The following is a 57,123-nucleotide window of genomic DNA, read 5'->3' as shown; positions in this document are numbered from 1 at the left end:
GGGAATTGTTCATGATCACAGCGGCCTCTCGAATGTGCAGTCGGTCTGCGGAGTCGGACCCAGACATGTTGCCATCCTGTCACTCCACACCGGTGTCGCCGAACGTCATGTGATCGAACACCGGAGCCGGAGGCGAAGCGCCCGCCGGGACAGATGTGACCCCAGTAYTCGTCATGGTGACGGTCACGGCCCGGCGTGAGGAACAGTCGACCTTACGGTGAGGGATCGAGACTCTGATCCTGCGACTCTTGCCCGCTGGTCGGCGCCACAGGATGATCTAGGAATGGCCGAACAGATCGACGACTACTTCACCTCTGTCGTGTCGGGGCTGGTTCCCGGGGAGAGCCGCCCCGGCGTCGGTCCGGAGGATCCGGTCCAGCCGCCGTCCCCGTTGTCGGTGCAGGGCGCTCTGGACCTCTTCGACGCCCAGGTCGGCAGCAGGCATCTCGATCTGGCGGCCCGCTGGTTGCGGTCGCGGGGGAAGGGTTTCTACACGATCGGCTCGTCCGGGCACGAGGGCAACGCCGCAGTCGCGGCCGCGCTGCGACCCACCGATCCCGCTCTGCTGCACTACCGTTCCGGTGCTTTCTTCCTGGCGCGGGCGCAGCAGGTGGACGGCAGTGATCCGCTGCGCGACGTCCTCCTCGGACTCGTGGCGGCGACGGAGGAACCGATCTCGGGTGGTAGGCACAAGGTGTTCGGCCGTCACGACCTCAACATCATTCCCCAAACCTCCACCATCGCTTCGCATCTCCCACGCGCTGTCGGTGTCGCCTTCTCCATCGCCCGGTCGGAGAAGGTGCATGTGCCCTCACCGTGGCCGGCCGACGCGGTCGCCGTCTGCAGCTTCGGGGATGCGTCGGCGAACCATTCCACCGCCGTCGGTGCCATCAATACCGCGGTGCACGCCGCCTACCAGGGGTTGCCGTTGCCACTGCTGCTGGTGTGCGAGGACAACGGGATCGGGATCAGCACCAGGACTCCGAAGGGGTGGATCGCCGCGAACTTCGGTGACCGGGCGGGCCTCGAGTACTTCGAGGCGGACGGCTCCGACCTGCCGGCGGCATACGCGACGGCGAGAGATGCCGCCGACTGGGTCCGCAGGCACCGGAAGCCCGCGTTTCTGCACCTGCGTACTGTCCGGTTGATGGGTCATGCCGGCTCCGATGTCGAGGCCGCGTACCGGCCATCTGCGGAGATCACCGCAGACTTCGACCGGGATCCGGTGCTGTGCACCGCGAAACTGCTGATCGAGCGCGGCCGCCTGAGCCCCACCGACATCCTCGACCGCTACGAGAACAAGCGCGCCGAGGTCCTCGAACTGGCCGAGCAGGTCGGCGAACTACCTCAACTGGACAGTCCCGCGGCGGTGATGAAGCCACTCACCGACAGTGCCGAGCAGGCCGCCGCGGCCGCGCCGGAGCGCGTCGACCCGGACCGTCGCGCGCAGTTCGTCGGGTCCCCGCTTCCCGAGGAGGAAGGTCCGCTCACTGTCGCTCTCGCGATCAACCGCGCACTGCTCGACGTGCTGGCCCGCTACCCCGAGTCGCTGGTGTTCGGTGAGGACGTCGCCCGCAAGGGCGGGGTGTACGGGGTGACCCGGGGTCTGATGAAGAAGGCCGGGTCCGCGCGGGTGTTCGACACGCTCCTCGACGAGCAGGCGATCCTGGGACTCGCGCTGGGAGCGGGGGTGTCTGGACTGCTGCCGATCCCGGAGATCCAGTACCTGGCCTACCTGCACAATGCCGCCGACCAGATCCGCGGGGAGGGCGCGACGTTGCAGTTCTTCTCCGACCGCCARTACCGCAAYCCGATGGTGGTGCGGGTTGCCGGGTACGGGTATCAGAAGGGGTTCGGYGGGCATTTCCACAACGACAACGCCGTCGCCGCGCTGCGYGACATCCCCGGAATCGTGGTGGCCTCCCCGGCGCGCCCCGACGACGCCGCGGCCATGATGCACACGTGCGCGGCGGCCGCGCGGACCGCGGGCGCTTTGTGTGTGTATCTGGAACCSATTGCGCTGTACCACACCAGAGATTTGCACGAGAACGGTGACGAKCRGTGGCTGGCMSCGTATCCGGATCCGGCRAAGCGGACCGAGAACCATGTGCCGATCGGCTCYGCCCGCACGTACGGTGACGGCACSGACCTGACGATCGTCACGTTCGGCAACGGTGTGTACATGAGTCTGCGGGTCGCGCGCCGTCTCGAACGGGCGAACATCGCCGCGCGTGTGGTGGACATGCGGTGGCTCGCACCGCTGCCCGTGCACGACATCGTCCGGGAGGCGAACGCCGCCGGCCGGGTGCTGATCGTCGACGAGACCCGCAAGTCGGGGGGAGTGTCGGAAGGTGTGGTGACGGCGTTGATCGACGACGGCTTCACCGGGCCGCTGGCACGCGTCACGAGCGACGACAGTTTCATCCCCCTCGGTGACGCCGCCCTCGAGGTCCTGCTCTCCGAGGAGACCATCGAGGCCGCGGCGGTCAAACTCGTGAGCCGGTAACATCCGCATCCCTCGCGCTTCGCTATGACGGCAACGTCAACCGGTATCCCCTCCGCCATTGCCAAGCCGTTGTCCGGTCGGGCATGTTCGAACTGCATCTCTCCACACCGGCGGACAGGAACATTTCATGAGTGGCGATCAGCGACCCCACATCGTGGTGATGGGGGTGACCGGCTGCGGGAAGACGACAGTCGCGCAGCAACTTTCCGAACTGACCGGCCACCGGTTCCTCGACGCCGACGATCTGCATCCGCCGTCGAACGTCGAGAAGATGGCCGCCGGTATCCCGCTGACCGACGACGACAGGGCACCGTGGCTCGCAGTCGTCCGTGACCGGCTGCAGGCGCTGTCCGATCAGGGACGCCGTGGCGTGGTGGCGTGCTCGGCGTTACGGCGGAGCTATCGCGACATCCTCCGCGACGTCTCCGACCCGGTGTTGTTCGTCCACCTCACGGGCGAGCGGGAGGTCATCCACGGCCGGATGCACGCGCGGAGCGGGCACTTCATGCCGCCTGCCCTGCTCGATTCCCAGTTCGCGCTCCTCGAGCCGCTCGACGCCGACGAGTTCGGCGTGGTCCTGGACGTCGATCCGGCGCCGGATGCGATCGCACGGGCCGCCGTCGAATATCTGCACGAAGAACGAAAGGTTGTCACACAGTGAGTTCGCACGGGAGTTTCGATGTGACGGGCAAGATCGCGCTCGTCACGGGATCGAGCCGGGGAATCGGCCTCGCGCTCGCCAACGGACTCGCCGAGGCGGGCGCGGAGGTCGTGCTCAACGGCCGCGACGCCGACGCCCTCGCACGCAGCCGCGACGAGATCGTCGACGCCACCGGTGCGACAGTCCACACCTGCGCGTTCGACGTCACCGCTCCCGAGGAGGTCGCGGCCGCCGCGCAGCGGGTCGAGAACGAGATCGGTCCCGTCGAGATCGTCGTGAACAACACCGGCGTCCAGCACCGCAGCCCACTGCTCGAGTTCGGCGACGACGACTTCCGTCGCGTGCTCGACACCAACCTGAGCAGCGCCTTCTTCGTCGGCCGCGAGTTCGCGCGGGCGATGGTCCGGCGCGGGCACGGAAAGATCGTCAACATCTGTTCCGTCCAGAGTGAACTCGGCCGGGCGGGCATCGCCCCGTACGCCGCGAGCAAGGGCGGGCTGAAGATGCTCACACGCGGAATGTGCGCCGACTGGGCACCATTGGGACTGCAGACCAATGCCATCGCGCCCGGCTACTTCGACACCCAGCTCACCGAGGCGCTCGTGAACGATGCCGACTTCAGTGCGTGGCTGACCACACGCACGCCCGCCGGGCGGTGGGGCCGCCCCGAGGAACTCGTGGGCGCACTGCTCTTTCTCTCGTCGCCGGCGTCGGACTTCGTCAACGGCCAGATCCTGTACGTCGACGGCGGCCTCACCGCCGTAGTGTGATCCCACCCGACCGACTCGAAAGACCACGATGCCGAACACTGCAACGCCTCGTATCCACCTCGGACCGCACCCGGACGCCGCCCTGATGCGCGGGATCGAGCGGGGCGGAGGCGTACTCGCCCCGCTCGACGACGCCGAAGCCGTGGTGTGGGCGCAGGGCCCCGACACGTTCCCGGCGCAGTTGCCGGACTCGGTGCGCTGGGTACAACTCCCCTCGGCGGGTGTGGAACCGTGGATCTCCGCGGGGATCGTCGACACCGAGCGGACCTGGACGTCCGCGGCCGGCGCCTACGCCGGCAACGTCGCGGAACACGGAGTTCTGCTGCTCCTGGCCGGTGTCCGTGCCCTCACCGAGCAGGTGCGCGCGACCTCCTGGCGCAAGGCCGAATTCGACCCGCAGGTGGGCACGCTGCGCGGGGCGACGGTCGCCATCGTCGGGTGCGGCGGCATCGGTCGCGCGATGATCCCGCTGCTCGACGCGTTCGGGGCGCGAGTGCTCGCCGTGACTCGTTCGGGAACCCCGGTCCCGGGTGCAGTCGAGACGCTGTCGTCCGATCGGACGCCGGAAATCTGGTCCAGAGCAGACCATTTCGTCATCGCCGCACCGGCGACGGCGGCGACCGCGCACATCGTCGACAAGGACGCACTCGCGCAGATGAAATCGACGGCGTGGATCGTCAACGTCGCACGCGGCTCCCTCATCGACACCGCGGGGCTCGTCGACGCGCTGAAATCCGGATCGATCGGCGGGGCCGCCCTCGACGTCACCGATCCCGAACCACTTCCCGACGGACATCCGCTCTGGACCCTGCCGAATGCCATCATCACGCCGCACGTCGCGAATCCGGCGACGGGGCTGACGCGGCTGCTTGCCGATCACGTCGCGTCCAACGTCGAACGGCCTGCTGCCGGAGCGCCTTTGATGGCACCGATCGACGCGAGCCGGGGTTACTGAATGCCTCGGTCGGCTTCCGAACTGGTCCGGATGTAGTTGGCGACGACACTGCGCAACACCTCGCGCACGGCCTCGGCAGGTCCCGAGAGCGGCTGATTGGCGGGTGTTCCGAGGGAGACCTGGACTTCGATGGTCGGTTCGATGCGGCGGAGTTCCAGGTTCTCCACGTTCATGATGCGGCGGGCCACGGAGAACGGTAATACCGTGGCGCCCAAACCATTTCGTACCGCCTGCGCCATCAGGGTCACCGATTCCACCTCCCCGACCACCCGTGCGTGCTCGAAGGCGTGTTCGTAGGCCTGCTCCACCACCTTGCGGATGGTGTGCATCGGGCCCGGCAGCAGCAGCGGCAGGTCGACGAGATCCTTGATGGCGACGGCCGTCCCGGTGTCACCGGGCAGACCGGTGCCTGCCGGCGCGACGACCATCAGCTCCTCGGTGAGGAGACGCTCGAAGTTGACGCCCTTGATCGGCCCGGCGTCGTAGAGCAGCGCCATGTCCATGCGGCCGGTCATCATGGCCTCGCTCAGCACGCCGCCGAAGTTCTCGTTGATGTGCAGAAGGATGCTCGGGTACCGCGACCGCACCGCGGTGAGCAGCGGCAACGCGATGGAACTCACCGTGCTGTACGGCGCGAGCCCCACGGAGACGCCGCCCGCCAGTTCTCGACCGACGACGCTCACCTCGGCTTGAGCGCTCTCCACCTGCCGCAGGATCACCTGCGCGTGCCGGTACAGCGCGCGCCCCGCATCGGTGGGTTCCACGCCCTGCTTGCTGCGGATCAGCAGCTGCTGACCGAAGTGGGTCTCCAGCGCCGTCATCTGCTGGCTCAGTGCCGGCTGGGCGATGTGCAGAATGTCGGCCGCCCGCGTGATGCTTCCGGCGTCGACGATGCGGACGAATGAGAACAAGCGTCGGGTATCCACGAGCGATCTGCCTTTCTGACGATGCGGCGACGCAAGCACGCCGCGGTTTCGACAAGGTTGCCGGGCGGAAACACCGCCGTAGCCAAATGCGAGGCCCTGTTCTTCCGGTTTTGCATCGCCGCTGTTCAAACACCATAGACGTTCGTTATCGCCTCACGTAAAACAGGTATTAACCGCCCGAACCGGATCCTGCGTAGCGTCCGTTTACATCGAAAGTTCACAGGAACTGCACCAGCGGTTCCACTGCAGGTCCCCATGGGAGGCACCGTGACTGTCAAGATCGATCTCGTCGCCGACCTCGGCGAGAGCTTCGGCGCATGGACGATGGGCGACGACGACGCGCTGCTCGACGTGCTGACGTCCGCCAACGTCGCGTGCGGATTCCATGCCGGTGACCCCAGGACCATGGACGCCACGGTCCGAGGATGCGTCGCCCGCGGAATCGGCATCGGCGCGCACCCCAGCTTTCCCGACCTGGCAGGGTTCGGCCGGCGCGCGATGGACCTCACCGCAGACGAGGTCCGCACGGACGTTCTGTACCAACTCGGCGCGCTGCACGCCTTCGCGACCTCGCACGGCACGACGCTCTCGCACATCGCACCGCACGGTCGGTTGGGAAACCTCGTCGCCACGCGCGCGGACTACGCACGTGCCGTCGTCGACGCGGTGGAAGCGTTCGACCCGCGGCTGATCGTGCTCGCCCAGGACGGTGAACTCGCCGACCACGCCCGTGAGCGGGGGATTCGCGTCGCGATCGTCGCCATCGTCGACCGCGCGTACCGCTCGGACGGCACCCTGGTGCCGCGGTCCGAGCCCGGCGCCGTGATTCATGACCAGGACACTCTGGTGGCGCGCACGGTGCAGATGGTGACCGAGGGTGTCGTCGAGGCCGTCGACGGCACCCGCATCCCGATCGAGGCCGACACGGTGCTGCTGCACGGTGACGGCGCCGACGCCGTACGCAATGCGCGAGCGATCCGGGAGGCGCTCCTGCGGGCGGGCGTTGTCATCGCCCCGGTGACGGAGGTCCTCGCGGCCAAGGAAGAGAAGGAGTCCGCGTCGTGTCCGGCGTGACGTGCATCCGGCCGCACCGGGAGTTCGTCCTCTCGGATTGCGGAGACTCCGCGGTACGTCTGACGTCGCTGTCCGCGGATGCCGAGGAGCGTTGGCGGGTGGTCCACACGGTTGCCGCCGCGCTCGATGCACGCGGCGACGAGGTCGCGGTCACCGGCATCATTCCCACGTACGACGCATTGCTGGTCGAATTCGATTGTGGTGCAACCACCCACGACGCCATCCGTGCACACGTCGAACGGCTGATCGAGCTCCCCGCGGATGCCGCGGCGCGCGGCCCGCGGCAGTTCGAGATCCCCGTCGTCTACGGGGGAGAATTCGGCCCCGACCTCGACGGCGTGGCAGCACACCTCGCACTCTCACCAGCCGAGGTGATCCGACTGCACTGCGAAGGCCCACTGACCATGCGCTGCTTCGGTTCCCCGGGCGGCGCCCCGATGCTGGACGGTCCCGCGTTCCCGCGGCCCGTCCCACGCCGCACGATTCCGCGGCCACACGTACCGGCCGGCGCGGTCGCTGTCGCGGGCAGGCAGGCCGTCGTCTCCGCGCGTCCCGCGCCGGGAGGCTGGCCGGTGATCGGTCGAACCCCGCTGACCATCGTCGATCCGGCGACGGACCCACTGTCCGACTTCCGGCCCGGCGACACGTTCCTCTTCGTTCCGATCACCGCGGCCGAGTGGTCGATGTACGAGGGCGTCCGTCATGGCTGAATCGATCACCGTCACGACACCCGGGCTGACCTCGATCCAGGACCTCGGCCGGCTCCGAGCGTCGCGGTTCGGCCAGATGACCGGCGGAGCCTCGGACCAGTACAGCGCCGACGTGGCGAACGCACTGGTCGGGAGCCCGCGTACGGCACCCCTGCTCGAGATGGTCGCCATGGACTTCGGCGCCGTCGCGAGCATCGACCTGCTCGTCGCGGTGACCGGAGCGCCGGCGGAGGTGCAGGTCGGGGGTGTCGCCCGCCCGCAGTGGGAGCCGTTCGTGTGGACCGCGGGCGAAGAACTCACCGTCCGCGGAATCCGCGACGGTCTCAGGGTCTACCTCGCCGTGCACGGAACGATCGACGCGCCCTGCCTGCTCGGTAGTTGCGCCCCCGACTCGGTTCTCGGTTTCGGCCGGCAACTGACGGTCGGCGAGTCCGTCGCCATCGACGTCGACGGACCGCCGATCGACCACCCGCACTTCTTGATGCCGCTGTTCCGGCTCGGCGCCCGGCCCGCGGCCTTCACCGGATGCTGGACCATCGACGTGACCGATGGTCCCGACGCCCACGAATTCGGCTCGACCTCCGCCCGATTGTTCGACACCCCCTTCGTCATCGGCGACAACTCGAACCACATCGGCCTCCGCCTCACACCGGCCGATCCGGGCAGCCCCGTCCCCAAGCGGGACCGGCCGACGGAGGTGCTCTCCCGCGGCGTGCCGATCGGTGCGGTCGAGGTTCCCGCCGGCGACGAGATCCTCGTTCTGCATCGTGGACGAGGGGTGACCGCCGGATACCCGGTGCTCGCGGTCGTGACCGCCACCGCTCTGTCCCAGCTCGGCCAGGCACGCCCCGGCCAGGAGGTCCGGTTCAGGAAGGTGACCGTCCCCGACGCCGTGGACGCGTACCGCACGCAACGACGCTCGATCGATCTCCTCCGCTCCCGCGTGGCCAACGCGTTCGCCAGTCTTCGGATCCCCCTTCACACAGAAACGACATCCGCCCAGCACAGCTCGGTACCCCAGATGGAGTCAGCATGACCAACGCGATCTCACCCGACACGGCCGGGCACACGTCCGAACACGAGGTGCAACCCCGCCAGCTCCGCAAAGTCGTTCTCGCAGGCTGCGTGGGCATCTTCGTCGAGCTCTACGACAACGGCATCTTCGCCTTCATGGCGACCGCCCTGGCCATCGTCTTCTTCGACGTCTCCAAGTCGAGTGACGCGCTGATGCTCGTCTTCGCCGGCTACGCGATCTCGTTCTTCGTCCGACCTCTCGGCGCGGTCGTCTGCGGCATCCTGGGCGACCGGATCGGCAGGCAGAAGATGCTCGTCTTCGTCATCATGCTGATCAGCGTCGCCACCGCGGGAATCGGCATTCTCCCGACCTACGCCGCGATCGGCGTCGCCGCACCCGCATTGTTGATCCTCCTGCGCATTCTGCAGGGCTTCTCCGTGGGCGGTGAGGCGGCGGGCGCCATGACGTTCCTCGCCGAGCACTCGCCGGAGGGCAAGCGCGGACTGATCACCAGCTACGCACAGATCGCGTCCTTCCTGGCCCTGCTCACGGGCACGCTCGTGGCGTTCGCGATGTCACCGTGGCTCAACGAGGCCGCCATCAACGGCGGCGGACCGGCCAGCTGGGCGTGGCGTGTGCCGTTCCTCGTCGCGATCCCGATGGGCATCATCGGCTGGTACATCCGCCGGGCCATCAGCGACACCCCGAACTTCGAGAAGCTCAAGGCGGAAGGCGGACTGTCCCGCAACCCACTGAAGGAAGCGTTCGCCACCCCCGAGCACCGCAAGGCGATGCTGCTCGCGCTGTTCATCCCGCTGATGAACGGCTCCGGCTACTACGTGCTCTTCTCCTACATGCCGACGTTCCTGAAGGGCGACAACATCGGCTTCTCGACCGGCACCGCCCTGCTCGTGACCGCGGCGAGTCTCGTGGCGATCTGCATCGCCATCCCGTTCATGGGTGCTCTCTCCGACCGTGTCGGCCGCAAGAAGGTCATCGCCGGCGCGGCGATCGCGATGGCCATCGGCGCCATCCCCTGTTACGCCCTGATCGCGACCGGCAACTTCGTGCTCGCAGTGGTGGGCGCATGCATCATGGCGGTGATCTTCGCCGGTCACACCGCCGTCATCCACATCCTCATCGTGGAGCTCTTCCCCACCCGGGTGCGGTACTCGGCGTACGGGCTGGGCTACAACATCTCCTCCGCGGTCTTCGGCGGCACGGCGCCCCTGCTCATGACCTGGCTGATTCCTCAGTTCGGAATCTACATTCCCGCGGTCTATGCCGTCGTCACCGCGGTGGGCACCCTCATCGCTGTCAGCACCATCACCGACCGGGCGCACGTGCCACTCCGCGACACGCTCTGATGGATCCAGACTCGGCCCGGTGGTCTCCTGACCACTCGAAGACCACCGGGCTGTACCAACTTTCACCACCACCAGCAAGGCAAGGGAGCGTTATGCCATTCAACGACTACCGGACGGCACTGGTCACCGGCGCCAACACCGGAATGGGTGCCGCGGTCACCGAGATCCTGACCAAGCGCGGACTGACCGTCTACGGTGTGGCCCGCAACAAGGAACGGCTCGACGAGGTCGCGGACAAGACGGGAATGATCCCGCTCGCCGTCGACATCACGGACATCGACGCACTGAGCGCCGCCGTCGAGGGGCTCGAGATCGACGTGCTGATCAACAACGCGGGAGTGTCGGCCACCGGCAACATCCTGGACGCCTCCGCGGATTCGGTCGACGCCATGGTGGACGTCAATCTCCGTGCGGTGCTGCACCTGTGCCGCCTGCTGATGCCGGGAATGGTCGAGCGGGACCTCGGCCACATCGTCAACATCAGCTCCATCGCCGGCCTGTACAACTTCTACGGCCACACCGCCTACCACGCCACGAAGGCTGCGGTGCACCAGATCTCGCGACAGCTGCGCAACGACACCATCGGTAAGCGCATCCGCGTGACGGAGATCTGCCCGGGCAGAGTCGAAACCGAGATCTTCGGACGCAACCTGGGCGGGTCGCCGGAGGCGATGAAGGAGGCGTGGGAGACGTACTACGAAGGCTTCGAATCCATCACGACCAAGGACATCGCCGACACCATCGAGTTCGCGATCGACGCCCCGGGCCACGTCAATCTCGGCCTGATCGAAATCATGCCCACATTCCAGGTACCGGGTGGACTCGACTTCATCCGGCGCAACGATCGAGACCCGAGGTGAACACCGCACAGCGAGAGTCCGGCATCCCGCTTCCGGCCGAAACCCTCGGGGTGGTGGCGCACGCCGCGGGAGACCTGCGCATCGAATCGGTGCCGCTGCGCCGGCCCGAACCGTCCGAGACGGTCGTCGAAATCGCCTACGGCGGGATCTGCGGATCCGACCTGCACTACTGGACGCACGGGGCGGCGGGTGAGTCGATTCTGAAGGCACCGATGCTGCTGGGCCACGAAGTGGTGGGAACGGTGGTGCAGGCCGCGGCGGACGGCAGCGGCCCCGCAGCGGGTGAACGAGTCGCCGTGCATCCCGCCACCCCCGGCGGTCGCGGCGCCAGGTTCCCCGCCGATCGCCCGAATCTCTCGCCGGGATGCACGTATCTCGGCAGTGCGGCGCAATTCCCCCACACCGAAGGGGCATTTGCGAAGTACGCAGTTCTGCCCTCGCGCATGCTGCGGCCGCTGCCGCCGGACCTTCCACTGCGCACCGCTGCCGTCGCAGAACCCGCCGCCGTCGCGTGGCATGCCGTGGCCCGCGCCGGCGACGTGTCGGGGAAGAGCGCACTCGTCGTGGGATGCGGACCCATCGGCGCCCTCGTGGTGGCGGTCCTGCGCCGGGCCGGTGCGCGCGAGATCACCGCAGTCGACGTGCACGAGTATCCCCTCACTGTTGCACGGGCGCTCGGCGCCGACCGGACCCTCGACGCCACCGACTCCGGGAGCATCGCGGCCGTCGACGCCGATGTCGTCGTCGAATGCTCCGGTAACCGCTTCGGGCTCGAATCGGCCATTCGCGGCGCGACGCGCGGCGGCCGAGTCGTCATGCTCGGACTGCTCCCCACCGGTCTTCAGCCCGCGCCGCTCTCGCTCGTCATCACGCGGGAACTCGAACTCGTCGGATCCTTCCGATTCAACGACGAGATCGATTCGGTGCTCGCCGCTCTGGCGGACGGCAGCCTGAACGTCGAACCGGTGATCAGTCACGAGTTCGGCATCGAGGCCGGCCTCGAGGCGTTCGCCGTCGCGAAGGACGCGTCCACGTCCGCGAAGGTGTTGCTGGCGTTCTGATTCAGTCATGCCCAACGGCTATCACCCGACAAGTAATCGGTCTTGTACAGGCGTGATGTGCCCCCGATAACCTGGGTGTGAAGGTTCCGCCCGAGTTCCCGGCCTCTTTCGTTCCCACGCCCTCTACCAGGAGGAACAATGTCCACCTTCGTCCCTGCAGCACGAGTCGATCAGATGCGTGAGTCACCGAGTGTGGCAGCTGCGCAACGGGTTCGCGAGCTCCGGGCGTCGGGGCGGGAGATCCTCGACCTGACGGTCGGAGAACCCGATTTCGACACACCGGACCACATCAAGGCGGCAGCCGTCGCGGCGATGAAATCCGGTCTCACCAAGTACACCCCCGTCAACGGTATCCCCGCACTGCGGGACGCGATCGCGAAGCGGATGCTCGCCCGGACCGGGGTCGAGTTCGCGGACAACGAGATCACCGTCGGCGGAGGTGCCAAGCAGGTCATCTTCCTGGCGCTGATGGCGACGGTGGAGGAGGGCACCGAGGTGATCGTGCCCGCGCCGTACTGGGTGTCGTACCCCGACATGGTGACCGTCCACGGCGGAACACCCGTCGTCGTCGACTGCCCGGAATCCGACCGGTTCCTGCTCACCGCCGAGAAGCTCGCCGCCGCCATCACTCCCGCGACGAAATGGGTGATCCTCAACGCACCGTCGAATCCGACCGGTGCGGTGTACAGCGAGCAGGAACTGGCGGAACTGGCAGCGGTACTCGACCGGAACCCGCACGTGAACGTCCTCTGTGACGAGATCTACGACGAGATCGTCTTCACCGACTCACCCGTTCCGAACCTGTTGTCGGCCGCGCCGCACCTCCGCGATCGGATCCTGGTGACCAACGGTGTGTCGAAGGCCTACGCGATGACCGGCTGGCGTCTGGGGTACGGCGTCGGGAACAAGGGCCTGATCGCAGCGATCAACAAGCTGCAGTCGCAGAGTTCCTCCTGCCCGTCGTCGATCAGTCAGGCCGCCGCGGCCGAGGCGCTCACCGGCGATCAGAGTTTCGTCACCACGTCCGTTGCGAGCTATCGCGCGCGGCGGGACGTCATCTTCGAATTGTTCTCCCGTATCGAGGGTTTGGAACCTGTGCTGCCGCAGGGCGCGTTCTATCTGTTCGTCGGATGCGCGGGCCTCGTGGGCAAGCGGACTCCCGACGGCACGCTGCTCGAGAACGATCAGGACGTGGTGCTCTTCCTCCTCGACCACGCGTCGGTGGCCACCATCCAGGGCTCCGCGTACGGCGCCCAGGCGTATTTCCGCGTCTCGTTCGCCACGTCCGAGGACGTTCTGCGGAACGCGGCCGCCGCGGTCGAGAAGGCCGTCGCGTCGCTCAGCTGATCCCACCCGCTCTTACCCGACCAACGGAGACATCATGGTTCACGTCACTACCAAGATCGACCGCGCCGACAAGACCGCGATCGACCGACTGGGCGCCTTCTCGGCCGCCACCATCCACGAAGCCCAGGGGCGCAAGGGTGCACTGGATTCGGGGATCAAGCCCATCGACCGCGACATGTCGTTCTGCGGAACGGCCTTCACGGTCGTCTGCCATCCGCGCGACAACATCATGCTCCAGGTCGCCATCAGCTACGCGCAACCCGGCGACGTGCTCGTCGTGTCCTCCGGCGACCAGCCCGCAGGACAGTTCGGCGACGTGCTGGCCAATGCGTGCGTGGCCCGGGGCATCACCGCTCTGGTCACGGACGGCGGGGTGCGGGACAGCCGGGAGATCCGCGAACTCGGGTTCCCCGTCTTCTCCAAGCACGTGTGCATCGAGGGAACGGTGAAGGAATCCCTCGGTCCCGTCAACCAGCCGTTGGTGTTCGGCGGCCAGATCATCTATCCCGGCGACGTGATCAAGGGTGACTGCGACGGAGTGGTCGTGGTCCGCCGCGACGAGGTCCAGTTCGCCATCGACGCCTCCCGTGACCGCGACGCCGCCGAAGCCGCCTACATCGAGCGCTACAAGAAGGGTGAAACCCCGATCCAGGTCAGCAATCTCGCCCAGGTGCTCGAGGCGAAGGGCCTCACCGTCGACCAGTGAGCCGGCCACTCCCTGCCGGAGATGTCCATCGGAGTTCCTCACGGCCGCGCCGGCGCCACCATCCGCGGGGTCGTGCTCGTCGCACTCGATGCGATGCGGCACAGCCACGGAGGAGGTCTGCCGCGTGGTGGCGGCGTCCGACACCAGCGGAGGATGCAACCGGGCGGGCGGGCTCGACATTCCGAAACTCGAGGCGTGGGTCGCGGCGGGTGGAACCCTCCCGACATACGCGGCCGGGGCACGCGACGTGGACGCGTCAGGCGTTTACAGACGCGACGGTCGACGACAGCGAGCGTGCGCGGTGGCTGCGCTGGGACACGTCGCCCGGGTTACAGGTGCGATCGCGCATCCCTTCGATGAAGCGGGTGGTGCGGGTCGGTCCGGGTGGCGACCGGAAATGCCGCGGCTACGTCCGCGGTTCAAAGCTGGGCCAGCATGGGGAACAGGGCGATCGCGGAGACGGTGATCCCCGCGACGCCGGCAACGACGCCCAGTAGGGCACGCAAAGATGCCGCCTCGTCGTCCGCGACCGTGGACCGCGACGTAGCGACGGCACCGCAGACCACCGCGCCCACTCCCAGAAGGAAGCCGAGTCCGACCACCCAGAACGACGCAACGGACAGCGCCGCCAAGGTGATCGACACGGCGGGCAACCGCGAACCACGCTGCTTACGTTTCTCGTTGCCGTCGACGGAGGAGCACATGCTGTGGTCGGCAAGCGGCCTGCGGGGGATGGCGGCGGTCATGATCCTCCTTCTAACGGTTGACGATTCGGGTCGCCGGACACATGTCGGCTGCACAGGGCTGGAAGCGTCTTCGGGACTGACTGTTCGGTCCGAGAACGTAGTCAGTGTTGTCGAGCCCGCTTCGGCGAGTCGATGGTCGCGACTCGGTCGAGGGTCTTCAGCTTGTGACGTAGACCCACTAAAATTTAGCACTCACGTCAGGTGAGTGCTAGTTCTTTTTGCTAAGCAATTTTGCCTCTCGCGCCCCTGATCGACCCGGCGAACCTGACCCCGACGACGAGGGCAAGCCACGACGCCGGGACCGCAGCGACCAGCACGGCGCCGGGTAGGACGCCGAGGATCGCCGCCGCGGTCAGCATCCGGTATCGGCGCCAGTCCACGTCGCGGCGCACGACACCGAAGATCAGCGCGGCCGAACAGATGCTGCAGATGTTGACCAGCAGCACCCCCGCTGCGGGGCCGAGGAGCAGCGTGAGCAGCGGGGCGGACACGAGCGCGAGACCGGTACCGCTGAGCCGCTGCAGGACGGCGCCGATCATCACCGTTGCGGCGACCGCCGCCCCGAGCAGGAGCACGGTATCGATCAACTGGTGCGTTCTCCGACGCCGATCTCCATCAGGTCCTCGCCGACGATCAGGTCGCCGGAGAAGCCGGCGGCCGCGGCCTGCCACCGTTCGGTCGGGTTGTTTCCCGGCGCGAGATGCGAGAGGACCAGTGTTTTCACCCCCGCCTCCTCGGCGACCGGGCCGACCTGCTCGATCGTGGTGTGCGAGTGCAGGAGGTGTTCGATGAACCCCTCTTCTTCCGGGCTGTACGGCGGTTCGCCGTAGAGGGCTTTGACCCAGTCGGCGTCGATCACCTCGTGGACGAGGATGTCGGCACCGGTGGCCAGGGTGATCAGGTTGGGGTTGGGCGCGGTGTCGCCGGAGAAGACGATGGATCCGTCGGCGGTGTCGAAGCGGAACGCGAAGGCCGGGTAGACGGCGCCGTGATCGACCAGGGTGGCGGTCACCTTGACGCGGTCGTCCTCCATGACCAGGAACGGGTCCATCACCGGGAACTGGTTGTCATTGGCTCGGGCCGCGACGGCGGAGGGAATCGGGATGTCGTGGGTGCGAATGAGCTTGTCGAGACCGGGTTTACCGGAGTCACGGAGCCGGTCGTTGATGTCGGTGGCGAATGCCTGGGTGAGGTAGTTGGTCATGTCCACCGTGCCCGGTGTCGGGTTCTCGGGGTTGACCACCGGGACGTCGGTGGTGCCGGAGATCGGGGGCAGCGCACCCCGGTCACCGGGCCCGTAGACCTCGACCGGCGCCGACCCGGGAAGTCCCTGGTACCAGCCGGAGAGCACGATGTTGAAGTAGTCCATGGTGTGGTCGGAGTGCAGGTGCGTGAGGAAGACGCTGCGCAGGCCTTCGTAGCCGTGGAAGTCGCCCTCCTTGCCGAGGTTGGCCCGCCGGAGTTGGTGTGCGACGCCCATTCCGCAGTCGACCAGGTAGATCGCGCCGTCGACGACGACGGCGGTGGCGATGCCGTGGCGGGTCTGGTCGCCGCTGTTGTGGGGGGCGATCCAGGTCATCGGGCCACCGGCGGTGCCGAGCAGGGCCAGGCGGGTGCGGTGCGCGCGTGCGTTGTCGACGTAAGCAAAGCTTCCGGTGCTCGCCGCGGAGGTGGTGGTGTCGGCGGCGGAGCAACCGGCCAACGCGGTCGCGGTCCCGAGTGCCATGACACCGGTGAGCAGTCCGCGGCGGGAGAGCGAATGTTGGTGAGCCTCATGGATGAGGTTGCACATCGAAGGGTCCTTCGCTGAAATTCGGCACGGCAGGCATCGGCAGGATGTGCGTGAGGCAGCATTGCCGGAGCGGTCCGTGGGGAGTGGGTGTCGACGTGGGTGCGGCCGCCGGCGGCGCAGGTGCGCCGACCGCGTGGGGGATTCAGGAAGCGAGCGGTGCGGGCCGGGCGGTGGTGGGGGTCTTCGTTCCGGCGCGTTCGCGTTCGGTCATTCCGCCCCATACCCCGTGCGGTTCGGGGGTGTTCAGGGCATGGGCGAGGCAGTGCGGCCGCACCGGGCAGTCGCCGCAGATCTTCTTGGCCGCGTACTCGCGGCGGATCCGTGGTCCGGCGGTTTCGCCGTCGGGGGCGAGGAAGGTGGCCGACCCGGTGGTGCGGCATCGGGCGTGGAGTTGCCAGTCCCAGAATTCGGTGACGGCGATGAGCTTGGCCTGCTGCCGCGAGAGCAGAGTCGACGGCACGGTGATTCTCCTCGGGGCCACGGTGACGGTCCGCCTCCGGGCAAAAGGGGGATCGGCGAACGTGGTTGTCCGTGGCCGGCCGGCGGGGTGGGTGCGCCACGCTCCCCACCCTCACCGGCCGGTGACGGTCAGCGAATTCCTATGCGGGGATGGGGGTTCCCCGGTGGGTTTCGCTGAGCTCGGCCGGGCGCGCGGACTGTCCGGAGCCCGGATCCTTGTGGAAGACACCGTTCTTCATGATGCCGACGATCTTGGACTGGTCCTGCAGGATGGTGATGTCCTCGAGGGGGTCACCGTCGATCAGGATCATGTCCGCGTAGAACCCGGCCTTGACCTGACCGAGGTCGTCGGGCATCCGCATGATCTGCCCGCCGAGGGCGGTGGCGGCGAGCAGGGTGTCCTTCGGGGAGAACTCGAGCAGTTCGACGAAGTGCTGCAGGTCGCGGGCATAGGTGCCGTGCGGGGTCCACGCGAAGCCGTAGTCGCCGCCGGGCAGCACCCGGATGCCGCGTTCCTTCATCTTCTTCAGCGCCTCGATCGCGCAGTCGAGTTCGTGCTGGTATCCGGCAGCTTCGGCGGCTTCGGGGGGATACCCGAACGCTTCGGCGTCGTGCAGGGTGGCGACCAGCCAGTTCAGCCCGGGTGCGACGAAGATGCGGTCCTTCTGCTCTTCGAGCATGTCCAGACCTTCCTCGTCGGTGAAGGAGGCGTGGTAGATGATGTCGACGCCGTTGCGCAGCGACATCTTCACGCTCTCCCCGGACCTGGCGTGTGAACACACCCGCAGTCCGCGGCGGTGCGCCTCGGCGACCGCGGCGAGGGTTTCCTCGTCCGAGAAGTAGTTGTCCTCGGCGTGCTGGTTGCCGGTGATTTCCTCGCCGGACATGCTCAGCTTCACCAGGTCCGCACCCAGGTCGACGTTCCGCCGGACGGCCTTGCGCATCTCCTCGGGACCGTCGGCGAAGGCGGTGATGCCCTTGACCAGGGCGCCGCCGGTGACCGCGATCTCCTGACAGTTCGCCAGGTAGCGGGGGCCGGGGATCTGGCCGGCGTTGATGGCGTTGCGGATGACCACATCCAGTCGCGGCTTGGCGGCCGCGGCACCGACACACATGGTGTAGCCGGAATCGATGTAGGTCTGCGCCGAGCGGGCACACAGCAGGGTGTGCTCTTCGACGCCCATCGTCCCGAGGCCGGGCAAGTCGGCGGAGTTGACCCAGGAGAAGTGGGTGTGAGCATCACACAGACCCGACATCAGGAACTTGCCCTGGCCGTCGATGACCCTCGCGCCTTCGCGAGGCAGATCTCCGGTGCCCTTGCGGACCTCGGCAATGCGTTCGCCTTCGACCAGCACTTCACCCTCGTACGGGTCGGAACCGGTGGAGTCGAAGATCCGAACGTTGGTGAAAAGGATGGACTGATCGGGGGTGTTGGCTGACGTCATTGTCGCCACTCCTTTCGTGGGAGAAGCTCAGGGCTTGGTCAGGAATTCCTGGAGCCGGTTGGTGACAGCACTGGGATCTTCGAGGGAGTGCCAGTGGCCCACCCCGTCGAGCACGTGCTTCTGGGCGTTGGGGTAGATCGAGAGCAGTTCGTCGTTGACCGCGACCGGGCTGACCTTGTCCTCGTCGCCGGTGAGCAGCAGAATCGGGACGTCGATCGAGGAGAAGTCGGGTTCGACGGCGGCGGCGAGGGCCTCGCAGGCGCTTGCGTAGCCCTCGGGGTTCTGGCCGAGCAGCAGTTCGCGGACCAGGGCCACCGACGACGGGCGGGTGCTGTGCGTTTCCTGCGACAGCGCCGCTGCGACGATGGTGTCGGCGACGGCGGACATGCCGCCTTCGCGGACGGTGCGGGCGCGGGCGCGGGTGGCGGTTTTGGCTGCCTCCGGCTGAGCGCGGACCGCGCCGAGGAGCGCGACCTTGCTGACACGCTGCGGGTACTTGGCGGCAAAGGTGTTCGCGACCAGGGTGCCCATCGAGTGCGCGACCAGGGCGGTCTGCTCGATGCCCTCGGCGTCGAGCAACTCGCGCAACTCCTCGACCCAGTTGTCGATGCTCGCGGGACCGGCGAACGGGGAGCGGCCGTGACCGGACAGGTCGTAGCGCAGCACGGTGTGGGTTTCGGCGAGCGTCGCGACCTGCGGCTCGTACACGGTGGTCGCACCGCCGAGGCCGTGGATCAGCACGACCGCGGGTCCGCTGCCGGTCTTCTCGACGAACAGCTCGCTGGTGCCGACCGGGGTGAGGTGGTCCACCGGGGCCGGAATGCCGATGCTGTTGCGCAGCTCGCCGAGGCCGGGTGCGGAGACGATCACCTCGTCGCCCTCGACCAGGTACTTCGGCGGGTCGAAGCCGATACCGACACCGACCGGGGTGCCGGTGGCGATCACGTCACCGGGTTCGAGGGTGATGCCGGCCGAGAGGGATTCGATGATGGTGGGCACGTCGAAGATGAGCTGGGCGGTGTTGGTGTCCTGCCGGAGCTCGCCGTTGACCCGGGTCTGCAGCTGCAGGTCGTTGATGTCGATCTCGTCCGCGGTGACGGCCCAGGGGCCGAGCGGGCAGAACGTGTCGAGGGACTTGCCGATGAACCACTGCTTGTGGTCGCGCTGCAGGTCGCGGGCGGTGACGTCGTTGATGAGGGTGTAGCCCCACACGTAGTCCATCGCGTCGTCGCGGCTGACCTTGGAGGCGCGCTTGCCGATGATGATACCGATCTCGCCCTCGTAGTCCAGGGCCGAGGTGATGTCGGTGTGCGGGTCGACCGGGTCGCCGGAGGCGATGACCGTGGCGGCGGGCTTGGTGAAGACCACCGGGTACTGGGGCACGTGCTGGCCGTCCGCGGAGCCGGTCGCGTCGAACCCGCTCTTGGCGAACTCGGCGGCGTGCTCGGAGTAGTTCCGGCCGACGCAGAACACGTTGCGGTGCGGGGTGATGGGGGCGAGCAGCTTTCCGCCCTCGGCGGGGGTGCTGGTGCTCAGCCGGCCGAGTGCGGCCCGGCCGCCGGCGATGATCTCCTGCAGCTCGCGCACTGGGGCACCGGTGTCACCGAACTGCACGGGCAGTGCAGCTCCGTTCGCGTCCACAGCGCAGACGACCGCGCCGTTCTTACCTTGAATCCGCGCGAAGCGCATGAGACCTCCTGTAAAACCAATGTGAACCAAACCGGGTTGCGGTTCGTATTGGTTACGATAGGTAGAGAACGGTGTGATCGTCAACACTTGATTTTTCGCCGTGTTGGCGGAGAAGCTGTTGACCATGCCCCTATAATTGGTTCGAATTGGTTCGTCGAGAGGAGTTGTTGTGACCCTGGCTGTGGGACCTACAGCGGCTGCTCTGCGGCACATCGAAGCCGTCGTCGCCGAGCGGCAGTTGGGCCCGGGGGACAAGCTGCCGACCGAGCGGGAACTCGCCGCCGACGCCGGTGTCAGCCGTGCCGTGGTCCGGTCCGTCCTCGAGGACCTCGAACACCGGGGAACCGTGGTGCGTTACGTCGGCCGGGGCACGTTCCTCGCCCCGCGGGAATCCGTCGACCCGGAGACGGCGAACCATCCCAGCCCCAGCGAGATCATGAGCTCGCGGCTCATCCTCGAACCGGAACTGCTCCCACTCGCCGTGGCAGCAGCGACCCGTGACGACATCGAGGAAATGCGGCGCTGCCTGCGCGGCGGCGACGGCGCCCGATCCTCGGAAGAGTTCGAACGATGGGACACCGCGCTGCACCACAGCTTCGCGCTCGCCACCCACAACATCGTCCTGATCGGGGTCAGCCAGCTCCTCATCGACAGCCGTCAACAACCGATCTGGGGCGGGCTGAAGAAACGCACCTTCAACCCCGAACTGCACCGCGAATACTGCGGCGAGCACGAGGACATCGTCGACGCCATCGCCGACCGGGATCCGGACAGCGCCCGCACCGCGATGCGCGTGCATCTGCGGCACGTCCGCACGACCCTGCTGGGAGACAACGCCTAACCGCACCACACGGCGTCCAGGCAAGGTGTCATTTCTGTCCGTGGAGCGAAACCGTCGCATCCGAGAGTGTGGGGCCTATCCGAAATTCGGTGGATCTGATTCTGGTGCATCGGAGAGGCGTCGCCCGTGCGCGTGGGGTGGGGGAGGTGGTCAGGGGTGGGGTGTGAGGTGGTTCCATGCGGTGCGGACGGTGTGGAGGGCGTCGGTGGCGGTGATGGTGAGTCGGGTTTGGCTGGCGAGTTGCGTGTGCCATTCGTTGTCGCTGGGCGGGGGGTGAAGACGTAGGTGCCGGGGTTTTTCCCGGTCGGCCCGTGTTTGCGAAACAGTGCTGCGGTGTGGGGGTTGATGGCGCCGATGTTGGCCAGTGCCCACAGGTCCCAGAGGTCGCGGGCGGCGGCGCGGTCGCACCAGGTGGCGGTTTTGGAGGCGGCGAACGCGGGCAGGGTGGGCACGAGGAGCCGGGCGGGTGGGGCGTCGCTGTAGCGCTGGATGAGGGTGCGGGGTTCGGTGGGCCAGAGGGTGCGGTCGGTGGAGGCGAGGAGTTGGATTTTCACCGCGAGGCCACTGGTGGTGTGGAGGGTGGCGGCGTCCACGCTCGATCCGGCGCTGAGCGGGGGCGCCCATTCGAGGCGACCGTAGGCGCGTTGCAATGCTCTCGGGAGCGCCGCGTCGAGGTCGGCGGCCAGGGTACCGCGCCGTGGGTCGAGGGCGATGAGGTCGATGTCCTCACTCAATCTTCCATTGGGGAAGTGTGTTCGGGCGAGGGCGGTGCCGCCGAACAGGTCGGTGACACGGTCGCGTTCGTCGAGGTTCACGAGGCTGCCTGCACCCAGGTTTCGGCGCGGGTGAGGGCTGCGGTCAGTCCCTGCTCGGCGGCGAGGGTGTTAAGGCGTTCGCGGTCGCTGCGCTGATAGAGCGAGGTGACGGCGGCGGGGATTTCGTTTTCGGCGTCGCCGAGGGCCGGCCAGCGTGCCAGGTCGAGGACGGTCTGTTCCGGGGTGGTCACCAGTGCCGGCCCGAGGGGGGTATTGAGGCGTTCGGCGTCGAGTTCGGGGGTGTCGCGGCGGAGGAACCGGATGGTGGCGGTCCTGTCGGTGAGGGTGATGGTCCGGTGCCGGCGGGGGACGGCGACGACCGCGGTGGCCAACGCACGAGGGATCGCGTGGTGGAGGCGGGCGGCGCTGATGCCCATCACGATCGCGTGATCGGGTCCGTAGATCGCGGCGGCGATTCCGGCGGCGGTGGCTTCGAGGTTCGGGATCCAGGGTCGCCCGGCCTGTTCCGGGGGGATCACGATGTAGTAGCCGGGGGCGGCGCGGTGCAGGACGCCGCGTGTGACCAGGCGGGCGAGTTCWGGGCGGGGGTGGGCGTAGACGTCGGTGGCGTCTTGGGGGCGGAAGGTGCGCAAGGGCCGGCGGGCCAAGGCGGCGGGTACGGCGGTGCTGTGCGCGGGTGCCACGACCCCACCTCCTCTGCGTGTGCGTTTCGTAGGGTTAAAGCCCACGAAACGTCCAGTACGAAAGCAAAGGGGAGGGCACTCAGTGGGCGGCGCGTGCTCGGAGATACACGTCCCTTATCGCTGGCTCGTCGCGGCGATCGTGTCGGTGATCTGCCCGCGCTGCTCGGCGGTCAGGTCGCGGACCCGGGCGTCGGCGGCGATGCCGGGCATGACCATGACTCCGGCCGGCCGGTCTGTTCGTTGGGTTCGGGTGTCGGCACTGGGGTTCCTCTCGGTCGGCCGGCGGCTTGCCGACCACGTCACCTACGACCACCACGCGGCCAAGGCGCCCGCACACGGTGTCACCCCGGTGGCAGTCGGGGAGTCGCCGTTGGTCGTGATCCGTGCGGACGTCGAAAGTGGTGCCCGTCGACGTTGACGGGCGGAACCAGCGTGCCTCCCGGAGCGTGTGAAATCCCTGGTCAACCAACTCCAGAATTTCTATAGTGATGACTGTAGACATTGAGGGGACGCTGTTGTAGAGTTCCTCTCGTCGCAAGGTAAGAGTTCACGAGGTGCGGGAGAGAATGAACTGCCCGCAGAGAAGTACCGCAAGACCAGGATGTGCCGGGCAAGGGTTGATGTGAGTGTGTAAGGCCCCGGCACTTTCCGATCGGCGGCCGGGCAGCACTAAGGCCCGACAGCCGGAAGAAGTGCAGTGAATAAGGAAGTGAAACCCGCTCCGGCCCCCGGTGCCTCACGGCGCCGGGGGCCCTGTCCGTTGGAAAGGTGTCACCCCATTCMGGAAGATTCGCCCGACCGWRRCSCKGCCGGGAAGYTCGACGACGAGGACTACCCGGCCTACAGCATGGGTCACGCCGCCGAGATCCTCGGCGTGACRCAGGCATTCCTGCGCAGCCTCGACGCCGCGAAGCTGCTCACCCCCGGACGMTCRGASGGCGGCCAYCGCCGCTACTCCCGWTACCAGCTGCGTCTCGCCGCCCGAGCCCGCGAACTGATCGACCAGGGCACCGCRCTCGATTCCGCGTGCCGCATCATCATCCTCGAAGACCAACTCGCCGAGGCCCGACGTATCAATGCTGAACTCCAGCACCCCCACCGCCCCAAGTCGGACGGGCCCGGCCCCGTAATCAGCTGAAACACCGTCTGATGAATCAGACAGATCGATAGACGATTCGTTGTCGCCGGTTGTCGATCCCTATCCAGAAATACCAAGTAGGTGGCGCAGGGGGCCTGGCAGGCCCATTGGTCGACCCTCGCGGCGAATTCATTGGGCGCGTAGCTTGATCGGCGCGGTGACGTCGCGGGGAGCATTGTCCGACTTGACGGCACGCGCAAACGTGAACTGGCCCTCGACCTGCACGCGATACAGGTCGAAGCCAAATCCGGACAGGACATCTCGGAGTCGCGCCTCATCCGAACCGATGCTGGAGGTCGGCTCACAGAGCCACAGATGCCCCTCGACCGGGAGAATCCGGTGCGTTTCGCGGACGTAGTCGGCGTGGTTCTTGCCCATCAGTGCCAACGACAGGATCGCGATGTCGGCGGATGCGTCGTCGAGCGGGACGGCAGCGATATCGCAGACAGTCACACGGTGGTCGAACGCGACATGGTCAAACCAGAATCGTGTGACCGCTGCTCACCCGGTCGGCGAGCAACATCTCACCGCACCCGAGGCTGCCCGAGCCGCGCATATGTGCGGTGAGCGCGTCCTCGACGAGAAGATCGCATGCTATGGGGTCACCGGGGCGGTCGAACAGCGCAGCGATCGGGAGGTCACCCGAGAGCAGATCATCGGTCCGCTTCCCGCGCATTGCATCCAAGCTGATGACCCGTGGGTCGGGGTCGGGGGATCGACATGGTTCTCCTGCCTGTCGTAGGTGACGGCGGTCTCTCGGTTGCGTTCTCCGGCGCTCGGACCGGCGGTGAGGTCATACCCCTAGTTCACCACGCAAGACGGGCTGGCTGGCGTGGACCTGACCGGTGCTGCGGCGGGTCGTTGAGGTTGAACTTCGCCGGTGGGGCGCCCCGAGGATGCGCGGCGAAGCCGGATACGGTCGGCAGTGGAGGCGCACGAGACGCGGGGACTGTTTCCCGCCGTCCCACGCAGCGGTTATGCCGTTGAGACCGGTTCGGAGAATTCTCGGCGGAGGTGATGGTCGTCCTCGCCGGGTGTGTCCGAGCTGCCGGTCAGCTCGTCGAGGAGGATGTATCCCCCGTAGCCGAGGCCGGCGACGGCGAGGACAGCGGCGTACAGCCGGTCGAGCATCAGTTTCTCCGTATCGTCTGCGGAAACCCCCGAGCCGGCCAAGTATGCCCCCGGGCCCGCGGGTCCGGGTACTACCCAACCGGACGGTTCGAAGACTGTCCTTGACAGACCTCAAGCTAAGGAAACCTTGCAATTGGGGTGTGACTCTGGTCTCATTGTGGGATGTCCACCTCTGTCGGCGGCCCAGCGTCTGTCTCTCTCGTCAGCCGAGACGTCGAAGAGGCGCGTCACGTGGGTGGGCGACTGTTCTACCCGCACTCCGTGGAAGTTCTCGGTGATCAGCAGAGCTTCGGCATACACCTCGATGCCGCCGAGTTGGGCCCCGTCACGATGGGCTGGCTGTCTTACGACACCGAGGTCGAGATCGAAACCGGCAAACTCCAGGACTGGTACCAGGTCAATGTGCCGGTGAGCGGCCGGTTGAAGACGAGTTCGGGCGCCGACCGGATCATCGCGACCCCGTCGTGCGCCGCCGTGTACCGCGCGGACCGCGGATCGGTGCTCCAGGGCTGGGGGCAGGAGACCCGGCGGATCCTGGGAATGAAGATCGAACGCCGCGCCGTCGAGGAGCAACTCGCGCTGCTCCTCGGACGCCCGATCCGCAATCCGATCGCCTTCGACCTCGCGTTGGACATCACCACCGGACACGGGCAGCAGTGGTGGTCCGTGATGCGGGCCCTGTCGGTGCAACTGCGTGACACCGACGCCCTCTTCCGCCACCCGCTACTGCTGGCGCCGCTGACGCAGAGCGTGATCGTGTCGCTGCTCCTGGCATCGCGGCACGACTACAGCGAGCAGTTGGCGGCAACCGTCGCCCCCGCCTGCCCGGCTGCCGTCGAGCACGCCAAGCAGTACATCGAGGCGCACGCGGACGAGCCGTTGACCGCCCTCGAGATCGCTGGCGCGGTCGGGGTGAGTCTGCGGGCGCTGCAGCACGGCTTCCAGACGTCGTTGCAGACCACCCCGATGCGCTATCTACGGGACCTCCGGCTGCGGAAGGTCCGTGGCGACCTGCTGACGGCCGATCCCGAGACGGCAGGCGTCGCCGAGATCGCGTACCGGTGGGGTTTCAACCACCTGGGTCGCTTCGCCGGGCAGTACCGCGAGATGTTCGGTGAAAGCCCCTCTGCGGCACTGCGTTCGACAACTTCTCGATGATCAGAACCGGAGAACCGGTTTGATCGAGGCACCGCTGGTCATGTCCGCGACGGCGGTGTTGATGTCGTCGAAACCGTAGTGGGTGATGAGGCGGTCGATCGGCAGCCGGCCCGACTTCACGAGGTCGACGAGAACGGGGATGAGCGTCTGGGTTTCGCTGTCGCCCAGCGTCAGACCGACGAGGGTGCGGCCCGGGATCATGGCGTTGACGTCGACCGGCACCTCGGTGCCGAATGCCGGTGCGCCGACGATGACGGCGGTGCCGCGAGGTGCGAGCGCGTCGATCGCGGTCCGCAGCACCCCGACGTTGCCGGTGGTCTCGACCGCGCCGTCGACGCCGCCGGGAACGATCTTCGCCAGTTCCTCGGCGGTGTCGACCTCGGCGGCGTTGATCACCTGGGTCGCGCCGAGTTCGCGGGCGAGATCGAGCCGCGCCGGAACCCGGTCGACGACGATCACCTTCGACGCCGGGGTCAGAGCCGCGGCCATCACCGCCGACAACCCGACGGCGCCCGCCCCCGTGACGAGCACGGTCTGCCCCGGGCGGGGCTTCAGCACGTTCCACACCGCCCCGACACCGGTCTGCACACCGCACCCCAGCGGCGCCAGTACGTCCAGTGGGGCGTCCGGGTCGACCTTGACCGCACTGCGCGCGTCGACGACGGCATGGTGCGCGAAGGAGGACTGCCCGAAGAAGTGCCCACCGATCGCCTCGCCGCCGCGACTGACGGGGCTGGTGCCGTCGGCGCGCCCGCCCCCGATCAGGTTGAGCGGCAACCACGTTGCGCAGTAGGCCGGATGCCCGTCGCGGCAGTTCCCGCACGAGCCGCACGAGCTGAACGACAGGAGGACGTGATCACCGACGTCGACCGTCGTCACGCCGGCGCCGACCTTCTCGACGATCCCGGCTCCCTCGTGCCCGAGCACGCCGGGCAGCGGGAACGGCAACGCGCCCGAGGCGACGCCGAGGTCGGTGTGGCACAGGCCCGCGGCGACGAGACGAACGAGGATCTCGTCGGGGCGTGGCTCGTCGAGGTCGACGGTGGACACGGTGAACTTCGCTCCGCCGGTTTCGACGACGGCGGCAGTGGTGCTGGTGGTCATGGATGCTCCTGAAAGGTGGGTGCGCTCTAGGCGAGGGAGATGACGACGGACTTGACCTTGGAATACGACTCGAGGGCCTCCGGGCCGTATTCGCGGCCGAATCCGGAGTTCTTCACGCCGCCGAACGGGACCGCCGGGTCGAGCATCGCCCAGTCGTTGACCCACACGATGCCGGCCTGCAACCGGGCTGCGACCCGATGGGCCCGTGCGACGTTCGACGTCTGCAGCCCCGAGGCGAGTCCGTATTCGGTGCTGTTGGCCAGCGCGATCGCCTCGTCCTCGGTGTCGAACGGTTGCACGGTGAGCACCGGCCCGAAGATTTCCTCCTGCACGACGCGGGAGGTGTTGGGCAGGTCGGCGATCACGGTCGGCTTGTAGTAGTAGCCGCCGCCCAGGTCGAGTCGTKCGCCGCCGGCGACGATGCGGCCACCGTCGGCGCGGGCGATCTGCACGTACTCTTCGACCTTCCGCACGTGCTTGTCCCCGGCCATCGGTCCGACGACGGTGGCCGGGTCGAACGGGTCACCAACCGTCACACCGGGAACGGCCTGACCGAGGATCCCGAGCACCGTCTCGTAGAGCGGGCGGGCGACCAGCAGTCGCGGCCCGCCCATGCAGAACTGTCCGGTGTTGAACACGAAGCCTTTGATGATCGCGCCGATCGCCTTGTCCACGTCGGCGTCCTCGAAGACGATGTGCGCGGCGTTGCCGCCGAGTTCCATGGTGACGGGTGTGAGGTTCTCTCCGGCGACGCTCGCGGCGTGCCGGCCGACCGCCGTCGATCCGGTGAACGCGATCTTGTCGATCCCCCTGTGCTGCAACAGGGCCTCGCCGACGGTCGACCCCTTCCCTGTGACGACGTTGACCACGCCCGCGGGAACCCCTGCCTCGGTGAGGATCTCCGCCATCAGCAGCGCGCTGAGCGGAGTGTCCTCTGCGGGCTTGTGGACCACGGTGTTCCCGGCCGCGAGGGCGGGTGCGATCTTCGACGTACTGAGGATCAGGGGGAAGTTGAACGGGGTGATGGCGCCGACGACCCCGAGCGGTTCGCGGCGAGTGTAGGCGTGGGCGTCGAGTGGAGTCTCCCGGTTCGAGCCGCCCGCGGTCTGCGCGAGCGCGGCGCAGTACTCGTACTGCTCGGCGGTGGTCATCACGTCGACCGGTCGGCACAGGGAGACGGGTTTGCCGACGTCGACGCTCTCGACGGCGACGATCTCGTCGGCCCGTTCGCGGACGAGCGCAGCGACGCGGAGCAGGATCCGGGCCCGTTCGCGGCCCGGCAGTCCCGACCAGCGGCCGTCGTCGAACGCGGCACGTGCGGCGCGTACGGCGGAGTCGAGATCGTCCGCGTCCGCCTCGGCGACGGTGGTGACAGGCTTCCCGGTGGAGGGGTCGACGATCTCGAATCGTTCCCCGGCACCGGCCTCGCGCCACTGCCCGTCGATGAACAGCTGGCGTGGCCCGATCTGCGGGCGGGTGATGACGGCGGTGTCGTCGGTGACTGTCATGTCGCTGCCTTCGCTTCGTGTGAGCTGCCGACCGTATTCGGCAGGGTTCCTTGTGTTCGTCGTTGCGGTCGAACCCGGCTCGGGCGACCTAAGATGGTCAGGAAACCTGAGGTCCGAGTTCGTGGGCCTCGAGCTCGAGGCGCGGGGAGAAGTGGGCGATGACGGCGGATCTTCCGGACGAGATCGATGAGACACCGTTCGACGGGGAGTACGCGCACGACTCCTCGCCGACCCTGCTGTACGCGATCAAGCAGGTCGAACTGGCGATCCGATCCCACATGGATGCCCTGCTGCGGCCGATGGGCATCACCGCGCTGCAGTACACGGCGCTGACCGTCCTGCGCCGGCGCGACGGGTTGTCGTCCGCCGAACTGGCACGAAACTCCTTCGTCACCGCGCAGACGATGGGCGAGATGCTCTCCGCGCTGGAACGCCGCGGACTGGTGACCAGGCGCGTCGACCCCGCCAATCGTCGCCGCATGCTCACCAGCCTCACCCCGGAGGCCCTGGACCTTCTCGCCGAGTATGACGCGAGCATCTGCGGGCTGGAGGAACAGATGCTCGCCGACATGAGTGTTCGTCAGCGCGAGGCGTTCCGCGGATACCTCGGCCGCTGCCGGACCGCCCTGGCCGAGACGCCCGCGCGCTGAGGCGCGTGGCGTGTCAGAGGTTCTGGCCACGGAACCGCTGCGGCCACACACCGGACTTGCCGGGCGCGATGATGCCGTTGGGGTCGAGGGCGTCCTTGATCTTCTCGTGGAACTTCAGCAGCGCACCGTCGCCCCAGTCGAACGTCGCCATCACGTCGTCCATCAGGGCGTTGTGGGTGCGGTATTCGCCGTAACCCGCTTCGGCGGCCTCGCGGACGAGGACCTTCGTCATCTGCAGGATTTCCTCACGAGCATCGGGGATCGCCGTGTCGTAGATGAACAGGCACACGTGGTGCATCTCGCGGAGCCCGATGATGAATTGCGCCGCGTAGTCCTTGGCGTATTCGTCGGCGCGAGCGCGCACCATCTCGAACTGCTTCATCGCCTCGCGCCCGTCCGGCGCCGACACCGGGGAGAATCCGATGTGCCCGCCGTTGGGTACCCAGTCCAGGAGCTGCAGTTCGTCCAGGCTGGGGATGCCGTTGTTGATCTTGTGCCTGTCCTGCAACACATGTCCACCGCGGTCGTCGCGTTCCTCGTGTGTGAAGAAGCGGGCACCGGGAATCTTCCCGAACGCCTCCTTGATCATCCCGTAGTACATCTCGATCAGCGGCGGAGGTCCGTACAGGGTGCCGTAGAAGTTCCAGAAGCCGAGATCGAGATCCTTCTTCATCCTCTCGATCGCCTCGGCCGGCATCGGCCCGTCCCCGTCGAACCACTCGGTGCGCTTCGACACCGCCGCCGCGTCCATGAAGATATTGCGTAGCACCGGAACATTCTGCAGCGGAGCCATATTGATGCGCAGCGGCAGCATGATGTCGACGATCTGCTCCAGATCCTCCTCCTTGTCGAAGGTGATCAGGAACGACTGCGACGCGGGCGGCCGCTGCATCAGGGCGATCCCCATCTTGGTGACGATCCCGAGATTCGACTGGGTGAACATGCCGTCCGGGAAGGGGCCGAACCCGTAGGGGAACAACTGCCACGCGTCGCTGCCGGGCAGTGCGCCCATGCCGGTGCGCATCACATCGCCCTGCGGCAGAACCACTTCCAGTCCCGTCTGCCACATGAAGTGATCGCCGTACGGGGTGTACCCGACGCCGCGGTCCAAGGTGTTTCCCACCACGCTGCCCCATCCCAGGTCGGGGCAGTCGAGCATCAGTCCGGAATCATGGCTCTGGAGGTATTCGTACAGGTCGAAGTAGGTGACCCCGGGTTCGAGCAGTGCGTAACCGTACTTCTCGTTGACTTCGAGGATTCGGTTCATCCGCTCGCCGGTCTTGACGATCACCGAACCCGACAGCCTCGGGGCGGCGCCGCCGTAACCGTTGTTCTTTCCGGTCGAGACCGGGGAGAGGGGGATGCCGTACTCGTTGGCGATCCGGACGATGTCCTGGACCTGCTCGGTCGACTCCGGTGAGACGACGGCCGACGGCATGTTGGCCTCGGCGGCGCCGACCGGGTACGGGTCGCGGAACGCTTCGAGTTCGTCTGCGGTCGACAGGACCCACTTGTCACCCACGACGTCGCGGAAGCGCTGGAGCGCCGCGTCGAATCGCTCGTCGGAAACGCCAAGGGGAAGGGTTCGCGTCATTCTTGACTGCTCCTCGTTCGGCGGCCGCCTCGATGCGGCCGGGTCGTACGCAAGACCTGCGACAGCTGTTCGCTGAATATCAGGTTTCCTTGCTTGCAAGTGTGAGGGGCGTCACTGCGCTGGGCAATCCGCTACACGCCGAGAGGTGGGACGCGGACTTCGCCGTATCCGTGCTGGTCAGGGGGATGCTCGGGCGACGGCCTATCCGGTTTGCGCAAAACGGCGGCGGTGACCGGGCCACCCGTCACGGGATCCCGGCCACCGCCGCTTGCGTCTGCGTCGTTCAGGGTTTGAGCTGGATCTTCACCGCACCGTCCTGCTTCTTCTGGAAGATCTCGTAGGCGTGGGGTGCCTGTTCGAGGGGGAGTTCGTGGGTGGCGAAGGTGTCGACGCCGAGTGGGTCGTCGTCGCCGAGGAGCGGCATGATGTCGTCCACCCACTTCTTGATGTTGGCCTGGCCCATGCGCAGCTGAATCTGCTTGTCGAACAACGTGAGCATGGGAATCGGGTCGGCCATGCCGCCGTAGACGCCGATGATGGAAATGGTTCCCCCGCGGCGGACGATGTCGATCGCCGAATACAGCGCGCCGAGTCGGTCGACACCGGCCTTCTGCATGAGCGGCGCCGCCACCGCATCGGGCAGGTACCCGACGATCTGCTGGGCGAGCTTGCCGATCGGTGAACCGTGCGCCTCCATGCCGACCGCGTCGATCACCGAGTCGGTGCCGCGACCGTCGGTCGCGTCGCGGATGACATCGGCGAGATCGCCGCCGTGCTCGTCCAGGTCCAGGGTTTCGATGCCCCGGGCCTTGGCGCGAGCAAGGCGTTCGGGGACGTTGTCGACCGCGATGACCCGTGCACCCTTGCGATGGGCGATGCGCGCCGCCATGTCTCCGATCGGTCCGAGGCCGAGCACGGTGACCGACCCGCCCTCGGGGATCGCGGCGTACTCGACCGACTGCCACGCCGTGGGCAGCACATCGGACAGGTAGACGAATCGGGAATCCGGTGGGCCCTCGGGGACTTTCACGTGGGTGAACTGGGCTTGGGGGACGCGCAGGTACTCGGCTTGTCCTCCCGGCACCTCGCCGTAGAGCTTGGAGAAACCGAACAACGCCGCTCCCATGCCCTGCTCGCGGACCTGCGTCGTCTCGCACTGGGTGTACAGCTGCAAGTTGCACATGAAACAGTCGCCGCACGAGATCTGGAACGGAATCACGACGCGGTCGCCGACCTTCAGGTCGCCCGCCGCCGAGCCGACCTCCTCGACGATCCCCATCGGTTCGTGGCCGAGGATGTCCCCTTCTCCCATGAACGGGCCGAGAGTTTCGTACAGGTGCAGATCGGAGCCGCAGATGTTCGTTGTCGTGACCTTGATGATGGCGTCGGTCGGGTGTTCGATCTTCGGATCGGCGACGGTGTCGACGCTGACCTTTCGTTTGCCTTGCCACGTGACTGCTCGCACTGGGAACCACACCTCTCGTCGGTCGATGTCCGTAGTCGGGTGCCCGACGGGAGATGGAGGTAAACCGTGCTCGAGGGGGTGTGCCTACTTGACGGCGATGACGTCGACGGGACGAATATCGGGGTCGGTGGCGAGCAGTTCGGGGCCGACCTCGCCCAGTGCCTGGGGGATCGCTCCGGTCAGGTGCGCCTGCCGGCCTTCCTCGTTCTCGAACGTGTCGAAGATGCCGTACGTCGTGTCGCTGACCTTGAACGCGTACCAGGTGACGGTGCCCGTTCTTCCGCCGCCAGGGCGCGTCCCTGCTCCAGGAACGCGGCGAGTTCTTCGCCCTTGCCCGGCTTGGCCTCGAGCAGTGCCAGTAGTCCTCGGTCGATCGTCATGACGTCTCCTCGATAGGGTTCCGACGTGGTCTACCCATGACGTTAGGAGCGCCGAGCCGCAAGCGGAATGGGTGTCATCCGGCGCGGGCCGCGACGAGGGCGGCGAGCCCGTCGAAGATGCGGGCCAGGCCGAATTCCAGCGCGTCGTCCTGCCCGGAGGTGGCACTGGCCGACGCGAACGCGGCCGTCACCTGGGGGTAGCGGTCGGCGTGGTCGGCGACGATTCCCGTCATGATCGCGTTCAGGGACTTCTCGGGTGTGTCGGTTTCGGCGTCGGGTGCCGTCGTCTGCTGAGCGAGGCTGCGCACGTGACCGGTGATCAAGACCACCGCGTCGAGGCGTTCCCCGCCGGTGAGTCCCGTGTCGCGCAGGGCGTCGAGGCCGGATTCGAGCCAGTCCAGTTCGTTCGGGCCCATCACTCGCGGACCGACCGCGACGTCCACCACCCACGGATGCCGCCGCAGGCCCGCCCACATCCGGAGAGCCCACTCGTGGAGCACAGCGCGCCAGCCGCCGTCGATCTCGGACAGGTCGGGCGCGGGTCCGAGAGCGGCATCGAGCATGAGGGCGGTCAACTCCGCCTTGCCGGGGGTATAGCGGTAGAGGGACATTTTGGTGAACCCGAGGTCTTCGGCGAGGCGCTGCATCGACAGTGTGGCGAGGCCCTCGGCATCCGCCATCGAGATCGCGGTGGCGACGATCTGCTCGAGGCTCAGCGCAGGTTTCGGTCCCCGCTTCGGTCTCTCCGGCGATCCCCACAGCAGCTCGGCGGTACGGGGCTGGGTGACCATCTGCGCTCCTCCGGACGACTCTTGATCCGGAATAGTGTCTACCATACACTGATTTGTGTCCGTCAGACACAATTACTCCGCGGAGGCTCCCATGCCGAACAGAACCGTCCTGATCTCGGGTGCAAGCATCGCCGGTCCGGCACTGGCGTTCTGGCTCAGCCGCTGCGGATACACCGTCACCATCGTCGAGCGGGCACCCGACCTTCGGCTCGGCGGCCAGGCCGTCGACTTCAAGGGGGAGGTTCACCGAAAAGTGTTGGAGAGGATGGGAATCCTCGACGACGTACTCCGTCGGCAGACCGGTAAAACCGACCTCCTGATCGTCGACGAACGCGACAGGCACCTGGCGACCATCCCCGGGGAATTCGTCGGCGGCGACATCGAGATCGCGCGGGGCGACCTCACCGAGATCCTCTACCGGCGCACCGCGGATTCGTGCGAGTACCTCTTCGGCGATTCCGTCACCGCACTGGTCGACACGGACTCGGGTGTCGAGGTCACGTTCGAGAAGTCGGACGCACGCCGGTTCGACCTGGTGTTCGGCGCCGACGGCATCCACTCGGCCGTCCGCCGCCACCGGTTCGGGCCGGAGGACGAGTTCGTCCGATACCTCGGCTACTACTACGCCGTCGTCGGGACCACCGGCTCGGCGAGTGACGCCTCGCCGGACCGGGAACGCGGGACGGGACTGATGTACAACGAGCCCGGACGGATGGCCGTCGTCGGCGGACCGAAGGCTCCGGAATTGTTCGTCTTCGCCTCCGATCGGATCGAGTACGACCGCGCCGACGTCACCCAGCAGAAACGAATGCTGACCGCCGCGTATGCCGATGCGGGGTGGCGCGTGCCCCGGCTACTCGCGCACCTGGACGACGCGCCCGACTTCTACCTCGACTCGATCGCGAGGGTCGAGGCCGATACCTACACCGCCGGCCGCGTGGCCCTGGTCGGTGATGCCGCGTACGGAAATACGCTGGGCGGCTTCGGGACCGGCCTCGCCCTCGTGGGTGCGTACGTCCTGGCGGGTGAGCTCGCCGCCGCCGACGGCGACCACCGCGTGGCGTTCGGACGCTACAACGAAAAGATGCTCGGGTACGCGAAGATCGCCCGCAAGGGAAGTGCCGGACCGTTTCTCGCGCCGAAATCGGCTACTCGAATCAGGCTGCGCAACTGGACGTTCAAGTCCACGTTCCTGTTCGGCCTGATGATGAAGCTGACCGACTCCTTCGCTACCGACATCGATCTGCAGGACTACCCGGCGCTGCGATCAGCCCGGTGTGCCGGCGATGTTGACCATCCATGAAATGCCGAACTTGTCGGTACAGGCGCCGAATTCGTCTCCCCACATCTGCTTCTCCAGGGGCACGGACACGGATCCGCCGTCGGCGAGTTTGGCCCAGTAGCCGCGGAGTTCGTCGCCGTCGTCTCCGCTCAGGCTCACCGCGATGTTGGTTCCCGGGTTGTGTTCCATACCGGGCGGGGTGTCTGCACCCATGAGCGTGTAGCCGGTGTCCGACTCGAGCATGGCGTGCATGATCTTGTCGGCGCCTTCGCCTTCCGGCGCACCGTATTCACCGAACGTGTTCAACGCAAGGGTGCCTCCGAAGACGTCCTTGTAGAACTCCATTGCCTGCCGCGCGTTGCCGTCGAAGCTGATGTAGGGGTTGAGCCGAGAGGTCATGGGACATGCTCCTTCTTCGTGCCGGAACCGACAGCAACGACGGTACAACGACCGGCCGACACGATGTGGGGAACGGACGGCCGAGGCGGATCAGTGGGTGGAGACCGTCGCGAATGCCGCCCACAGCACCGGTGAGTGCTCGATCGTCCGCTCGTCCCGCCAGGCGGCCACCCGCTCGCGTTGCCAGTCGCAGAGCGCGCCGACCGCGTCGGGCAGTTCGTGCGCCGCGTCGATCGAGCAGATGGCGTCCTGCAGCGGACACGCGTGTGCTGCGGTGCCGGCGATGCGCTGGAACGCGAGGTCCGTGGGCAGGGCCCAGCGGCTGGCCGTGACGAGTTCCGCCCCGCCGGCGATCATCGCGGAGACCAGCCCGAGCGCCTCGCTGAACCGCAGGTCGCCACCGCTCTCGCAGGCGATCAGCGCCACCCTGCTCGGGATCGGCCACAACTCCGCGCCGCGGATCGGCTCGGCCGTGAGCGTGTGCGTGCCCAGCAGGAGGTCCTTCGCGGACAACGGCCGGTGAGCACGGGTCGGCTCCGCGAACCCGACGGAGTCCGCGGCGCAGGCGAGGTGCAGCTCGGCGTGCTCGCTCTGACCGGATTCGGGTGCCGCCGCGGTGACGTGACCGACATACATCAGCCGGCCCGCACCCTCGCGCAACGCTGCGCCGAGCCACTCCCGGTCCACGTCTTCACGGCGGAAGCAGTCCGTCGGTCCGTCCACCTCGGGGAGCAGCCGGCCCTCGCCGGCGTACGTCGCGACCCGCTGCGACAGCGGACTGTCCGCGGCCATCCGCCCCAGGACCGAGCCGAGTTCCGAATCCGCACGGAAGCCCGGCACCCGCGGGTCGAGCACCGCGACGACGGGGAGTTGCCGGGTGTGCGTCCACGTTCGAACCGGCCGGCCGGGCGAGTGGACGATGCTGAGCGGAGCCAGCAGGCTGACATCCGCGATGTCGACGAGACGCAGCCCGGCGTCGGGTGCGATCAGTTCCCACGGCACCTGCGCGACGCGGGGCGACGGTTGGAGCCGGAGGTGCGGCCGCACACCGCGGGTGAGCAGCTCGTGCAGTTGCTGCGCAAGGCCGAATGGAAGAAATGTGCGTGAAAGGAGCTGAGCCAGATCATGCTCCGACTCGTAGGCGGAGAAGCCGCCCGCCGTCAGCGCGTGGTGCAGTCCCTCCGGATCGGTGAGGTCGGGCAGAGCCCGGGCCAGCGCGGCGAGGGCCGCATCCACCTGCGCGGCGGGTGCGACGCCGACACCGCCGGGGTGCGAGTCGTGGGTCCACCGCCACGACGTGTACAGATCACCGGCGTCGGCCATCCGGACGATCGCGGTCGGTGGGTGACACGGGTGAGTCGGCACCGTCCCAGCATTCCCTACCCACCCGGGCGGTGGTGTGCGTACCGGGCACCCGGGTCGATCCGAAAGCCGAAAGCCGTGCCTGCACGGATGCAGGCACGGCTCGTCGACCTCGGCCGAACTACGCGATCGTTGCGGCGGTGGACTCCTCGGCGGGTACACCCGTCCGGATGAGCCGATCGAATGCGCTCAGCGCTGCCGTTGCTCCGGCACCGGCGGCGATCACGATCTGCTTGTACGGCACGGTGGTGCAGTCGCCGGCAGCGAACACGCCGGGCACCGACGTCTGGCCGCGGTCGTCGATCGCGATCTCGCCGCGGTCGGACAACTCGACCGACCCGGCCAGCCACTCGGTGTTGGGCAGGAGGCCGATCTGGACGAAGACACCCTCGATGTCGAGCGTGTGCGAGGTGTCGGTCGTGCGGTCCTGGTAGGTCAGGCCGGTGACCTTGTTGCCGTCCCCGAGGACCTCCGTCGTGAGCGTGCTCAGGAGGATGTCGGCGTTCGGGAGGCTGCGCAGCTTGCGCTGCAGCACCTCGTCGGCGCGGAGCACCGAGTCGAACTCGACGAGCGTGACGTGCTCGACGAGTCCCGCGAGATCGATTGCGGCCTCGACGCCGGAGTTACCGCCACCGATCACTGCGACGCGCTTGCCCTTGAACAGCGGTCCGTCGCAGTGCGGGCAGTAGGTAACACCCTTGTTCCGGTACGCGTCCTCGCCGGGCACGTTCATCGAGCGCCACCGCGCACCCGTCGACAGGATCACGGTGCGCGCGAGAAGAGAAGCACCGCTTTCCAGTTCGATCTCGACGAGGCCGTTCTCGGTGGGGGCAGGGACGAGCTTCGCGGCCCGCTGCGTGTTCATGATGTCGACGCCGTACTGACGGACGTGATTCTCGAGCGCCGACCCGAACTGGGGTCCCTCGGTGTAGGGAACGGAGATGAAGTTCTCGATCGCCATGGTGTCGAGCACCTGACCGCCGAAGCGCTCGGCGGCGATGCCGGTGCGAATTCCCTTGCGCGCGGCGTACACCGCGGCCGCGGCGCCGGACGGGCCGCCTCCGACGACGAGCACGTCGAAGGGATCCTTCTGCGCGATCGCGGCGGCGGCGCGGTCGGCGGCGCCGACGTCGAGCTTGCCGACGATTTCCTCCAGGCTCATCCGGCCGGAGCCGAAGAGCTCGCCGTTGAGGAAGACCGTCGGGACAGCCATGATCTGGCGGCCGTCGACCTCGTCCTGGAACAGGGCGCCGTCGATCGCGACGTGGCTGATGCGCGGATTGAGCACGCACATCAGATTCAGGGCCTGCACCACGTCGGGGCAGTTCTGGCAGGACAGCGAGAAGTAGGTCTCGAAGTGGAAGTCGCCGTCGAGGTCGCGGACCTGCTCGAGCAGTTCGGGTGCCTCCTTCGACGGGTGGCCGCCGACCTGGAGCAAAGCGAGTGCGAGCGAGGTGAACTCGTGGCCGAGCGGGATGCCCGCGAAGCGGACCTCGATGTCGGTTCCGCTGCGGCGGACCGCGAACGACGGGCGTCGCGTGTCGTCGTCGCGGCGTTCGTAGGTGATCTTCTCCGACATCGCCGCGATCTGGGTGAGCAGTTCGGCGAGTTCGACCGACTTGGGTCCGTCGTCGAGTGAGGACACGAGCTCGATCGGCAGGGTCAGCTTTTCGAGCAGGGACTTCAGTTGGCCGGCAAGCGAGGCTTCGAGCATGAGGATCTACTCCATCGGTCGGGAGGACAAGGGGATCGGAAACCGGAAAATTCTGGTTCAGGTGGTCCGGAAGGTGTTGGTGCGACACCGATTGCCCCCACGGGAGCTGAGCACCGGGAACCGCCCGCACGGGCTCAGGGAACCTGAGCCCGTGCCTGCGGTACGACTGGCTGCGTCAGATCTTGCCGACGAGATCCAGCGACGGGGCGAGGGTCTCTTCGCCCTCTTCCCACTTGGCGGGGCAGACCTCGCCCGGGTGCGACCGGACGTACTGAGCGGCCTTGACCTTGCGAACGAGCTCGGCGGCATTGCGCCCGATGCCTTCTGCGGTGACCTCGGTGAACTGGATGACTCCGTCGGGGTCGACGAGGAAGGTGCCGCGGTCGGCCAATCCCTCGTTCTCGCGGAGGACCTCGAAGTTCCTGCTGATCTCCTGGGTCGGGTCACCGATCATGGCGTACTTGATCTTGCCGATGGTGTCGGACGATCCGTGCCACGCCTTGTGCGTGAAGTGCGTGTCGGTGGACACCGAGAAGACCTCGACGCCGAGGCGCTGCAGTTCCTCGTGGTGGTCGGCGAGGTCGCCGAGTTCCGTCGGGCAGACGAAGGTGAAGTCGGCCGGGTAGAAGTAGAAGACCGCCCACTTGTCCTTGATGTCGTCCGCGGACACGGTGATGAACGCGCCGTCCTTGAAAGCGTTCGCGGCGAAGGGCTTGATCTGCGTGTTGATCAGGGCCATGGAAACCTCTATTCGGGGAGACGGGGAAGCCGACAGCGACGAGGCTATCCAGCAGATTGGAATAGGTCCAATCTATGAGACCTATTCCATAGATTGGGTGGGGCTATCAATGGTCGCAGAATCGGCAGCGTTGCAGGTCAGTGCCGCACTCCACCCACACCACCCGGGGTGGTCGCCGGACGTGCAGTGTGACGACCATGACACCTGGGAGAGGTCACCATGCAGGCACCACCCGGCTGTCCCGGACCGCGCGCCGATAGCGTTCCTCGGCGACCGCGATCGAGTTGTCCAGCGCAATTCGCCCATCCGACGTCAAGGCGAGCCGTGGGGGAAGGGGCACCGGCAGACCGGCGCCGGCCGCGACTCCGGCCAATGCGGCGCCGAGCAGGAACGACCCCTCGGTGTCGGTCGTGCCTGCCGGGGGAAGGTCCGGCAACTGCAGGGGGAGCCGCGCCGGGATGCGGTGCCCGGCCCGGCCGACGTCCACCGTCGTCCCCGCGCACTGCGCCTCGACGAGATCGGCCACCAGGCGCGCGTCACCAGACGCGGAGGCGAGGCGGAACGCCAATTGCAGCGCCGGATCGGCGATCTCGCGGTTCCACTGCTCGCGCTGACGCCCGTTCGGGAGTGTGCACCGCACGGCGTCGATGGCGATCGCCGCGGGCACCGCGAGCGCGGTGGCTCGTGCCCGCACCGCGCTGTCGGGGGTGCCGGACGCCGCGAGCGCGGATTCGAGGAGGGCTGCGTGCCAGAAGTCGACCTGCGCGCAGTGCAGCCCGAGCCCCAGCCCGCGGTACGTGTCGAACGCGGCGGCGAGCAGTGTCTCTCCCTCGTCGGGTCGCCCTTCACCGAAGGCGACGGTGGCGAGGCGGGTCTCGACGTCCGCGGCGTCGAGTACCGCTCCGGAACTCCGGAAGTAGTCGAGACTGCGGCGATAGAGTGTCGACGCGCGTTCGGTGTCGCCGCGGCCCTCGGCGAGGAAGGCCAGCACCTTCGACCCGATTCCCGCCCGGTGGCCGATCCCGGCGCGCTCGAAATATGTCTGGCTCGACAGCAGCAGCGGTTCGGCATCGTCGGGCCGCCCCGAGCGGACGTGCATGATGCCCAGGTTCTGCTGCGTTTCGGCGACCGCGTTGACGTCGCCCGCCGTCTCGAACGCGTCGAGCGCCTGGCCGGCGAAGTCGTCGGAAAGGTCGAAGCGCCCGGTCTCGAAATGGATGGCGGCCAGGTTCATGAGCGGGTGGCCCGCCAGCGCGGGGGCGAAACGCACCGCCGCGTCGAGGGACTCGGTGGCGATGTCGGCCGCGTGCGCCCACTGCTGCCGGTGCATCGCGACCGCGGTCAGTGACAGCAGGCACGCGACGCGCAGGTCGCCCTGATCGTCGGCTGCCGCGAGCAGTCCCCGCGCCTGCTCGAGAGCGTCCTGCGCGCCGTCGAGGTCGCCGAGGTGCTGCAAGGCCTGCGACAGGTTGACCAGCGCCGCGGGGCGCATCCGGATCGCGTCGGCCGGCATCGCCGCGAGGGCTTCCCGGTAGAGGTCGACGGCCGTCACATGATCGCCCAGTTCGTCGGACATGCTGGCCGCGTTGATGATCGCGCTCGTCCGCAGATCGCCGGTGGTCGAGCGGGCGACCCGCTCGAATGTCCGGAGTGCCTCGGCGACGTCTCCGCGGGAGTACGCGGCCGCGCCGGCCGCGAGGAGGTCACGCCCCATCTGTTCTCCCACGTCAGAAGTCCGAATCCGAGACGGCCGCCGCTATCTCGGCGAGCAGGGGCGCATCCGGCCCGTCGTCGGGTGCCGTCTCCGCAGCCCGGCGTAATCGCCGGTGGACCAGGGCCCGAACGCGCTCCCGGGCCTCCGGGCCTCCGTCGTCGGCGTGACCGTTCACGCCGAACCCGGGCAGGTGCACGTCCACGGACACCCCCGATTCCGAGCCCGGTGGTGCGGCCGACTCGCCGGACCACGCATCCCCCGACAGCTGAAGCGCCACGTCAGCGGTGCCCGATGCGGTGCCGATCAGCGCGTGTGGACGCACATGCGCCGGCACGGGTTCGGAAAGGCCCGGTGCCGCAACCACACTCACCCGTACGGTCGTGTTCCCGGCGGCGCGCACCACCTCCCACGACACCGCACGCTCGGACGCGTCGACGAGCCCGGGTGGGTACCGGCGCCAGTCGGATCCGGTGGTACCGCGCGCCAGGACGAGCGTGCTCGGCAGCGTCGCGGCCGCCGCGCCGGCCGCGAGGGCGTAGTCGTCAGCCCGGCCGGGCCGGTCGGCGAGCGCCGGGCCCGTCGGCACGACGGCATCGTCTCCGTCGACGAGTAGATCGCATTCCTCGACGAGGGTGGCGATCTCGCCGTTCAACAGCCCCTCGTCGAGCGGGGGGATGGCGTCGATCGTCGAGGCCGGCCACCACCGCGCCGCCCAGTGCGCGTACGCGAGTCGCCTCGCACCGGCGGCCACCCGCGGTCGCGCCGGCTCGACCGTGACGTCGCGCCCGGAGCCGGCGGCCACGGCGAGCGCGACTTCCTCGCCGAACACGGCCCACACCCAGTTCTGCGCCGACGCGACGTCGTCGAGCACCCCGACCGGGACCGGGTGGTCGGCGAGCACACTCCACGACAGGTGCCCGCCCAGCACTTCCAGCACTGCCACGTCGATGCCTGCGGCGTCGTCCAGGACACTCGGTGCGTCATCGCGGGCGATGACCCATACCCCGTCGGGCGCGCGCTCGATCCGCACCGTGCCGGGAGTCAACTCGCCCTCGATTCGGGAGCGACCGCCGCATCCGTCCGCGAATTTGCACTGAGCGCCTGCTTGACCCGCATGCGGTGGTCGAGGATCACCGATCGCGTCACCCCGTCGAGGAGGTCCCAGAGCTCGTCCGGTTCGTGGACCGAGAACTCGCGCACGTCGCGGCCGTGGAGGCGGACCCACAGGCGACGAAGGTAGGGCCGCCACGGCTCGAGGAGTTCGGCGGCGATGGCCGTCAGCGGATTCGCTTCGGGCAGCGACGCGGCGTCGGCGCTCACCGTGAGGCGGCGTGCCTGCAGGACGTACGCCTCCCGTTGCCAGCGGCCGTTGATCACCCGGACGGCGGTGGTGTCCGTGCCCGCTGGAGAGGGCGCGGTACCGATCGGACTGAGACCGGTCGCCAGCGCGGCGCCCGTCGTCGCCGCAACCCGCAGGGATTCGTCGAGAAGCGCCCAGGGCGAGCAACTTCGGGCGATCTCGGTGGTGACCAGTTCGTGGATCGGTGGCAGCTCCGCACGGTCGGTCGACGCGCGGAGCACCGTGAAGACGCGCTCGTAGACGGACCGGTCGAACGGGAGCCCGAGGGTCGACGTGGACGCCGACGCCCCCAGTCGCGGCGGCACGGGCACGGGATGCGCCGTCAGGCCGAGCCGGTGGGCCGAGACCTCGGTCGTCCAGAGCGCGATGCCGTGGTGGGTCCCCGCGTGCCCGGCGACCAGGCTGTCGAGCGCGTGCCGTCCGTCGTCACCGTCCTGCTCGAGGCGCGCGCCGGGACAGGTGTCGAGTACCACGTCGATCGCGTCGGCGTGGTCGACGGTGGCCGGGCCCGACAGCGGCCGCCGCCCCCACGCGACGTCGATCAGGGCGTTCAGCTCGCGTGCCCGTTCCGAGTTGGTGACGTGGGCCTTCAACGCCTGAGTGGTGCGGCCTGCGGCGACATCGTGCACGTCGCGCAACGTGTCCTCGGCGACGGATTCGCTCCGGAGCGGGTCGGGGGTGCCCGAACCGGTCGCGAGTTCGAAACAGCGCTGGAAATACAGGTCCTGGGGGTTGCCGTCCGTGATGCGCAGCGCCCGGCGAACCCGTTTGAGCAGCGTGAACCAGGCGGCGGTGGCGCGGAGCACGTCGGCGGAGGCGTGCACCCGGGTGGCGAGCAACTGCGCCCCGTCGGCCGTGACGATCGGACCGGCGCACAGCGGGTTCTGCACCGGGCGGATGACCAGCGGATCGAGGATCAGTTTCACGGTGCGGCTCAGGGGTCCGCCGTCCGGCCCACTGAGCGGTTCGACCCCGTCCAGCTCGCGCCACACCTCGTCGAGGACCATCGCTCGCGGTCGCCGAGCAGCCACTGAGCTCCTCGATGCCGTCCGCATTCGAGCAGGCTACCGCAGGGATGCCCGGTCGACGGGGCGACAAATCTGGGATCGGTAGGGCGCGAGACGTTCCTACCTTTCTCACATCGGCTCCAGTCCGCGAGCCGAAGGAATCGACGACGGGCGCCGAGCGCCCCTCACGAAACGTGAAGGACGGATCATGAACAAGATCGTTCGGACTCAGAAGCGCGTCTACACCGCCGGCATCGTGGCGGCGGCCGCTGTCGCCCTGCTCGTCTCGGGCTGCAGCGACACCGGTGACGGCAGCTCCGGCGGCGGAAGCTCCGAACAGTCCCCGGCCGCCGCGAACCCGGCGGGCGCGTCCTCGGCCGCGGTCGACGGAAAGGCACTGGAAGCCGACTTCGACGCCACCTGCGCCAAGCACGGCGACACCCTCGCGTTGGCGCTGGCAGACACCGCCAATGCGACGTACGGCGACCTGGCGGTCTCCGCGACCATCACCGGCGCGGACACCGTGCAGGCCGTCGGAATCGCGGGCAGCAAGGGCGGGTCGAACGGCCTCCCGTACGCCCTCGGCTTCGGGCAGGGAATGCCCGGCGGATCCGCGACCGTCGTGAAGGACGGCGACACCTACACGATCAGCGGCGAAGGCGTCGGCGCGCCCGACATGAGCAACCCGACCGCGCCGAGTTCGTCGAAGTTCGACATCACGTTCGCATGCTCGACCGTCGTGGGCGGCTGAGCCGGCTCACCTGGGACGCGCGCGGAGTCGCGGCAGTCGAGTTCGCGCGCGTCCCACCCGTTCTTCCCCCCAGTTCAGGCACGGAGAGGACTCATCGTGAAGAAGATCGTGCGTACCGCCGCCCTGGTGTTTCTCGTCGGGTCGGTCGGCTACTACCTGTGGTACGGCCTCGGCGATCGGGGACGGTCGAACTACGGAATCGACGCCCTGTCGTGGGTCGGCCCGCAGATGATCTGGCCGATCGTCGCGGTCAGCGTGGTCGTGGTCTGTTTCGCCCTCACCGGCGACAGCGTGCTGGCGGCGTTCACCGGGCGCAACAGTGCCGCGTTCCGGCAGGGCGCCGTCGGGATCGGGACGGTGCGGTCGGTGCGCCAGACCGGCATGACGCTGAACGATCAACCGGAAGCCCGGATCGACCTCGGCGTCGAGGGCGCCGACGGCGAGACCTTCGAATCGCACGCCAGGATGATCGTGCCGCTCACCGAGTTGGCTCTTTTCCGCCCGGGTGTCGTTCTCCCCGTCCGATACCTGCCGGGCCGCACCGACAAGGTCGAGATCGACCGGTCGGGAGACACGTCGACGGCGCAGGACGCGTTGAACCGATCCATGATTCGTCAGGGGCTCACCACCCCGGGCAAGCTCGACATCGCGGCTCGCGGCGTTCCCGCGCAGGCGGTGGTGCAGTCGCTCAGTGTGCCCGGCGAGATCCGCAACGGGAATTCGAAGGTCGAACTCGGGCTGGCGGTCACCCGGCCCGACGGCACGACGTTCACCACCCGTGTCGAGAAGTTCCTGCCGCCGCGCAGCGTCGGGCACGTTCAGGTCGGCCGGGTGGTGACGGTCCATTATCTGCCGGGGAACGAGCGGGAGGTCGTCATCGCCCTGCCTGCGAACGTGTGACGACGACGATCAGTCCCGGGGCGGAAGTCCCAGCGACCGGACGAGGAGGAGGAGTTGTTCGCGCAGCGGCCCCACGTCGCCGACGGCGGCGGTGAGGGCCGCATCCTCCTTCTCCAGGGTCAGCAGGCGGCGGTAGATCGCGCGCCCCGGCTCGGTGATCGCGACCCGCTTGCGCCGCTCGTCGAGCGGGTCGGTTTCCCGGGTGACGTACCCGGCTCGTTCGAGGCGGTCGATGGTGCGGCTGATGGTCTGGTCCGTCACCCGCGAGGCCTTCGCGATGTCCCGCTGCGAGGCCGGCCGGTCGGCGATCGTGTGCAGGCAGATGAGGCCGGCGTGAGTCATGTTCTGTGACCGGAGAATGTCCTCCCACGAGTGCTCGACCAGCCGCGCAGCCGTGGACAACAGCCGTCCGGTGGGCCACTCGTCCATGCCGTCGCTCGTCATTTCTTCGCCTCCATTTGCAATTTGCTCAGCAGGCTGAACAAAATAGGAACATCGCAATCCGGACATCCGGTCGTCGAACCGTCCAGCATTGGAGAGCACGTGACCACAACTGCCCGCCCGCGCCCGGTTCGTCGCCTGCGGTGGATTCTGCCAGCCCTGCTGGTGATCGTCTGGCTGGCCGTCGGCGGTTTCGGTGGTCCGTTCGCCGGTAAACTCTCCTCGGTCCAGCAGAACGACAGCACGTCGTTCCTGCCCGCGTCCGCCGAGGCCACGGAGGTCTCGGCGCTGCAGAAGGGTTTCACCGACACGCAGTTCGTGCCGGCGATCGTCGTCGCCGAACGGGCGTCGGGGATCACCGCGTCCGACACCGAGTTCCTCGCCGGCACCGCGAACTCCTTCGCCGGTTCGGAGGGATTCGGTGACGAGGTGTCGCCGCCGATCCCGTCCGCCGACGGCCGGGCGCTGCAGATGTTCGTGCCCGTCGACAGCGCCGGCGAGGTCGGCGACAGTGTCACGGAACTCCGGGACGCGCTCGGCGCCGCACCGGACGGTCTCACCGTCCTCGTCACCGGGCCCGCCGGTCAGGTAGCGGATCTGTCCGCGGCGTTCGCGGGGATCGACGGACTGCTGCTCCTGGTGGCGGGTGTCGTCGTGATCCTCATCCTCATCGTCGTCTACCGCAGCCCGATCCTCCCGTTCGCGGTGATCACCTCCGCCGTCTTCGCGCTGGGACTGTCGAGTCTCCTCGTGTACCTGCTCGCCGACACCGGTGTGATCGCGCTGAACGGTCAGAGCCAGGGGATCCTGTTCATCCTGGTCTTCGGTGCCGCGACCGACTACGCACTGCTGCTCGTGTCCCGCTACCGCGAGGAACTGCGGATCGAGCAGGACAAGTACCGTGCCGTGCGGACCGCGTGGCGGGCGACGCTCGAACCCGTCGCCGCCTCCGCGGGCACCGTCATCGCCGGCGTGCTGTGCCTGCTGCTGTCCGATCTCAACTCCAACCGCGGACTCGGGCCGGTGGCGGCCATCGGTATCGCGGCGTCCTTCGTCGCGTCCATGACGTACCTCCCCGCGGTGCTCGTGCTCCTCGGCCGGACGGCGTACTGGCCGAGCAGGCCCGCCTTCGACGCGCGGCACGCCGAGAAGGACGAGGCCGCCGACCACAAGTTCTGGGCCGCGCTCGCGGCACGGATCGGTGCGCACCCGCGCCGTTTCTGGGTGGCGTCGAGCCTGGTGCTGGTGCTCTTCGCGCTCCTGATGCCCCAGTTCGAGGCGAGTGGGGTCGCGGAGTCCGAGACGTTCCTGCTCGACGTCGATTCCGTTGCGGGCCAGCAGATCCTCGGTGATCACTTCGACGCCGGCTCCGGTTCGCCGGCGGTGATCATCGCGAACGAGGGCTCCCGCGAAGTGGTAGCCGACGCTGCCCGGATCGACGGGGTCGGCGACATCACCGTTCTGTCGGCCCCCGGCACGCAGGACCCACTGGTGGTGGACGGCCGGGTGGCGATCGAAGCCACCCTGACCGATCCGGCCGATTCCCTCGCGGCCGAGGACACCATCGTCCGCCTGCATGAGGCCGTCCACCCGATCGACGGCGCCGACGCCCTGGTCGGCGGCACCACCGCCACGGACCTCGACACCAAGACCACGTCGACGCGTGACCGCACCCTGATCATCCCCGTCGTGATCCTCGTGGTGTTCGCGATCCTGTGCCTGCTGCTGCGTTCGCTACTCGCGCCGCTGCTGCTGATGGGAACGGTGGTCCTGTCCTTCGCTGCGACGCTGGGCATCTCGTCGTTGGTCTTCGAGCACATCTTCGGGTTCCCGGGTGCCGATCCCGTCGTCCCGCTGTTCGCGTTCGTGTTCCTCGTCGCCCTCGGAATCGACTACAACATCTTCCTCATGACCCGGGTCCGGGAAGAGGCCCGGCGCATCGGAACCCGGCGCGGCGCGTTGCGCGGCCTGACCGTCACCGGCGGAGTGATCACGTCGGCGGGAGTGGTTCTGGCGGCGACCTTCTCGGCACTCGCCGTCATCCCGCTGATCTTCCTCGCACAGATCGCCTTCATCGTGGCGTTCGGCGTGCTCCTCGACGCACTCCTCGTGCGGTCACTCCTGGTGCCCGCCCTCACCGTCGACATCGGGCAGAAGATCTGGTGGCCGAGCAAGCTCGCCTCGGCACCGGAGCCCGACGAGAACGTCTCTGCGGAGACGGAATTGGATTCGAGTCGTACGTGAGCGCGCTCGGCGAATGTCGCAAGCGTGATGCCTGCCTGTTCGCTCATGGTCGCGCAGCCGAGCCTGGCTCGATTAACGGCACAGCGGGACTGCGCGGTACAACTCGAATGTCGGTGCAGTCAGTAGGGACGCGACCACGGCCGGTGATCGTCTGGAGGTCCAGTTCTGCGACCCGGGCACGACCTCGGCCGCCGATCCGGCCCGTCCTGGCCTACCTCGACGAGGTGACGGCCGTGGCGGAAGCGGGATGCGTGAGGTCGCTTCTCGAGCTCGAGAGTTATCGTCCCCTGGTTGGTTGACCTCCGCACAGGACGACTTCGTTCTCGTCGGGGACGTTCCATGTTCGGCGTCGGTAGACCAGTGTTTCGAGGAGAAGATGCGGGCGCAGTTGTGGGCGGCCAGGACGGGTGTGATCGGGGGAATCTGTCGGCCACTGCGGATCGCTCGTGGTCGACCTGCCAAGCACTACGCGATTACGGGTTCGTGACCGTGGGCTCGCCGGAACGTGCGCGGGGTAGCCGGGCGATCGCGGTGGCGACGATGGCCAGCGCGGCGGCCGTCAGCGCGGCGATGGCGGCGGGCTGTGAGGTGGAACCGTCGCCGGTGGTCCGCGCGACGGCGATCCATACGAGCCCCCAGACGATGGCTGCTGTGACGGTGAAGCGTCCGTGACCGGCGACGGCAAGGACCACGGCGACCACGGCGACTACGGTGAGGACGAGCACGGCCCAGGTATCGGCCCCGAGAGCGAACGGATCGATCTCGGCGGCGGCCAGGGCGGCAGCGATGTTGGCGACCACCGCGACACACACCCATCCGAGGTACACGAACGCGGTGGCGTCGACCACGATCGCCTCGACACGACTGGACGGCTTCATGTTGGTCAGGATGTCGAACACGACAACCAGCACTGCGAGTAACGCGAGAATGGTCAGGACGCTGAGCCACAGCAGTTCGAACTGCACGCAGACTATCCACGCCGCGTTCAGGATCATCGCCGCGGCGAGCCACCACCCGGCGCGGCGTTGCCGAGGATCGGTGCGGTGCGCGGGCAGTGCCTGCCAGATCGCGAGCGCGAGGAACCCGAGGTAGATCAGGGTCCAGATGGAGAAGGCGGGCCCGCCGGGGGCCACTGCGGTGGCGTCGGCGGCGAGGGCGCCGTCGGCGACCTGGGAGATCGGGGTTCCCACCAGCGCCCCTGAGCCGATGATCGAACCCACGACCGCCACCACCGCGGAGAGGATCACGACGAGCACACGGGCCTCGTCGTTCGGGGATGATTCGATCGATCCGCTCATGGTTACTCCTTTGCGGGAGAACGTCCGTTGTCGACGATAGGGACTTCAGGAGTGCCGTCGGCCGGTTTGTGGAGAGACGTTCGCAGGTTCCGGTGCGGAGCCGTGCCGGGGTATCGATGTCGTGTTCGTCACGTGCGCGAGCAGGGAGAGCGGTGGTGGTGTGGTGCCGGAGCGTGTGTGGCGTCGCGGCGGCGGGCCGGGACGCGGGTGCGTCGGGTGTGGCGGGTGCGCTCGGTTTCGGACATGCCACCCCAGATGCCGTAGGTCTCGGTGGCGGTGAGGGCGTGGGCTCGGCACCGTTCGAGTACGGGGCAGTCCTGGCAGATCTGTTTGGCGGCGCGCTCACGTCGGGCGCGGTCGTGGCCGCGTTCACCGTCGGGGGAGAAGAACAGGTTGGTGTCGGTGCCGCGGCAGGACGCGCGGTGTTGCCAGTCCCGGTCGGGGGAGTGGTGGAAATGATCAGGCACAGCGGGGTGGGTCGCTTTCGGAGGGGACCGGTGGGCCGATCCGTCGGTATGGGCGGAGCGTGCGTGGCTGGCGGGCCTGGGCTTGTTGCCGCCTCCCGGGAAACAACCACGGCGTAGTGCTTTTCATCCGAAGGTGTTGTGCGACAAGACCCCTCGACACATCGCGGTGTCACTTCTGATGCCCGGGAGGCGGCGGTCGGGTAGCGGTAGCGACAGACCTGGGTCCGGGACTGTGATCGGCGGGCACCACGTCCGCAGGTCGTGTCGGTGCATTTGATGCCTGGGCTCGACATCGGTGGGACCGGGACGAACCCGGATGATCCACACTCGATCACCTCTGACGAGGTGGTAAACGGTGTGCAATTGATGGTAGCGACACCGCGAACGTTACCGAAGGGTATCGCTCGAAAGTAACTGGCATCACATCCGCCGTCTCGTTCTGTAGCGTCGTCGGCGACCGGTGTGGGAGCCTGATCCGCCACGTCCGGGATCGAGATGTTGCCTGACTGGCCGGACGGAAATCCGGCGCTTCTCCGGCGGTGTTCGAGGGCAGACATCGGGCGACGGCGTCGGTGGATACCCGACGAGAGGGCTTCGGGCGGGTCGGCGTGAGCGGCATCGGCGGTCGAAAAGATCGCCCGCGATGAACCGGCCTTCTGTGACGATCGTGGTGTTCACGCCTGTCTCCTCACGTTCAGATGGACGCCGGAACTCCGGTGCGCCCGACCTGCGCGACGGCCACATGAGCGGTCGAGCGTCCTTCGTGAAACTCTTCGAGCGTTGTTGTGTTGCAGCAGAGGTAGAGGGTGTCGAGGTTCTCTCCGCCGAAGGCGCACGCCACTGCCCACGTGTCGGTGACCTCGACCTTATCGGTGATCTGGCCGCCTTCGACGACCCGATAGAAGCCACTGTCGGCGCCGAGGGTCAAGGCGTTCCCGAACCAGAGGCCGCCGTCACTATCGAGGGCGATGCCATCGGGATGAAACGATTCGTCGAGCTGCGCCCATACTCGGTGGTTGGTCAGACCGCCATCTTCCGCCATGTCGAACGCGCTGATGCGGTGCGGGAAGGTTTCCGCGACCAGCAGGGTGCCACGGGGGGTACGTGCGCAGCCGTTGGGGAAGATCAGATCTCCAGGAACCTGCGAGACGCTGCCGTCGGCCCGGATGTGAACGAGGTGAGTCGGCTTCGGATCCTCTTCACCGAGCGCGAATCCGAAATTGCCGGCATAAGCGTCGCCCGCCGGTGACACATACAGGTCGTTGCCGATCCCTCCAGCCAGTGCGCTGAAGTCGGCATACTGCTCGAGCTTGCCGCCGGCGGTGATGCGATACACCGACCGCTCGTTTTGCGAGACGACAAGGGGGGTCCCGTCGGGTAGGAAACCGAGTCCGGACGGTCGACCGGGCACTTTGGTTATCGGCGTTGCGGTGCCGTCCTCGGCGAAGGTGAGCACCTGTTCGCTGAAAAAGTCGCTGGCCCAGAATTTTCCGTCATGCCAGCGAGGTGCCTCGAGAAACTGATGCCCGGTCGAGAATACTGTGGGTTGGTAGGTAGCCATCGCGTGAACTCCTTAGTCCGTGCGGGTTGAGGTACTGGACTGGGTCAGCTCCTTGCGGAGAGGGTGGTCGAGATACTGCTGGAAGTCGGCTTCGTCCTGGAAATGGGCAACCAGTGCGTATCTGACGTTGTTCGGTCGCTTTCCGAGGTCGATACCGTGTCGGACATTGCGCGCGTACGGTATTTGGTCGCCGAAAAATTCGAAATTCTTTTGGAATTCGTCGATTTAACTGGTCGAGATGGACGGCTGTGAAGGTGAATGTCACGACATGCATGAGCATGTCGACCCTCGGGTTCCGATCGGGTGTCTGGTCAGGTGAGTTCAGACGAGTTCGAACTGCTCCTGATATCCACCGGCAGCAGCCTTCTCGAGGATCTCGAGGTATACCGAAAGACCGCCGGGATACATGAGCATTTCGACGGTTTTGCCGGGCACGTTGGCGCCCATGTACCAAGACTTGGCCAGCGGGAACAGGGTGGCCGAGGTCAGCTCTGCGATATGCGCACCCCAATATTGCTGGGCTTCCGGCTTGGCCTCGATACGGGTGTAGCCGTTGTTCCGCATGTGCTCGACGATCTGGATCAGATGTTCGCCTTCAAGTTCGGCGCATGTCGGACCATTGCAGAATGCGTTCGGGCTCTGGGGTCCGTAGACGTACAGGAGATTCGGGAAGCCCACTGTCGCCTTGCCTAGTGCTGTACGGCTGCCGCCGCGGAACACCTCCTCGAAGGTTTCATTTCTGGTGCCGCGAATATCGATGGCAGTCAAGCCTCCGGTGACCGAGTCGAAGCCGGTGGCCAGCACGATGACATCGACTTCGTGTCGGGTACCGTCCGCGGTGACGATGGCGTCACTGGTAACCTCCCGGATCGGATCGGCAGAGGTATCGACGAGCTTGACATTGTCACGGCACAGGCTCTCGAAGTAGTTCTGCTCCAGGGAGACACGCTTGACGCCCCACGGATGGATCGGCTCGGTCGGTGCAAGCAGTTCCACCAGCTCCGGCCTGGTGATACGTTGACGTGTCTTGTCCCGCCAGAACGCGTACAGGATGTCGTTGTCGTCCTTGTCGAACAGGACATTCAGGAAGCCACCCAGCCAGGGCTGCAGTCCACCGTTGGTCCAGAGTTCCTCGAGTATTTCGTTGCGACGTTCCTCGGTCAGATCCTGGATGTTCTCTTTGAGGAAGTCATAATCGAAACCGGCCCAGGTGTTCTTGCGATTGGCGAATCGCTCCGGGTAGGTCTTCTTCATCTCGGCATTGTCCGCCTCGCCAAGCGCCCGCTGATTCATCGGAAGCGCGGTGTTGGGGGTGCGCTGGAACACCGTCAGATGATCTGCGACCTTCGAGGCCTCCTGGATTACCTGGATGCCGCTGGCTCCGGTGCCGATGACGGCGACCCGCTTGCCCGCAAGGTCGTAGCCCTCCAGTGGCCAGCGTGCTGTGTGGAAGCAGTCGCCCCCGAACTTCTCGAGGCCAGGGATGTTGGGGAAGAGGGGCTTGGAGCCGGCACCGAGACACATGATCACGAACCGCGCCTGGGTGGTGAATTCCTCACCGGTGCGCTCGTTGCGGGAGACCAATGTCCACGTATGGGTTTCTTCATCGAATCGGCCTGCCAGGACACGGGTCTCGTAGCGGACGTCTTTGCTCAGGTCGAGCTTCTCGTCGACGTATTCGAAGTAGCGAACCAGCTCGTCACGACCGGGGTACATCTCGCTCCAGTTCCAGTCGCGCCAGAGCTCTTCACGCGAGAACTGGTAGACCGGCGCCCAGGTATCGACGCGTGCCCCTGGATAGGAATTCCAATGCCAGACGCCGCCGAGTCCGGTGCCGGCTTCGTAGATCTTGACGTTGTAGCCGAGGGTGCGCAGCCGGTCGAGCTGGTAGACGCCGGAGAAGCCGCCGCCGATGACGAGGACGTCGAGCTCCTCGAGAAGTGTGGTGTTCACAGGATTTCCTTCCGGAAGGGGTACGAGGGAGATGGGGGAGCGCGATCAGACAGCGTTGTCGGAGGTCAGAGCGTCCCGGATTCGGTCACGCAGGACGAACTTTTGGATCTTGCCTGTCGCCGTCCGCGGTAGTTGTTCGACGACTTCGAGCCGCTCGGGCAGCTTCTGGGTAGCCAACCGATGTTCGCGCAGGAACGACGTGAGCTCGTCCAGCGCAGGTGGATGCGCCTGGTCGCTCGGTACCACATAGGCGCAGATGCGTTCGACCATGATCGGGTCGGGCATGCCGATCACCGCGATGTCGGCAATACCGGGATATTCGAAGAGCAGGTCTTCGATCTCCTTGGCGGAAATGTTCTCCCCGCCCCGGACGATGATGTCCTTACGCCGACCGGTGATCTGGATGTACCCGTCCTCGTCGATCACCGCCAGATCACCGGTCCGAAACCAGCCACCCGAGGCGAAGGCATCCGCATTGAGTCTCGAATCGAGGTATCCGGTGAACAGGTCAGGGCCACGAACCTGCAGGTCGCCGACCGCGCCCGGGGGGACCGGAGTGTCGTGCTCATCGACAGTCCTCGCTTCTGCGGACCCGATAGGACGCCCGTCTGTGGTGGCGCGCTTGTCCAGCGGATCGCTCGCGTTTCCGCCGGACAGAGTCGGGAATTCGGTCGATCCGTAGATGCGGGTCGCGGTGCAGCCCAGCTGCTCCTCGGCCTGCCGGATCAGTTCGGGGGGTACGTCGGCGCCACCGCAACCAAAAACCCGCAGGGCGATGTCGTACTCGGCGAGATCCGGGTGGTGTACCAGTCCGTGCAAGAAGGGTGTGGCACCGATGACGAACGTGCAGCGTCGGCGTTGCAGCAACTCCAGGCCGGCGCCGGGGTCCCAGATATCTTGGAACACGACATGGCTGCCGAGCATGAACGGCAACTGCAGTCCGTACAGAATTCCGGTGATGTGACCGACCGGTGAGGGCATGTACACGATGTCCTCGCCGGTTACATCGAAGAGTTCGATGATGCTCCGGTTCTCGTAATCCAGGCTCTCGTGGGTGTGTAGAGCACCCTTCGGATCGGAGGTGGTTCCGGACGTGTACAGAAGCAATGCGATATCGGTGCTGGCGTGCTCGACGGGATTGTCGAGTGGAGTTGCGCCCGAGAGGAGGTGGTCGAACTCGTTGTCGGAACCGCGAACGGTGATCACATGCTCGAGGTCGGGAAGCGTGGGCGCCAGCTCGTCGAACATCCCGCGGTGGTCGAAGGTGCGGAACATGCCGGGCACAAACGCGATACGCGCTCGCGACTGCTTCAGAATGAACTGCACTTCGCGATGTCGATAGATCGGGATGATCGGGGTGGAGACGGCGCCGATCCGCAGCGCGCCGTGATGTACGACGATCGCTTCGAGCCAGTTCGGCAACTGCCAGACCACCGAGTCGCCCGGCCGGATCCCACGCTCGAGTAGCACGCCGGCCAACCGGCGGATCATGGCGTCGAGTTCGGCATAACTGACCTGACGATCGCCATCGACCACAGCCAGCCGATCGGGGTGATGGTGTGCATACTCGGCCAGAGCAGAATCGATCGTGCTGTGGCTCCACTCGCCGCTGGTGAGGTAGCGGTCGCGGCGCGCGGAATCGGTGTGGGTTGCGGTGATCATCGGTCGACTCCGTCGGTCAGGCGCCGCGAACCGATGAGTGCGTGGAGTTCGTGCTCGTCCCCATACCAGGTCCGCAGGGCGAGGACGCGCCGGTAGTACCAGTGTAGGTCGTATTCGGTGGTGAAGCCGATCCCGCCATGCAACTGCAAGGCGTCCTCGACCACCTGTCGTCCGGCGCCGGCGGCATAAGCCTTGGCCGTCCACGTTGCCATCTCGATGTCGAAATCAACCTCAGCAGAGGCAATATCGGAAACCGTTGCCTCGCAGAGCGCCTCCATCGAGATGGCCGCCTGTGCCATCGACGCCGCAATGTGTTTCACGGCTTGGAAGGATCCGACGGGCTTGCCGAATTGCTGGCGCTGCGCGACGTACTCGACAGTTTTCTCGAGCATGCGGCGGGCGATACCACTGATTTCGCACGCGGTGAGAAGCCGGAACCAGGCCCGGATCTGTCGTAGGAGTGTGGCCGCTTCGATTCCGGTGGCGAGGATCTCGGCGTCGGCGACAGTTCGCGATGCGATCTCCAGGCGCACGTAATGCGATGTGGGATCAGAACTGGTGATCGGCGTGAGCACCAGCGCCGGGTCACTGCCCGGTAGGAGCAGCAGCGCCGGTCCGTCCGGGCCGTCGACTGCCAGTACCAGCGAGTCGGCCTCGCCGCCGAAGCGTACGAGTTCGATCGTTCCCTGGATCTGCCCCGATTCCATGTGCACGGAACCGATCGAGGATGCCCAGTCGAGGGTGACGGCAGGGTCGGCGAAGGCGACGAGCGAACCGTCGGGAATGTCGAGGTACGCCGGCAGGATCAGTTGCTCGACCAGGGGGCCGGGTACGAGCCGATCACCGACCAAGGCGATCAGACCGGCGACCGCGGTCAGGTCGATTCCTAGACCACCGCGGTTTTCGGGGCGGGTCAGCTCGGACCAGCCGAGGTCGTCGAGTTCGGCCATCAGCTCCGGGTCCCAGCCGCCGCCGCTGAGCAGGGCATGGCGGTAGTCGGATGTGACACGGCGGTCAAAGAATTCGCGGATCGGGGTGACGAGGTCCACGTCAGCTACGGTGAGAGTCATCATCAGCTCCTGGGTAGGCCGAGCAGTCGCTCGGCAACGATGTTGCGTTGGATCTGTGATGTACCGCCGTAGATCGATGCGGCACGCGAGAAGTAGTGATCGTGAATCAACTGCGCGGCGTTCAGCCCGAGAGGTTGTGATTCGGTGTCGAGGCGGAACGGTCCGAGGAGATCGGCGAGGGCGCGGCCGACCACCTGCTCTGCGTCGTTGAGGACGAGCTTGTCGATCGAGTCGAGCGGATGTGGTCCCTCTTCGTCGATCAGGCGTTGCACAGTTCGGCGGATCTGAGCATCCAACACCCGCAGCGCCACGTGTGACTCTCCGATGGCGGTGCTGATCCGACGATTGGTCGTCGATTCCAAGGAGGTGCCTCGTAGTCCGTCGATCGTCTTCTCGACACCCCAGCCGATCTCCACCTGTCGGCGCATTGCATAGTTGCCACGTTCCTGAGACAGGGTGTCGAGGGCAATTCGCCAGCCGTCGTTTTCCTTGCCGACCAGGTTGCCGACCGGGACTTCGACGTTGTCGAAGAAGACCTCACAGAATTCGGCATCGCCTGTCATCTGGACGAGTGGACGGACGGTGATTCCGGGGGAACTCATGTCGACGATGAGGTAGGAGATGCCGGCGTGCTTGGGTTCGGCGTCGGGGTCGGTGCGGCACAGCAATGCGCACCAACTGGCCTGATTGCCCCAACTGGTCCAGACCTTCTGTCCGTTGACGACGTACTTGTCCCCGTGGCGAAGAGCGCGGGTCCGCAGTGATGCGAGGTCGGAGCCGGCAGAGGGTTCGGAGAACCCCTGACACCAGATGTCTTCGCCCGCGAGCAGCGGTGGCAGAAAACGGGAGCGCTGCTCGGACGAACCGTACCGGTGGATCGAGGGGCCGACCACATCGAGGCCGATCAATCCGATCGGGGCGGGTGCATGAGCGCGCGCCAGCTCCTCGGAGAAGACTTGCTGGTGCCGCGCGGTGAGGCCACGTCCGCCCGCTTCACGTGACCATCCCAGCCCCATCCATCCGGCATCGAATAGTGTGCGCTGCCATCGACGAAGGACGTTGTACCGTTCCTCCAGCTCCAACGGCACGGTGGGGATCTCTGTTTCGGCAAGCCACCTCCGAGCCTCGCGCCGCAGATCGGCGATCTCGGTGATCTGCTCGACCGGCACAGGTGAAACAGCATTCATCTCAAGCTCCCGTGTAGGCCGGTGCGCGATGCTCGAAGAATGCTGCTACGGCCTCTTTGGCGTCTGAGTAAGCGGACAACTCGCCGGAAAGACCCTGCTCGAACTCGTAGCCGCCCTTGAGGTCCTGGTATTCGATCGCGTTGAGGCTGCGCTTGGCGAACCGCAACGTGACCGGCGAGTGCCGGACCATCTTGGCCGCCACGTCGTAGGCTACGTCGAGTAGCTGATCGGGATCGACGACTTTCAAGACGCCGCCCTGCTGCGCGAGTTCCTCGGCAGACAGCGGTTCGCCGGTGAGGTGCAGATAGCGGACCAACTGCTGCGGTACCAGGCGTGAGGCATGTTTGGCGCCGCCCATCACACCGACGTTGACCTCGGGAAGCGTGAAGGTGGCGCCCTTGGCTGCCACGACCAGATCACACGACGCTGCCAGGGCCAATCCGGTGCCCACGGCCACTCCGTGGACAGCTGCGATCACCGGCAACGGGCAATCGTAGATCGACCAGAACGCTTCACGGACCGCAAGCATGCGCTCACCGGCGTTTTCCGGCGTCATCGTCTGGAATTCGGTGAGATCGTTGCCGCCGCAGAAGTGCTTGCCGGCGCCGGTCAAGACGATCGCCCGAGCCTCGGGGAGGTACTCCTCCGTGTGGGTGAAGAACCACTTGATCTCTGCGTACATCTCGCGGGTGACCGCGTTGACC

At 67.0% G+C, this 57,123-nt stretch carries 55 protein-coding genes and 1 pseudogene (1 of these 56 cut by a window edge); 22 read left to right on the top strand and 34 right to left on the bottom strand.

The features are described 5' to 3' along the window. Positions 1–283 precede the first annotated feature (283 nt). The 4 genes from AC1D1G_RS05775 to AC1D1G_RS05760 all read left to right on the top strand — a co-directional run bounded on the left by AC1D1G_RS05775 (position 284) and on the right by AC1D1G_RS05760 (position 4,892). Positions 284–2,506 (top strand): thiamine pyrophosphate-dependent enzyme, encoded by a 2,223-nt coding sequence (locus tag AC1D1G_RS05775; RefSeq protein ID WP_477951478.1) that lies wholly within the window; start codon positions 284–286, stop codon positions 2,504–2,506. Positions 2,507–2,633: 127 nt separating this feature from the next. Continuing rightward, positions 2,634–3,167, top strand: coding sequence for a gluconokinase (locus tag AC1D1G_RS05770; RefSeq protein ID WP_477951477.1), 534 nt, complete (start codon positions 2,634–2,636; stop codon positions 3,165–3,167). Next, positions 3,164–3,937, top strand: a complete 774-nt coding sequence (locus AC1D1G_RS05765; protein WP_477951476.1) for an SDR family oxidoreductase — start codon at positions 3,164–3,166, stop codon at positions 3,935–3,937. The genes AC1D1G_RS05770 and AC1D1G_RS05765 overlap by 4 nt, the downstream gene beginning before the upstream one ends. Positions 3,938–3,965: 28 nt before the next feature. Beyond that, a complete protein-coding gene (locus AC1D1G_RS05760) occupies positions 3,966–4,892 on the top strand; it encodes a D-isomer specific 2-hydroxyacid dehydrogenase family protein (protein ID WP_477951475.1) in 927 nt (308 codons plus the stop codon). Here the strand turns inward: AC1D1G_RS05760 and nac are convergent. Further along, entirely contained in the window at positions 4,886–5,803 is a 918-nt protein-coding gene (nac, locus tag AC1D1G_RS05755; RefSeq protein WP_005254585.1) for a nitrogen assimilation transcriptional regulator NAC, read from the bottom strand. The two genes, AC1D1G_RS05760 and nac, sit on opposite strands and share 7 nt — an antisense overlap. Before the next feature lie 270 nt (positions 5,804–6,073). Between nac and AC1D1G_RS05750 the strand changes: the two genes are divergently transcribed. The 8 genes from AC1D1G_RS05750 to AC1D1G_RS05715 all read left to right on the top strand — a co-directional run bounded on the left by AC1D1G_RS05750 (position 6,074) and on the right by AC1D1G_RS05715 (position 13,958). After that, positions 6,074–6,892: a LamB/YcsF family protein gene (locus tag AC1D1G_RS05750; RefSeq protein ID WP_317569408.1), complete on the top strand. Its 819-nt coding sequence runs from the start codon at positions 6,074–6,076 to the stop codon at positions 6,890–6,892. Further along, positions 6,880–7,602 (top strand): 5-oxoprolinase subunit B family protein, encoded by a 723-nt coding sequence (locus AC1D1G_RS05745; protein WP_477951474.1) that lies wholly within the window; start codon positions 6,880–6,882, stop codon positions 7,600–7,602. Before AC1D1G_RS05750 ends, AC1D1G_RS05745 begins: the two co-directional genes overlap by 13 nt. Continuing rightward, positions 7,595–8,638, top strand: coding sequence for a 5-oxoprolinase subunit C family protein (locus tag AC1D1G_RS05740; RefSeq protein WP_317569409.1), 1,044 nt, complete (start codon positions 7,595–7,597; stop codon positions 8,636–8,638). The genes AC1D1G_RS05745 and AC1D1G_RS05740 overlap by 8 nt, the downstream gene beginning before the upstream one ends. Then, the gene (locus AC1D1G_RS05735) at positions 8,635–9,984 is read left to right on the top strand and encodes an MFS transporter (protein ID WP_477951473.1); all 1,350 of its coding nucleotides are present in this window, start codon (positions 8,635–8,637) and stop codon (positions 9,982–9,984) included. The genes AC1D1G_RS05740 and AC1D1G_RS05735 overlap by 4 nt, the downstream gene beginning before the upstream one ends. A gap of 92 nt (positions 9,985–10,076) precedes the next feature. Continuing rightward, positions 10,077–10,844: an SDR family oxidoreductase gene (locus AC1D1G_RS05730; RefSeq protein ID WP_005567627.1), complete on the top strand. Its 768-nt coding sequence runs from the start codon at positions 10,077–10,079 to the stop codon at positions 10,842–10,844. After that, entirely contained in the window at positions 10,841–11,905 is a 1,065-nt protein-coding gene (locus AC1D1G_RS05725; protein ID WP_477951472.1) for an L-idonate 5-dehydrogenase, read from the top strand. The genes AC1D1G_RS05730 and AC1D1G_RS05725 overlap by 4 nt, the downstream gene beginning before the upstream one ends. A gap of 138 nt (positions 11,906–12,043) precedes the next feature. Further along, positions 12,044–13,252 (top strand): aspartate transaminase, encoded by a 1,209-nt coding sequence (locus tag AC1D1G_RS05720; protein ID WP_477951471.1) that lies wholly within the window; start codon positions 12,044–12,046, stop codon positions 13,250–13,252. Between the two features lie 34 nt (positions 13,253–13,286). Further along, the gene (locus tag AC1D1G_RS05715) at positions 13,287–13,958 is read left to right on the top strand and encodes a 4-carboxy-4-hydroxy-2-oxoadipate aldolase/oxaloacetate decarboxylase (protein ID WP_477951470.1); all 672 of its coding nucleotides are present in this window, start codon (positions 13,287–13,289) and stop codon (positions 13,956–13,958) included. A 419-nt stretch (positions 13,959–14,377) separates the two neighbouring features. On the opposite strand, the gene AC1D1G_RS05710 is transcribed toward AC1D1G_RS05715, so the two are convergent. The 6 genes from AC1D1G_RS05710 to AC1D1G_RS05685 all read right to left on the bottom strand — a co-directional run bounded on the left by AC1D1G_RS05710 (position 14,378) and on the right by AC1D1G_RS05685 (position 20,089). Beyond that, positions 14,378–14,704, bottom strand: a complete 327-nt coding sequence (locus AC1D1G_RS05710; protein ID WP_280779528.1) for a hypothetical protein — start codon at positions 14,702–14,704, stop codon at positions 14,378–14,380. Between the two features lie 221 nt (positions 14,705–14,925). Continuing rightward, positions 14,926–15,291: a TSUP family transporter gene (locus AC1D1G_RS05705; RefSeq protein ID WP_283351034.1), complete on the bottom strand. Its 366-nt coding sequence runs from the start codon at positions 15,289–15,291 to the stop codon at positions 14,926–14,928. Then, complete coding sequence (locus AC1D1G_RS05700) at positions 15,288–16,496, bottom strand: MBL fold metallo-hydrolase (RefSeq protein WP_477951469.1); 1,209 nt, start codon at positions 16,494–16,496, stop codon at positions 15,288–15,290. Before AC1D1G_RS05700 ends, AC1D1G_RS05705 begins: the two co-directional genes overlap by 4 nt. Before the next feature lie 142 nt (positions 16,497–16,638). Further along, positions 16,639–16,956 (bottom strand): WhiB family transcriptional regulator, encoded by a 318-nt coding sequence (locus AC1D1G_RS05695; protein ID WP_477951468.1) that lies wholly within the window; start codon positions 16,954–16,956, stop codon positions 16,639–16,641. Positions 16,957–17,095: 139 nt separating this feature from the next. Then, positions 17,096–18,400, bottom strand: coding sequence for a metal-dependent hydrolase family protein (locus AC1D1G_RS05690; protein WP_477951467.1), 1,305 nt, complete (start codon positions 18,398–18,400; stop codon positions 17,096–17,098). Positions 18,401–18,427: 27 nt separating this feature from the next. Beyond that, positions 18,428–20,089: a bifunctional fumarylacetoacetate hydrolase/alpha/beta hydrolase family protein gene (locus tag AC1D1G_RS05685; protein WP_477951466.1), complete on the bottom strand. Its 1,662-nt coding sequence runs from the start codon at positions 20,087–20,089 to the stop codon at positions 18,428–18,430. Between the two features lie 169 nt (positions 20,090–20,258). On the opposite strand from AC1D1G_RS05685, the gene AC1D1G_RS05680 reads away from it, so the two are divergent. Beyond that, a complete protein-coding gene (locus AC1D1G_RS05680) occupies positions 20,259–20,930 on the top strand; it encodes a FadR/GntR family transcriptional regulator (RefSeq protein ID WP_283333126.1) in 672 nt (223 codons plus the stop codon). On the opposite strand, the gene AC1D1G_RS05675 is transcribed toward AC1D1G_RS05680, so the two are convergent. After that, a complete protein-coding gene (locus AC1D1G_RS05675; RefSeq protein WP_477951465.1) occupies positions 20,927–21,745 on the bottom strand; it encodes a nucleotidyl transferase AbiEii/AbiGii toxin family protein in 819 nt (272 codons plus the stop codon). The genes AC1D1G_RS05680 and AC1D1G_RS05675 overlap by 4 nt on opposite strands. Continuing rightward, positions 21,742–22,389 (bottom strand): type IV toxin-antitoxin system AbiEi family antitoxin domain-containing protein, encoded by a 648-nt coding sequence (locus AC1D1G_RS05670; protein ID WP_283333123.1) that lies wholly within the window; start codon positions 22,387–22,389, stop codon positions 21,742–21,744. Before AC1D1G_RS05670 ends, AC1D1G_RS05675 begins: the two co-directional genes overlap by 4 nt. A 208-nt stretch (positions 22,390–22,597) precedes the next feature. Between AC1D1G_RS05670 and AC1D1G_RS05665 the strand changes: the two genes are divergently transcribed. Together AC1D1G_RS05665 and AC1D1G_RS05660 are read left to right on the top strand one after the other, a co-directional pair. Continuing rightward, positions 22,598–22,807, top strand: coding sequence for a hypothetical protein (locus AC1D1G_RS05665; RefSeq protein ID WP_283333122.1), 210 nt, complete (start codon positions 22,598–22,600; stop codon positions 22,805–22,807). Between the two features lie 429 nt (positions 22,808–23,236). Next, the gene (locus AC1D1G_RS05660) at positions 23,237–23,527 is read left to right on the top strand and encodes a MerR family transcriptional regulator (RefSeq protein WP_477951464.1); all 291 of its coding nucleotides are present in this window, start codon (positions 23,237–23,239) and stop codon (positions 23,525–23,527) included. Positions 23,528–23,656: 129 nt separating this feature from the next. On the opposite strand, the pseudogene AC1D1G_RS05655 reads toward AC1D1G_RS05660, so the two are convergent. Further along, a pseudogene (locus tag AC1D1G_RS05655) lies at positions 23,657–23,995 on the bottom strand (class I SAM-dependent methyltransferase); the annotation flags it as partial. A gap of 22 nt (positions 23,996–24,017) precedes the next feature. Here AC1D1G_RS05655 and AC1D1G_RS05650 point away from each other — a divergent pair. Beyond that, the gene (locus tag AC1D1G_RS05650; RefSeq protein WP_280779536.1) at positions 24,018–24,269 is read left to right on the top strand and encodes a hypothetical protein; all 252 of its coding nucleotides are present in this window, start codon (positions 24,018–24,020) and stop codon (positions 24,267–24,269) included. A 233-nt stretch (positions 24,270–24,502) separates the two neighbouring features. On the opposite strand, the gene AC1D1G_RS05645 is transcribed toward AC1D1G_RS05650, so the two are convergent. Beyond that, positions 24,503–24,658: a hypothetical protein gene (locus tag AC1D1G_RS05645; protein WP_198602205.1), complete on the bottom strand. Its 156-nt coding sequence runs from the start codon at positions 24,656–24,658 to the stop codon at positions 24,503–24,505. 231 nt (positions 24,659–24,889) lie between these two features. Between AC1D1G_RS05645 and AC1D1G_RS05640 the strand changes: the two genes are divergently transcribed. Next, positions 24,890–25,816: an AraC family transcriptional regulator gene (locus tag AC1D1G_RS05640; RefSeq protein WP_477951463.1), complete on the top strand. Its 927-nt coding sequence runs from the start codon at positions 24,890–24,892 to the stop codon at positions 25,814–25,816. Here AC1D1G_RS05640 and AC1D1G_RS05635 read toward each other — a convergent pair whose 3' ends face one another. Together AC1D1G_RS05635 and AC1D1G_RS05630 are read right to left on the bottom strand one after the other, a co-directional pair. Next, entirely contained in the window at positions 25,817–26,920 is a 1,104-nt protein-coding gene (locus AC1D1G_RS05635) for an NAD(P)-dependent alcohol dehydrogenase (protein WP_317569424.1), read from the bottom strand. A 26-nt stretch (positions 26,921–26,946) separates the two neighbouring features. Beyond that, positions 26,947–28,428 (bottom strand): aldehyde dehydrogenase family protein, encoded by a 1,482-nt coding sequence (locus AC1D1G_RS05630; RefSeq protein WP_477951462.1) that lies wholly within the window; start codon positions 28,426–28,428, stop codon positions 26,947–26,949. Positions 28,429–28,586: 158 nt separating this feature from the next. Between AC1D1G_RS05630 and AC1D1G_RS05625 the strand changes: the two genes are divergently transcribed. Next, the gene (locus AC1D1G_RS05625; protein WP_317569425.1) at positions 28,587–29,078 is read left to right on the top strand and encodes a MarR family winged helix-turn-helix transcriptional regulator; all 492 of its coding nucleotides are present in this window, start codon (positions 28,587–28,589) and stop codon (positions 29,076–29,078) included. Between the two features lie 13 nt (positions 29,079–29,091). Here the strand turns inward: AC1D1G_RS05625 and AC1D1G_RS05620 are convergent, their stop codons facing one another. From AC1D1G_RS05620 to AC1D1G_RS05605, 4 genes are all read right to left on the bottom strand, one after another. Beyond that, positions 29,092–30,672, bottom strand: coding sequence for an FAD-binding oxidoreductase (locus tag AC1D1G_RS05620; protein WP_317569426.1), 1,581 nt, complete (start codon positions 30,670–30,672; stop codon positions 29,092–29,094). Between the two features lie 283 nt (positions 30,673–30,955). After that, positions 30,956–32,137 (bottom strand): zinc-dependent alcohol dehydrogenase, encoded by a 1,182-nt coding sequence (locus AC1D1G_RS05615; protein WP_317569427.1) that lies wholly within the window; start codon positions 32,135–32,137, stop codon positions 30,956–30,958. A 179-nt stretch (positions 32,138–32,316) separates the two neighbouring features. Then, a complete protein-coding gene (locus AC1D1G_RS05610) occupies positions 32,317–32,517 on the bottom strand; it encodes a hypothetical protein (RefSeq protein WP_317569428.1) in 201 nt (66 codons plus the stop codon). Between the two features lie 74 nt (positions 32,518–32,591). Then, entirely contained in the window at positions 32,592–33,308 is a 717-nt protein-coding gene (locus tag AC1D1G_RS05605; RefSeq protein WP_317569429.1) for a TetR/AcrR family transcriptional regulator, read from the bottom strand. Between the two features lie 91 nt (positions 33,309–33,399). On the opposite strand from AC1D1G_RS05605, the gene AC1D1G_RS05600 reads away from it, so the two are divergent. Continuing rightward, a complete protein-coding gene (locus AC1D1G_RS05600; protein ID WP_317569430.1) occupies positions 33,400–34,611 on the top strand; it encodes an FAD-dependent monooxygenase in 1,212 nt (403 codons plus the stop codon). Here the strand turns inward: AC1D1G_RS05600 and AC1D1G_RS05595 are convergent. The 7 genes from AC1D1G_RS05595 to AC1D1G_RS05565 all read right to left on the bottom strand — a co-directional run bounded on the left by AC1D1G_RS05595 (position 34,576) and on the right by AC1D1G_RS05565 (position 42,885). Further along, the gene (locus AC1D1G_RS05595) at positions 34,576–34,989 is read right to left on the bottom strand and encodes a VOC family protein (protein ID WP_073360863.1); all 414 of its coding nucleotides are present in this window, start codon (positions 34,987–34,989) and stop codon (positions 34,576–34,578) included. The two genes, AC1D1G_RS05600 and AC1D1G_RS05595, sit on opposite strands and share 36 nt — an antisense overlap. A 90-nt stretch (positions 34,990–35,079) precedes the next feature. Further along, positions 35,080–36,354, bottom strand: coding sequence for a CHAT domain-containing protein (locus tag AC1D1G_RS05590; RefSeq protein ID WP_317569433.1), 1,275 nt, complete (start codon positions 36,352–36,354; stop codon positions 35,080–35,082). Between the two features lie 118 nt (positions 36,355–36,472). Next, positions 36,473–38,065 (bottom strand): alkyl hydroperoxide reductase subunit F, encoded by a 1,593-nt coding sequence (gene ahpF / locus AC1D1G_RS05585; RefSeq protein ID WP_280779548.1) that lies wholly within the window; start codon positions 38,063–38,065, stop codon positions 36,473–36,475. 175 nt (positions 38,066–38,240) lie between these two features. Continuing rightward, the gene (gene ahpC / locus AC1D1G_RS05580; RefSeq protein ID WP_105420263.1) at positions 38,241–38,804 is read right to left on the bottom strand and encodes an alkyl hydroperoxide reductase subunit C; all 564 of its coding nucleotides are present in this window, start codon (positions 38,802–38,804) and stop codon (positions 38,241–38,243) included. 214 nt (positions 38,805–39,018) lie between these two features. Further along, positions 39,019–40,518 carry a tetratricopeptide repeat protein gene (locus AC1D1G_RS05575; protein ID WP_477951461.1) on the bottom strand — a complete coding sequence of 500 codons (1,500 nt, stop codon included), beginning with the start codon at positions 40,516–40,518 and terminating at the stop codon, positions 39,019–39,021. 13 nt (positions 40,519–40,531) lie between these two features. Beyond that, positions 40,532–41,563 carry a hypothetical protein gene (locus tag AC1D1G_RS05570; RefSeq protein ID WP_317569435.1) on the bottom strand — a complete coding sequence of 344 codons (1,032 nt, stop codon included), beginning with the start codon at positions 41,561–41,563 and terminating at the stop codon, positions 40,532–40,534. Then, positions 41,560–42,885, bottom strand: a complete 1,326-nt coding sequence (locus AC1D1G_RS05565) for a hypothetical protein (RefSeq protein WP_477951501.1) — start codon at positions 42,883–42,885, stop codon at positions 41,560–41,562. Before AC1D1G_RS05565 ends, AC1D1G_RS05570 begins: the two co-directional genes overlap by 4 nt. 208 nt (positions 42,886–43,093) lie before the next feature. On the opposite strand from AC1D1G_RS05565, the gene AC1D1G_RS05560 reads away from it, so the two are divergent. Next, positions 43,094–43,636: a lipoprotein LpqH gene (locus tag AC1D1G_RS05560; RefSeq protein ID WP_477951460.1), complete on the top strand. Its 543-nt coding sequence runs from the start codon at positions 43,094–43,096 to the stop codon at positions 43,634–43,636. Positions 43,637–43,732: 96 nt separating this feature from the next. Further along, positions 43,733–44,536: a hypothetical protein gene (locus tag AC1D1G_RS05555; RefSeq protein ID WP_477951459.1), complete on the top strand. Its 804-nt coding sequence runs from the start codon at positions 43,733–43,735 to the stop codon at positions 44,534–44,536. A 9-nt stretch (positions 44,537–44,545) separates the two neighbouring features. Here AC1D1G_RS05555 and AC1D1G_RS05550 read toward each other — a convergent pair whose 3' ends face one another. Beyond that, a complete protein-coding gene (locus AC1D1G_RS05550) occupies positions 44,546–44,980 on the bottom strand; it encodes a MarR family winged helix-turn-helix transcriptional regulator (protein ID WP_283351095.1) in 435 nt (144 codons plus the stop codon). Between the two features lie 99 nt (positions 44,981–45,079). Between AC1D1G_RS05550 and AC1D1G_RS05545 the strand changes: the two genes are divergently transcribed. After that, positions 45,080–47,221: an MMPL family transporter gene (locus AC1D1G_RS05545; RefSeq protein ID WP_477951458.1), complete on the top strand. Its 2,142-nt coding sequence runs from the start codon at positions 45,080–45,082 to the stop codon at positions 47,219–47,221. Between the two features lie 473 nt (positions 47,222–47,694). Here the strand turns inward: AC1D1G_RS05545 and AC1D1G_RS05540 are convergent, their stop codons facing one another. The 9 genes from AC1D1G_RS05540 to AC1D1G_RS05500 form a co-directional block, all read right to left on the bottom strand. Then, positions 47,695–48,519 (bottom strand): tryptophan-rich sensory protein, encoded by an 825-nt coding sequence (locus AC1D1G_RS05540; RefSeq protein ID WP_317569439.1) that lies wholly within the window; start codon positions 48,517–48,519, stop codon positions 47,695–47,697. 128 nt (positions 48,520–48,647) lie between these two features. Then, a complete protein-coding gene (locus AC1D1G_RS05535; RefSeq protein WP_317569440.1) occupies positions 48,648–48,986 on the bottom strand; it encodes a WhiB family transcriptional regulator in 339 nt (112 codons plus the stop codon). A gap of 694 nt (positions 48,987–49,680) precedes the next feature. Next, on the bottom strand, positions 49,681–50,547 hold the full coding sequence (locus tag AC1D1G_RS05530) for an SMP-30/gluconolactonase/LRE family protein (RefSeq protein ID WP_283333100.1): 867 nt from the start codon (positions 50,545–50,547) through the stop codon (positions 49,681–49,683). Between the two features lie 12 nt (positions 50,548–50,559). Beyond that, positions 50,560–50,730 carry a Dabb family protein gene (locus AC1D1G_RS05525; protein WP_477951500.1) on the bottom strand — a complete coding sequence of 57 codons (171 nt, stop codon included), beginning with the start codon at positions 50,728–50,730 and terminating at the stop codon, positions 50,560–50,562. Positions 50,731–50,868: 138 nt separating this feature from the next. After that, a complete protein-coding gene (locus AC1D1G_RS05520) occupies positions 50,869–52,500 on the bottom strand; it encodes a flavin-containing monooxygenase (protein ID WP_477951457.1) in 1,632 nt (543 codons plus the stop codon). Positions 52,501–52,545: 45 nt separating this feature from the next. Then, positions 52,546–54,162 carry an AMP-binding protein gene (locus AC1D1G_RS05515; RefSeq protein ID WP_477951456.1) on the bottom strand — a complete coding sequence of 539 codons (1,617 nt, stop codon included), beginning with the start codon at positions 54,160–54,162 and terminating at the stop codon, positions 52,546–52,548. Then, complete coding sequence (locus AC1D1G_RS05510) at positions 54,159–55,232, bottom strand: acyl-CoA dehydrogenase family protein (protein WP_283333096.1); 1,074 nt, start codon at positions 55,230–55,232, stop codon at positions 54,159–54,161. Before AC1D1G_RS05510 ends, AC1D1G_RS05515 begins: the two co-directional genes overlap by 4 nt. A gap of 2 nt (positions 55,233–55,234) precedes the next feature. Continuing rightward, positions 55,235–56,401 carry an acyl-CoA dehydrogenase family protein gene (locus AC1D1G_RS05505; RefSeq protein WP_317569501.1) on the bottom strand — a complete coding sequence of 389 codons (1,167 nt, stop codon included), beginning with the start codon at positions 56,399–56,401 and terminating at the stop codon, positions 55,235–55,237. A 19-nt stretch (positions 56,402–56,420) separates the two neighbouring features. Beyond that, on the bottom strand, positions 56,421–57,123 hold the 3' portion of the coding sequence (locus tag AC1D1G_RS05500) for an enoyl-CoA hydratase-related protein (protein WP_005264718.1). Its footprint extends 71 nt past the window's final position; only the last 703 of its 774 coding nucleotides appear in the window; its start codon lies beyond the right edge, outside the window — the gene reads right to left on this strand; it ends in the stop codon at positions 56,421–56,423.

The organism is Rhodococcus sp. P3_B8 (genome assembly GCF_056402775.1).
The sequence above is the reverse complement of the archived record's forward strand: the minus strand, read 5'-3'. Positions and strand labels throughout refer to the sequence as shown.

Coding starts and splice junctions, on each gene's coding strand:
- AC1D1G_RS05635 (WP_317569424.1), bottom strand. CDS start 26,920: ATGACCACCAGCACCACTGCCGCCGTCGTCGAAACCGGCGGAGCGAAG.
- AC1D1G_RS05515 (WP_477951456.1), bottom strand. CDS start 54,162: ATGATCACCGCAACCCACACCGATTCCGCGCGCCGCGACCGCTACCTC.
- AC1D1G_RS05710 (WP_280779528.1), bottom strand. CDS start 14,704: ATGACCGCCGCCATCCCCCGCAGGCCGCTTGCCGACCACAGCATGTGC.
- AC1D1G_RS05565 (WP_477951501.1), bottom strand. CDS start 42,885: ATGGTCCTCGACGAGGTGTGGCGCGAGCTGGACGGGGTCGAACCGCTC.
- AC1D1G_RS05685 (WP_477951466.1), bottom strand. CDS start 20,089: ATGCGCTTCGCGCGGATTCAAGGTAAGAACGGCGCGGTCGTCTGCGCT.
- AC1D1G_RS05645 (WP_198602205.1), bottom strand. CDS start 24,658: ATGCTCGACCGGCTGTACGCCGCTGTCCTCGCCGTCGCCGGCCTCGGC.
- ahpF (WP_280779548.1), bottom strand. CDS start 38,065: ATGCTCGAAGCCTCGCTTGCCGGCCAACTGAAGTCCCTGCTCGAAAAG.
- AC1D1G_RS05510 (WP_283333096.1), bottom strand. CDS start 55,232: ATGACTCTCACCGTAGCTGACGTGGACCTCGTCACCCCGATCCGCGAA.
- AC1D1G_RS05610 (WP_317569428.1), bottom strand. CDS start 32,517: ATGACGATCGACCGAGGACTACTGGCACTGCTCGAGGCCAAGCCGGGC.
- AC1D1G_RS05750 (WP_317569408.1), top strand. CDS start 6,074: ATGGGAGGCACCGTGACTGTCAAGATCGATCTCGTCGCCGACCTCGGC.
- AC1D1G_RS05560 (WP_477951460.1), top strand. CDS start 43,094: ATGAACAAGATCGTTCGGACTCAGAAGCGCGTCTACACCGCCGGCATC.
- AC1D1G_RS05730 (WP_005567627.1), top strand. CDS start 10,077: ATGCCATTCAACGACTACCGGACGGCACTGGTCACCGGCGCCAACACC.
- AC1D1G_RS05625 (WP_317569425.1), top strand. CDS start 28,587: ATGACGGCGGATCTTCCGGACGAGATCGATGAGACACCGTTCGACGGG.
- AC1D1G_RS05770 (WP_477951477.1), top strand. CDS start 2,634: ATGAGTGGCGATCAGCGACCCCACATCGTGGTGATGGGGGTGACCGGC.
- AC1D1G_RS05715 (WP_477951470.1), top strand. CDS start 13,287: ATGGTTCACGTCACTACCAAGATCGACCGCGCCGACAAGACCGCGATC.
- AC1D1G_RS05690 (WP_477951467.1), bottom strand. CDS start 18,400: ATGACGTCAGCCAACACCCCCGATCAGTCCATCCTTTTCACCAACGTT.
- AC1D1G_RS05700 (WP_477951469.1), bottom strand. CDS start 16,496: ATGTGCAACCTCATCCATGAGGCTCACCAACATTCGCTCTCCCGCCGC.
- AC1D1G_RS05575 (WP_477951461.1), bottom strand. CDS start 40,518: ATGGGGCGTGACCTCCTCGCGGCCGGCGCGGCCGCGTACTCCCGCGGA.
- AC1D1G_RS05600 (WP_317569430.1), top strand. CDS start 33,400: ATGCCGAACAGAACCGTCCTGATCTCGGGTGCAAGCATCGCCGGTCCG.
- AC1D1G_RS05595 (WP_073360863.1), bottom strand. CDS start 34,989: ATGACCTCTCGGCTCAACCCCTACATCAGCTTCGACGGCAACGCGCGG.
- AC1D1G_RS05740 (WP_317569409.1), top strand. CDS start 7,595: ATGGCTGAATCGATCACCGTCACGACACCCGGGCTGACCTCGATCCAG.
- AC1D1G_RS05720 (WP_477951471.1), top strand. CDS start 12,044: ATGTCCACCTTCGTCCCTGCAGCACGAGTCGATCAGATGCGTGAGTCA.
- AC1D1G_RS05620 (WP_317569426.1), bottom strand. CDS start 30,672: ATGACGCGAACCCTTCCCCTTGGCGTTTCCGACGAGCGATTCGACGCG.
- AC1D1G_RS05735 (WP_477951473.1), top strand. CDS start 8,635: ATGACCAACGCGATCTCACCCGACACGGCCGGGCACACGTCCGAACAC.
- ahpC (WP_105420263.1), bottom strand. CDS start 38,804: ATGGCCCTGATCAACACGCAGATCAAGCCCTTCGCCGCGAACGCTTTC.
- AC1D1G_RS05540 (WP_317569439.1), bottom strand. CDS start 48,519: ATGAGCGGATCGATCGAATCATCCCCGAACGACGAGGCCCGTGTGCTC.
- AC1D1G_RS05760 (WP_477951475.1), top strand. CDS start 3,966: ATGCCGAACACTGCAACGCCTCGTATCCACCTCGGACCGCACCCGGAC.
- AC1D1G_RS05550 (WP_283351095.1), bottom strand. CDS start 44,980: ATGACGAGCGACGGCATGGACGAGTGGCCCACCGGACGGCTGTTGTCC.
- AC1D1G_RS05665 (WP_283333122.1), top strand. CDS start 22,598: ATGACCATGACTCCGGCCGGCCGGTCTGTTCGTTGGGTTCGGGTGTCG.
- AC1D1G_RS05605 (WP_317569429.1), bottom strand. CDS start 33,308: ATGGTCACCCAGCCCCGTACCGCCGAGCTGCTGTGGGGATCGCCGGAG.
- AC1D1G_RS05530 (WP_283333100.1), bottom strand. CDS start 50,547: ATGGCTACCTACCAACCCACAGTATTCTCGACCGGGCATCAGTTTCTC.